Annotated in this window: 46 protein-coding genes, 3 tRNA genes and 1 pseudogene (1 of these 50 running past the window's edge); 32 read left to right on the plus strand and 18 right to left on the minus strand. The window is 45.4% G+C overall.

Going from position 1 to position 57,671, the window contains the following annotated elements; all coding sequences use genetic code 11:
* From QUB51_RS16880 to trxA, 3 genes are all read right to left on the minus strand, one after another.
* On the minus strand, nucleotides 1-2,738 hold a 2,738-nt coding region (locus tag QUB51_RS16880; RefSeq protein ID WP_445299473.1), incomplete at its 3' end, for a YncE family protein.
* Nucleotides 2,739-3,403: 665 nt separating this feature from the next.
* Nucleotides 3,404-3,988 (minus strand): hypothetical protein, encoded by a 585-nt coding sequence (locus QUB51_RS16885; protein WP_333056550.1) that lies wholly within the window; start codon nucleotides 3,986-3,988, stop codon nucleotides 3,404-3,406.
* Nucleotides 3,989-4,075: 87 nt separating this feature from the next.
* Complete coding sequence (gene trxA, locus QUB51_RS16890; protein WP_333056552.1) at nucleotides 4,076-4,393, minus strand: thioredoxin; 318 nt, start codon at nucleotides 4,391-4,393, stop codon at nucleotides 4,076-4,078.
* Between the two features lie 73 nt (nucleotides 4,394-4,466).
* Here trxA and fabG point away from each other — a divergent pair, with 73 nt between their 5' ends.
* On the plus strand, nucleotides 4,467-5,231 hold the full coding sequence (gene fabG, locus QUB51_RS16895; RefSeq protein WP_172188962.1) for a 3-oxoacyl-[acyl-carrier-protein] reductase: 765 nt from the start codon (nucleotides 4,467-4,469) through the stop codon (nucleotides 5,229-5,231).
* A 105-nt stretch (nucleotides 5,232-5,336) separates the two neighbouring features.
* Here fabG and QUB51_RS16900 read toward each other — a convergent pair whose 3' ends face one another.
* From QUB51_RS16900 to QUB51_RS16910, 3 genes are all read right to left on the minus strand, one after another.
* Nucleotides 5,337-5,792 carry a GTP pyrophosphokinase gene (locus tag QUB51_RS16900; RefSeq protein ID WP_333264258.1) on the minus strand — a complete coding sequence of 152 codons (456 nt, stop codon included), beginning with the start codon at nucleotides 5,790-5,792 and terminating at the stop codon, nucleotides 5,337-5,339.
* A 132-nt stretch (nucleotides 5,793-5,924) separates the two neighbouring features.
* The gene (locus QUB51_RS16905; protein WP_333264255.1) at nucleotides 5,925-6,365 is read right to left on the minus strand and encodes an NUDIX hydrolase; all 441 of its coding nucleotides are present in this window, start codon (nucleotides 6,363-6,365) and stop codon (nucleotides 5,925-5,927) included.
* 36 nt (nucleotides 6,366-6,401) lie between these two features.
* A complete protein-coding gene (locus tag QUB51_RS16910; protein ID WP_333056555.1) occupies nucleotides 6,402-7,457 on the minus strand; it encodes an adenylate/guanylate cyclase domain-containing protein in 1,056 nt (351 codons plus the stop codon).
* Between the two features lie 696 nt (nucleotides 7,458-8,153).
* On the opposite strand from QUB51_RS16910, the gene QUB51_RS16915 reads away from it, so the two are divergent.
* Both QUB51_RS16915 and QUB51_RS16920 read left to right on the plus strand, forming a co-directional pair.
* Nucleotides 8,154-9,287, plus strand: a complete 1,134-nt coding sequence (locus QUB51_RS16915) for a class I SAM-dependent methyltransferase (RefSeq protein ID WP_333211955.1) — start codon at nucleotides 8,154-8,156, stop codon at nucleotides 9,285-9,287.
* Nucleotides 9,288-9,608: 321 nt separating this feature from the next.
* Nucleotides 9,609-11,312 (plus strand): lipoxygenase family protein, encoded by a 1,704-nt coding sequence (locus QUB51_RS16920; protein WP_333056557.1) that lies wholly within the window; start codon nucleotides 9,609-9,611, stop codon nucleotides 11,310-11,312.
* Between the two features lie 126 nt (nucleotides 11,313-11,438).
* On the opposite strand, the gene QUB51_RS16925 is transcribed toward QUB51_RS16920, so the two are convergent.
* The 4 genes from QUB51_RS16925 to QUB51_RS16940 all read right to left on the minus strand — a co-directional run bounded on the left by QUB51_RS16925 (nucleotide 11,439) and on the right by QUB51_RS16940 (nucleotide 14,895).
* Nucleotides 11,439-12,578, minus strand: a complete 1,140-nt coding sequence (locus QUB51_RS16925) for a fatty acid desaturase (RefSeq protein WP_333211957.1) — start codon at nucleotides 12,576-12,578, stop codon at nucleotides 11,439-11,441.
* Nucleotides 12,579-12,900: 322 nt separating this feature from the next.
* Nucleotides 12,901-14,166, minus strand: a complete 1,266-nt coding sequence (locus QUB51_RS16930; RefSeq protein ID WP_333211959.1) for a glutamate-5-semialdehyde dehydrogenase — start codon at nucleotides 14,164-14,166, stop codon at nucleotides 12,901-12,903.
* Nucleotides 14,167-14,170: 4 nt separating this feature from the next.
* Entirely contained in the window at nucleotides 14,171-14,575 is a 405-nt protein-coding gene (locus tag QUB51_RS16935) for a hypothetical protein (protein ID WP_333056560.1), read from the minus strand.
* 248 nt (nucleotides 14,576-14,823) lie between these two features.
* Nucleotides 14,824-14,895 (minus strand) — tRNA-Gly (locus QUB51_RS16940).
* Nucleotides 14,896-15,114: 219 nt separating this feature from the next.
* Here QUB51_RS16940 and QUB51_RS16945 point away from each other — a divergent pair.
* From QUB51_RS16945 to QUB51_RS16960, 4 genes are all read left to right on the plus strand, one after another.
* Nucleotides 15,115-15,255: a hypothetical protein gene (locus QUB51_RS16945; RefSeq protein ID WP_172188980.1), complete on the plus strand. Its 141-nt coding sequence runs from the start codon at nucleotides 15,115-15,117 to the stop codon at nucleotides 15,253-15,255.
* A gap of 604 nt (nucleotides 15,256-15,859) precedes the next feature.
* Nucleotides 15,860-17,680 (plus strand): ABC transporter ATP-binding protein, encoded by a 1,821-nt coding sequence (locus tag QUB51_RS16950; RefSeq protein ID WP_333264149.1) that lies wholly within the window; start codon nucleotides 15,860-15,862, stop codon nucleotides 17,678-17,680.
* A 197-nt stretch (nucleotides 17,681-17,877) separates the two neighbouring features.
* Nucleotides 17,878-17,959 (plus strand) — tRNA-Tyr (locus QUB51_RS16955).
* Nucleotides 17,960-18,032: 73 nt separating this feature from the next.
* Nucleotides 18,033-18,104, plus strand: a tRNA-Thr gene (locus QUB51_RS16960).
* Nucleotides 18,105-18,836: 732 nt separating this feature from the next.
* Here QUB51_RS16960 and QUB51_RS16965 read toward each other — a convergent pair.
* Nucleotides 18,837-21,308 (minus strand): PhoD-like phosphatase, encoded by a 2,472-nt coding sequence (locus tag QUB51_RS16965; protein WP_333264146.1) that lies wholly within the window; start codon nucleotides 21,306-21,308, stop codon nucleotides 18,837-18,839.
* Between the two features lie 232 nt (nucleotides 21,309-21,540).
* Here QUB51_RS16965 and QUB51_RS16970 point away from each other — a divergent pair, with 232 nt between their 5' ends.
* Complete coding sequence (locus QUB51_RS16970; protein WP_333264143.1) at nucleotides 21,541-23,703, plus strand: CBS domain-containing protein; 2,163 nt, start codon at nucleotides 21,541-21,543, stop codon at nucleotides 23,701-23,703.
* On the opposite strand, the gene QUB51_RS16975 is transcribed toward QUB51_RS16970, so the two are convergent.
* A complete protein-coding gene (locus tag QUB51_RS16975) occupies nucleotides 23,700-23,876 on the minus strand; it encodes a hypothetical protein (protein WP_333056565.1) in 177 nt (58 codons plus the stop codon). The two genes, QUB51_RS16970 and QUB51_RS16975, sit on opposite strands and share 4 nt — an antisense overlap.
* Before the next feature lie 392 nt (nucleotides 23,877-24,268).
* Here QUB51_RS16975 and QUB51_RS16980 point away from each other — a divergent pair, with 392 nt between their 5' ends.
* The 6 genes and pseudogenes from QUB51_RS16980 (at nucleotide 24,269) to QUB51_RS17005 (ending at nucleotide 30,122) form a co-directional block, all read left to right on the plus strand.
* On the plus strand, nucleotides 24,269-24,514 hold the full coding sequence (locus tag QUB51_RS16980) for a hypothetical protein (RefSeq protein ID WP_333211968.1): 246 nt from the start codon (nucleotides 24,269-24,271) through the stop codon (nucleotides 24,512-24,514).
* Between the two features lie 459 nt (nucleotides 24,515-24,973).
* Nucleotides 24,974-26,104, plus strand: coding sequence for a sodium-dependent bicarbonate transport family permease (locus tag QUB51_RS16985; RefSeq protein ID WP_333056567.1), 1,131 nt, complete (start codon nucleotides 24,974-24,976; stop codon nucleotides 26,102-26,104).
* A 98-nt stretch (nucleotides 26,105-26,202) separates the two neighbouring features.
* Nucleotides 26,203-26,535, plus strand: a complete 333-nt coding sequence (locus QUB51_RS16990) for a P-II family nitrogen regulator (protein WP_333056568.1) — start codon at nucleotides 26,203-26,205, stop codon at nucleotides 26,533-26,535.
* 173 nt (nucleotides 26,536-26,708) lie between these two features.
* A pseudogene (locus QUB51_RS16995) lies at nucleotides 26,709-26,843 on the plus strand (IS5/IS1182 family transposase); the annotation flags it as partial.
* 869 nt (nucleotides 26,844-27,712) lie between these two features.
* Complete coding sequence (bchL, locus tag QUB51_RS17000; RefSeq protein WP_006634709.1) at nucleotides 27,713-28,579, plus strand: ferredoxin:protochlorophyllide reductase (ATP-dependent) iron-sulfur ATP-binding protein; 867 nt, start codon at nucleotides 27,713-27,715, stop codon at nucleotides 28,577-28,579.
* A 34-nt stretch (nucleotides 28,580-28,613) separates the two neighbouring features.
* Nucleotides 28,614-30,122 (plus strand): DUF5331 domain-containing protein, encoded by a 1,509-nt coding sequence (locus QUB51_RS17005; protein ID WP_333393058.1) that lies wholly within the window; start codon nucleotides 28,614-28,616, stop codon nucleotides 30,120-30,122.
* 86 nt (nucleotides 30,123-30,208) lie between these two features.
* Here QUB51_RS17005 and QUB51_RS17010 read toward each other — a convergent pair whose 3' ends face one another.
* Complete coding sequence (locus tag QUB51_RS17010) at nucleotides 30,209-30,499, minus strand: hypothetical protein (protein WP_333056570.1); 291 nt, start codon at nucleotides 30,497-30,499, stop codon at nucleotides 30,209-30,211.
* A 109-nt stretch (nucleotides 30,500-30,608) separates the two neighbouring features.
* On the opposite strand from QUB51_RS17010, the gene QUB51_RS17015 reads away from it, so the two are divergent.
* The 8 genes from QUB51_RS17015 (at nucleotide 30,609) to QUB51_RS17050 (ending at nucleotide 39,292) form a co-directional block, all read left to right on the plus strand.
* Nucleotides 30,609-32,018, plus strand: coding sequence for a ferredoxin:protochlorophyllide reductase (ATP-dependent) subunit N (locus QUB51_RS17015; RefSeq protein ID WP_333056572.1), 1,410 nt, complete (start codon nucleotides 30,609-30,611; stop codon nucleotides 32,016-32,018).
* 84 nt (nucleotides 32,019-32,102) lie between these two features.
* Nucleotides 32,103-32,372, plus strand: coding sequence for a type II toxin-antitoxin system HicA family toxin (locus tag QUB51_RS17020; RefSeq protein ID WP_333056573.1), 270 nt, complete (start codon nucleotides 32,103-32,105; stop codon nucleotides 32,370-32,372).
* Entirely contained in the window at nucleotides 32,356-32,709 is a 354-nt protein-coding gene (locus QUB51_RS17025; RefSeq protein WP_333264137.1) for a type II toxin-antitoxin system HicB family antitoxin, read from the plus strand. Before QUB51_RS17020 ends, QUB51_RS17025 begins: the two co-directional genes overlap by 17 nt.
* Before the next feature lie 300 nt (nucleotides 32,710-33,009).
* Nucleotides 33,010-34,065: a hypothetical protein gene (locus tag QUB51_RS17030; protein WP_333056575.1), complete on the plus strand. Its 1,056-nt coding sequence runs from the start codon at nucleotides 33,010-33,012 to the stop codon at nucleotides 34,063-34,065.
* A 748-nt stretch (nucleotides 34,066-34,813) separates the two neighbouring features.
* Nucleotides 34,814-35,482: a DUF3318 domain-containing protein gene (locus tag QUB51_RS17035; RefSeq protein WP_333056576.1), complete on the plus strand. Its 669-nt coding sequence runs from the start codon at nucleotides 34,814-34,816 to the stop codon at nucleotides 35,480-35,482.
* Between the two features lie 397 nt (nucleotides 35,483-35,879).
* Nucleotides 35,880-36,878 (plus strand): sugar transferase, encoded by a 999-nt coding sequence (locus QUB51_RS17040; protein WP_333056577.1) that lies wholly within the window; start codon nucleotides 35,880-35,882, stop codon nucleotides 36,876-36,878.
* A 546-nt stretch (nucleotides 36,879-37,424) separates the two neighbouring features.
* A complete protein-coding gene (locus QUB51_RS17045; protein ID WP_333056578.1) occupies nucleotides 37,425-37,862 on the plus strand; it encodes an ATP-binding protein in 438 nt (145 codons plus the stop codon).
* Between the two features lie 161 nt (nucleotides 37,863-38,023).
* A complete protein-coding gene (locus QUB51_RS17050; protein ID WP_333056580.1) occupies nucleotides 38,024-39,292 on the plus strand; it encodes a WcaI family glycosyltransferase in 1,269 nt (422 codons plus the stop codon).
* Nucleotides 39,293-41,129: 1,837 nt separating this feature from the next.
* Here the strand turns inward: QUB51_RS17050 and QUB51_RS17055 are convergent.
* On the minus strand, nucleotides 41,130-41,615 hold the full coding sequence (locus QUB51_RS17055) for a VOC family protein (protein ID WP_333056581.1): 486 nt from the start codon (nucleotides 41,613-41,615) through the stop codon (nucleotides 41,130-41,132).
* An 86-nt stretch (nucleotides 41,616-41,701) separates the two neighbouring features.
* Nucleotides 41,702-42,850, minus strand: a complete 1,149-nt coding sequence (locus QUB51_RS17060; protein ID WP_333303949.1) for a hypothetical protein — start codon at nucleotides 42,848-42,850, stop codon at nucleotides 41,702-41,704.
* Nucleotides 42,851-43,181: 331 nt separating this feature from the next.
* Between QUB51_RS17060 and QUB51_RS17065 the strand changes: the two genes are divergently transcribed.
* The 4 genes from QUB51_RS17065 to QUB51_RS17080 all read left to right on the plus strand — a co-directional run bounded on the left by QUB51_RS17065 (nucleotide 43,182) and on the right by QUB51_RS17080 (nucleotide 48,842).
* Nucleotides 43,182-43,472 carry a hypothetical protein gene (locus QUB51_RS17065; protein ID WP_333056584.1) on the plus strand — a complete coding sequence of 97 codons (291 nt, stop codon included), beginning with the start codon at nucleotides 43,182-43,184 and terminating at the stop codon, nucleotides 43,470-43,472.
* 390 nt (nucleotides 43,473-43,862) lie between these two features.
* The gene (topA, locus tag QUB51_RS17070; RefSeq protein ID WP_333263701.1) at nucleotides 43,863-46,589 is read left to right on the plus strand and encodes a type I DNA topoisomerase; all 2,727 of its coding nucleotides are present in this window, start codon (nucleotides 43,863-43,865) and stop codon (nucleotides 46,587-46,589) included.
* Nucleotides 46,590-46,870: 281 nt separating this feature from the next.
* Nucleotides 46,871-47,818 carry a hypothetical protein gene (locus QUB51_RS17075; RefSeq protein WP_333263697.1) on the plus strand — a complete coding sequence of 316 codons (948 nt, stop codon included), beginning with the start codon at nucleotides 46,871-46,873 and terminating at the stop codon, nucleotides 47,816-47,818.
* Between the two features lie 232 nt (nucleotides 47,819-48,050).
* Nucleotides 48,051-48,842, plus strand: coding sequence for a DUF3427 domain-containing protein (locus QUB51_RS17080; RefSeq protein ID WP_333263694.1), 792 nt, complete (start codon nucleotides 48,051-48,053; stop codon nucleotides 48,840-48,842).
* 226 nt (nucleotides 48,843-49,068) lie between these two features.
* On the opposite strand, the gene QUB51_RS17085 is transcribed toward QUB51_RS17080, so the two are convergent.
* A complete protein-coding gene (locus QUB51_RS17085; RefSeq protein ID WP_333263691.1) occupies nucleotides 49,069-49,497 on the minus strand; it encodes an HNH endonuclease signature motif containing protein in 429 nt (142 codons plus the stop codon).
* Between the two features lie 5 nt (nucleotides 49,498-49,502).
* Nucleotides 49,503-49,874, minus strand: coding sequence for a hypothetical protein (locus QUB51_RS17090; protein WP_333263688.1), 372 nt, complete (start codon nucleotides 49,872-49,874; stop codon nucleotides 49,503-49,505).
* 541 nt (nucleotides 49,875-50,415) lie between these two features.
* On the opposite strand from QUB51_RS17090, the gene QUB51_RS17095 reads away from it, so the two are divergent.
* From QUB51_RS17095 to QUB51_RS17110, 4 genes are all read left to right on the plus strand, one after another.
* Nucleotides 50,416-50,664 (plus strand): hypothetical protein, encoded by a 249-nt coding sequence (locus tag QUB51_RS17095; protein ID WP_333056597.1) that lies wholly within the window; start codon nucleotides 50,416-50,418, stop codon nucleotides 50,662-50,664.
* A 536-nt stretch (nucleotides 50,665-51,200) separates the two neighbouring features.
* Nucleotides 51,201-52,490: an AAA family ATPase gene (locus tag QUB51_RS17100; RefSeq protein ID WP_333056599.1), complete on the plus strand. Its 1,290-nt coding sequence runs from the start codon at nucleotides 51,201-51,203 to the stop codon at nucleotides 52,488-52,490.
* A gap of 5 nt (nucleotides 52,491-52,495) precedes the next feature.
* Nucleotides 52,496-52,930: a hypothetical protein gene (locus tag QUB51_RS17105; RefSeq protein WP_333056601.1), complete on the plus strand. Its 435-nt coding sequence runs from the start codon at nucleotides 52,496-52,498 to the stop codon at nucleotides 52,928-52,930.
* A 466-nt stretch (nucleotides 52,931-53,396) separates the two neighbouring features.
* Nucleotides 53,397-55,871, plus strand: a complete 2,475-nt coding sequence (locus tag QUB51_RS17110; protein ID WP_333056603.1) for a phosphoketolase family protein — start codon at nucleotides 53,397-53,399, stop codon at nucleotides 55,869-55,871.
* A gap of 316 nt (nucleotides 55,872-56,187) precedes the next feature.
* Here the strand turns inward: QUB51_RS17110 and QUB51_RS17115 are convergent, their stop codons facing one another.
* A complete protein-coding gene (locus QUB51_RS17115) occupies nucleotides 56,188-56,415 on the minus strand; it encodes a DUF433 domain-containing protein (protein WP_333056604.1) in 228 nt (75 codons plus the stop codon).
* Between the two features lie 103 nt (nucleotides 56,416-56,518).
* On the opposite strand from QUB51_RS17115, the gene QUB51_RS17120 reads away from it, so the two are divergent.
* Both QUB51_RS17120 and QUB51_RS17125 read left to right on the plus strand, forming a co-directional pair.
* Complete coding sequence (locus QUB51_RS17120; protein WP_333211629.1) at nucleotides 56,519-57,535, plus strand: AAA family ATPase; 1,017 nt, start codon at nucleotides 56,519-56,521, stop codon at nucleotides 57,533-57,535.
* A protein-coding gene (locus QUB51_RS17125) for a DUF3226 domain-containing protein (protein WP_333263685.1) crosses the window boundary here: on the plus strand, nucleotides 57,528-57,671 show its 5' end (the start). The gene runs 543 nt beyond the window's last position; the window shows 144 of its 687 coding nt (coding positions 1-144); the start codon lies at nucleotides 57,528-57,530; the stop codon falls past the right edge of the window. The genes QUB51_RS17120 and QUB51_RS17125 overlap by 8 nt, the downstream gene beginning before the upstream one ends.

Below are 57,671 nucleotides of genomic sequence, written 5' to 3' on the forward strand. Positions count from 1 at the left end.
CTGTTAACAACTGTTCCCCGACTGAAGCCAATAAAATGCAGCGGTGAATTGAAAATTGCTCCTTGTTTTGCCGTGCTGTTTTCATCGATAAACAGTTGGTCTAATTGCACGAGAGAAGTAAAGAAAGCATCTGCCACTGCTTCGCTAAAACCTGAATCAGGAGCTGCCGATTCATTATTGTTCGACCAGTCATTCAGCAGCACTAACGGTTGATTGTTGTCAAGGTATGGAGCTATGTAACTCTCCAACTTGGTGAGATAGTCGGCGTCGTCTTCTGGATTCTCACCTGCTGGGAAATCTGGCGCAACCGCTCCATATTTGGTGACAGGAACCCAATAACCAGTAGCGAGGTCGTACCTCATCATCAAACCGTTATCTTCAGCACCTGCATTGGCAATACTATTGCCCAGTTGGTAAAACTCTGAAGGAATTCCAGGGTTATCAAAAAAGGGAGGACTAAAGGGAGGTTTGAAGCCATGAGTCAGCACAGTTACGCTGGGGAAGACATCATTACCATCATCGGGCTCGGTCAATATTGGCGTCCAAAAATCGCCAAACTCTATGTTCCGGCTGCCATTTTTATTCCAAGCTTCAACAGCCCAATTGTACTCCTGACCCGCTGTCAAAGTGAGGTTGTCAGGTAGCGTGAAGCTGGTATTTGTACCTTCAATAAATGTTTGCCCGCCATCCAAAGTCCACTTGCCAATGCCGTTGTCACCTCTTTGCCAAGTTGCAGTTAGAATTCGGTTGGGGTTGAAGTCGTTCTCTTGGCTGCGGTAAAAAGAAGTATTCCAAGGTTTTGTCAGTAAATCCAACTGTTCTGGTTTGCTCAATCCTTGGTTGAAAAGAAACTCGTTGCCATTCGGGTCTGGTAAATCGACAACTTCATCCCACGGTAGCAGTCCTTCACCTTCATCGAATACGCTGAGGAAGAGGTTAACTTCTTCTACATTTTCATTGGGCAATTCGTCAAATTCCCATTCAAAAGTCGGAGTCAAGTCATTTATTGTATTCTCACCTGGCCCAGTTAAATCCAACCAATCCAGCGGTGTCGCCGCCAAACCGCGAGAGTTAGTCGCAGAAACAGGAGCTCGCTTGCTACCAGGCGGCACGCCGTAAGTATACTGGTTGTTTGCATCAATCAGAATCTGGAAGTCAGCAGCAATACTAACCGCTGGGTTAATATTATCAATGGGCACTGTGGAAAGGTCAGCAACCGTAGCATTTCGTGCCGTAGTGCTGTCGAACAAAGGCAGCCCGACACCCCGACCTTTAGCATCAATTTGAAATTGAGCGGGGTTTGTCACTGTTTTCACGAATTCTTCAGTGTCAAAGACATACACCTTCCCATTAGCACCGCTCAAATTGGGATAGGAAGCATAGAGGTACTTGCTATCACTTGAAAGCGCTAAATCAGTAGCAAATCCGTCGGGAATTGGTCGAGTTGCTGCTACTAATTGCGGATTCGTCAGCGGGTCTTTGATAATGCCGATATTGCTCCCGGCCCGGGGGTCTCCATCCACGCTGGGCAATTCCTGACCGAAAAATTTCGCGTCCGCATTGCGACCCACAACAAACGCATAGCTAGCATCCGGTAAAACCGTTACCGAAACTCCCTCATTCACATCGAAGTAATCAAAGTCGGAACCCAACCCTAAATTTGTATAGCGAGTAGTAGCAGCAAAACTTACCGGGTCATTATTAGTAATATCCAGTACCCCAAATCCTTTGCTATCTTTCCCGCTGTTTGTAAACGTCATCTTCAGCGGATAGACCGTAGAAGCTAATCCTTCTACGCCTTCATCGGCTGTTATATTTCCGATTAATTGATTCCACTTTTGAGGGTTCTGACTGGGGTCGCTGGGTCGGTCTTTGGGGTCAATATTCACAACGTAAATCTGGCTGTTCAAACCGTTCGGTGCGGTAACAAATAGCTTCTTTCCGTCGCTGCTAATTGCCATCTGTCGCAAACCGCTAGGTGCTGCACCAACTGTGATAGTTTGGGTAACTTGGTGATACTTGGATGAGAACGGGTTGATATCGAGAACGTAGATGGAATTGCCGCCAGCTTTGCCGTCAGCAATGTAAGCGTATTGGTCGCGAGAATCAAGTACAATTGAACGAGGCGTTGCACCGCTAGGCAAATCGATCGGGTTTAAGCCAGCTACATCCGCTTTAGTATCTACCTGCTGTCGGGTTATCGGATCGACTAAAGCGACTCTACCGGAAGCTTCCAGCGGGACGTACACGCGAGAACCGTCGCTAGTTACAGTCAAATCTCTGGCTCTATCTAGTCGATCGTCCGTACCTACAGCAATGTTACCAATTAGCAAGTCGCTGCTGTTCGTTATCGCCACAACAGATTCGGGGTCGGAACCGTTGAGTACGGCGATTCTATCCGCTGTCCACTGGGCCCCAAAAACATATTCTGTATCGTTTTCAATCCGGTAGGAATTGCTGTTGTAGAGAATTTCTGTTGCTGGTTCTGCCGGATTTGAACTGACTTTTTCGTTCTGTTTGCGACTGAGGACAATTCGCGAATCGCCCAAGGGTACGGTGTCGGGAACTCTGACAGCTACTTCAAATTTATTGTCTGCTAATTCGCGACTGAGGTTGGTTAGTATTGTGCCTTCGTAAGCTTGGTCACCAACATAAAATTTTACCACTAAATCGCTAAATTGGCTACCTTTGGGGTCGCCAAAGTTGTCTGCTAAAACGTTGCTTCCCGTCAGAAACAAAACTGGTAGATTGTTCTCAAAAGGTTGATTGTTTGCGTCTTTGAATTTGACTTCGGCACTTTCAATCAGTGGAGGATTTTTGGGATTTGCCGCATTTGGAGCGAGTTGAGATGCGCGTCTTTCCGCAAAAATACCCTCTTTACCGAAGTAGTCGATTTGTCTTTCGTTTACAGGTTCGCCAGTGAGAGTATCGAGTTCAAGAGATTTTTTTACGGGGGGGGGTAAAACTGAAATCCTTTAATTTGGGGCTAAAATTGATGGATTTGGAGGAGATTGCGGTGTCTTCGGGGTTATTGTTAAAACTGTCTGGAAGTCCGGGGAGTGCTGGCTCTGGGGTAGGGCTGCTAAGGGCTTGAGGATTGAGTAAGTTTGCGGTATTTAGGTCGAATTCAGGTATTAAGGTCGTTTCACCAATAGGGAACGGCTCTTGACTGTTGAAGGGCGATTTATTGGAAAATTTCATTAAGATGCGAACAAGCGATACAGTAACTTGTTGTGATTCTTAGTATCTCACCATAAGAAAATTGTTTTTGTCAAGCTGTTGAGGCAGAAATGTGGATTTTTGTTATAAAACTTTACATTGTGTTCTAGATTCCCAGTACGATCGCCCTTAATGCCGCAAATACAATTTCTCTAATATCGCGATCGAACTTCCAGTAGCATAATTAAGAACGAGAAACTAAAGAACGGACGTAAAAAGACACCGCTCCAATTATGTAAAAAGCATTCACCAAAATCAACAATACTTTACCAGCATAAGAATTAACAAAACCAAAAACCCGGAAAGTTGACAGCAGCACTAACAACATTTCAACCACAGAAACAATTGACCCGTAGTGCTTTCTATCCCAATAAGAAAACGGACTGATAAAACGGTAATTGCTGAACGGAAAAAAGTGGCGGTGAGCGTCGTCATTGTGGACAGGCAAATCTCCCAGAGAGTGTAGTATCATGCTGATAAACAAAATTTGCACGCTTTGCCACCCAAAGTAATAAGCAATTAGCCAACCAATAACCGCAAGGGGAATTGAATGAAACAGAGCCACAATATTTTGTACAAAAGGCTCATAATATGCTTTTGACCAAATTGTAGCTTCGGGCAAGCGAGCAATGTATTTCGCCCAAAAGTAAAATAAAAATATTGGGATGTCGGGTAAGATTCCGCCGATCGCAATAATGAGATTAGCTTGCGGCAGTTGCGGTTTGCCGAGAATTGCCAGATTGATAATAGCGTGGCTGGGAGTCTTCATCAGTAGGGTGCGTCAACTAGGATTATCTTATTCATAATGAATCAGATATGGGCTGACACACCCTACGTGTGAGATAATTGACTCCGGTTACAAGAAAGGTTGCACTCGATCGATCAACTGCGCCGCTTGCATCACTCCCTCAATGCGATCGACCTCAGCGCCATTTTTGAACAACACCAAAGTCGGCAAAGCATAAATGTGATGCTGCGACGCCAACTGTTCGTACTTATCGGTGTCAATTTTGACAACCATCAGCTTGTCTTTCATCTGACCACTCACTTGCTCCAAAATCGGTGCCATCATCTGACAAGGCCCGCACCAAGTAGCGTAAAAATCTACCAACACCGGCAAGTCAGAGCCCGATAGTAACTCTTCAAAACTGCTGAACTGTTTTTGAACTGCCATAAGACAAAATAATTTTTTGGGTTCTGGCTCGATTTTAGTGCAAAATTCTCTGGTAGATTGCGAGGATACAATTATGGAACTATTACCAGAGACTTTTCAGAGATTGCGGGGTCAAGTTGCTGTCGTGACCGGTGCGTCGCGGGGAATCGGCCGCGCCGTTGCTTTAACCCTAGCAGCAGAGGGCGCTAAAGTCGCCGTCAACTATGCGAGTTCGAGTGCGGCTGCTGATGAGGTGGTAGCAGAAATAGTCGCTGCTGGAGGAGAAGCTGTCGCACTTGCAGCAGATGTCTCGAAAACTGAGCAAGTAGATTTACTCACCAGTAATGTCATGGAAAAATGGGGACGGATTGACATTTTGGTGAACAATGCGGGCATTACTCGCGATACTTTGCTGCTGCGGATGAAGTTGGAAGATTGGCAAGCGGTGATTGATTTGAATTTAACTGGCGTGTTTTTGTGTGCGAAAGCTGCCAGTAAAATCATGCTGAAACAGCGAAGCGGCCGAATTATTAATATTGCTTCGGTTGCTGGACAAATGGGCAATCCGGGACAAGCTAATTACAGTGCGGCAAAGGCTGGGGTAATTGGATTTACTAAAACTGTGGCGAAAGAGTTGGCGAGTCGCGGGATTACTGTGAATGCAGTTGCACCGGGTTTTATCACTACAGATATGACTAAGGATGTCAAGTCTGATGAGATTTTGAAGTATATTCCGCTGGGGAGATATGGGGAAGTTGAGGAAGTTGCGGGGATGGTGAAGTTTTTGGCGGCAGATGCGGCGGCTGCTTATATAACTGGGCAGGTTTTTAATGTGGATGGGGGGATGGTGATGGCTTAGATTTGGGGATTTTTTTAACCGCAGATATCGCACAGGCATGATGCCTAGATATCGCACAGGCAAGATGCCTGTGCCACGATGAAGGCGGATATCTGCGGTTAATAATTACTTTAAGGCGGCACGCAACTGACGGAGGACTTTTTGGTATTTTGCAATGCGTTGAAAATCTGCCTCTGTCGGATTGGCGATGCGACGAATATCTAGGTTATGAGTAACATCAGCGATTTTGACTCGCAGTGCGATCGGGTTTGCAATCACACGTTCTAAATAAGCTGCATAAGCTTCTCCTTTTATTTTGGTAATTGCGGCGATCGCCTTTACTATAAATTCAGGAAAACCTTCGCTTCTGAGTTGGTCGAGTGTAAGTTCAGAATCTTCGACCGCATCGTGTAGAACCGCTACGATTTTCTGGTCTAGAGAATTTACATTTTCCATCACAAATAGGGGATGATATAGATAGGGCTTGCCTGCCTTATCAACCTGTCCATCATGAGCTTTGGCGGCGATCGCGATCGCGCGTTGTAGTAATGATTCGTACTCTGAATTCGTAGTTGACAGCATCGTAAAGAAGTTCTCTATTATAGTTTCATCCCCCTAGCGGGGAAAAGCTAAGCAGTCGGAAATAAATAGAACTTACGCAAGAGAGGATTTTTTTCACTGTCTATCTATGGTGTAAGCTACGCACTCTGCACCCTACATACACAGGTTATTTGATTTTAAATATTCTTGCAACAATTTCCAAGCCATTTGAGTCCCCTCCCCTGCATTGACTTTCTCGAAATCGACATCTTTTCTCAAAACTACAAAACCCACACCTTCTTGAATTTCAATTTTTTCAATATTGCTAACTTTTGCCAAAAATAGGTGATTTTTTTGGATAAATTCGGGATTCTTGTTTTTTATGTAAAGAAAAGTTGTGATAAATTCAACTTTGCAATCGCTTTTTATGCTAGTTTCTTCCTCCAGTTCTCGCACTGCTGCTTGCTGTGGACTTTCTCCAATGTCCACGCCACCACCAAAAGTAGAAAGCATTCCTTGGCTTGCAATACCTGGAATATTATCTCGCATTTGTGCGACGATCTGACCGTTCGGGAGCATTATAAAAATGCGGACAATTGAATTGGGAATATTCATATTATTGAGGAAATAACCAAACTCCAAAAAGTTGCTCTATAGTTTTTTGATGTGACTCCAAATTTTCCTAATCCAATTGTACGCCACAGCATACAAAGCCAACAATTTATTGACAAAACTTTGCCAAATAGAACCTTCCCTTACCTCAGAAACTTCTTCGATTTCCACGGGCAGCGGCGGCATCCCGACTACTTCATACAGCGGATATTCGCCACTTTTCCCCGGAATTGGCACGGATACGCGCCGATCGACGATCGCCAATTCTTTCACTTCCTGATAAGTCTCCTCGGAAATCAGTAAACTTGTTCCTACTTGCTTATTAGCCGCCTCGATCCGGCTGGCCAAATTCACCGCATCCCCGATCGCCGTAACTGTCTGACTCTTCGACGCCCCCAAATTCCCCACAACCACCCAGCCGCAGTGAATGCCAATCCCAATCCGCAACCGGTGACGGTATAAAGTCTCAAAATAGGGATTGAGTTTCTCTAGTTCCTCCAGCATCTCCACCCCAGCCCTCACTGCTTGTTGGGCCGCCTTGTCTGAATTTTCCAACCCAAACAGCGCCATAAAACCATCTCCCATGTAATTATTAATCATCCCGCCGTTGCGGTTGATAACATAACCCATTTTTTGGAAATAGCGATTTAAAACATAAATTATATCGTAGGGCAACAGCGATTCTGCAAACGCAGTAAACCCTCGAATATCGGCAAACAAAATTGCAATTTTCTTCTCTTGACCCACAGGATTAGAAATCAACTTTCCGACCATTTCGTCGTTAAATGATTCCAAGTCTTCAGAATCGATCGCCAGTCGGCGCAAAATCACCCTGCCGCCCGCAACCTGTGTCTGACAAGCTAGCCTAATTTCCGGTTCTAGGCGCAATTTTTTGGCAAGTTCCTCTTCCGGCGAAGTGCGGGGAGAACAAAATTCCAAACCTTCGACAATCAATACCCGGCAAGTCGAACATCGGGCGCTACCGCCGCAGATGTGGGTGTGGGGAATGTCGGCACGCAGGGAAGCTTCGAGAATTATATCGTCGTCGTCTATCTCGATCGTGCGATCGTCCGGCAGATAGTGAATCTGTGGCATATATGGCGCGTCTAGCTAATTAGCGAGAAATCTCGCGGACATCTGTTATTGCAGTGAACCTGTATGCAAACCCGGTTTCTGGGCATTTTTTCTGTATCCCTGATACCTTAACTATAAGTCGCGATCGGCACTTGCTTCTCGTTTCCTCACCTCAAGCGCCCAACTGACCACGAATTTCTTCATGTGGTACCCGCCACGTGATTTATCTCGCGCAAATCAATCCCAAATCGAAAATCGAAAATCCTCAAGAAAGAGCATTTATCCGTGGGGTCGCCTCTAAAATCTAAAATCTAAAATCTAAAATCGATTGACACCAGTTTAAAAAAAGAATGCAACTCTAGGCAAGAGTCCAACTCTTAGCTCATCATTCATTTTCAATTCTAATATCTAAAATGGTATAACTGAACACTAAAATTTTAATCTCAGCGTAAAAATACCCCAATTCAAGCTCTGGAGTTAATCTCAAATCTCAAATCTCAAATCTCAAATAGACTGACATAATTCTTAATAAAATTAAGATCACCCAAAGCCAGATAAATCCGTTATCAAATCCCCTTCAAGCGCCATATGTTTTTAGGATTTTGGGATGTTTTGCTGTGCAAACCTGACTTGACAATAGTTTCAGCTTTTTGGATCTCTAACAACCAGCTAATTTTCGTGAGATAGAATAGCAGCATCTTTAAAACCAATATAACCATGACTTCATCAACAGTCCTACAAAGCATCGAAAAACACATTCCCATCGTGGGAGATGTACATAGCAAAAGTCCGATCGCCTACGGAGCAACCCGCCTCGCAGTCAGTGCAGTTAACACGGTGCAAATGGCAGTAGCAGAGTCTTACATCAACGGATTAGAAGTCGCAGATTCAGTATTGCGATCGCTTTTTGATACCTGTATGCCCGTCTTTTTTAAGCATTTCCCCTCCCTGCTTGCACCCTACGAATGGGTACTAACAGAAACAGACCATACAGCCGAAGGGCCGCGGGATTTAATGAAGATTCAGTACGACTTACCTCAAGCAATGCTGAATCCGATGTTAGGCGATGGAAAACTTATTTATCCTAAATACAGCATGGGATTGTGGGAAAAAGGAGCAGCCAACCTTGAACAAGCGCAAATGCAGATGATTGATGATGTGATTGAGAAGCTAGAGATTCAAGATGGCGACAATATTTTAGACTTTGGTTGCGGCTGGGGTTGCGTTCCCAATTACATTCTTTCCAAATTCCCCAATGTCCAGTCTACTGGCATTAACCTCAGCCACCACCAATGCGAGTATATGCGTCAGAAGATGCAAGAGCCCGAAAGCTACCTTAGTTCAGGTCGATTTACCCTATATGAAGGCGATTTTAACGACGCCAACTTCGAGACCAAATTTGACAAAATTCTCTCCATCGGAGTTTTTGAGCATATAGGCAATTTAACGAAAGCTTTCCAAAAGCTAGAATCTTTCCTGAAGGATAACGGCAAAGTTTTCATTCACATCATCACAGTTCGCACTCCCAACAATATATCCAGCGTTTTCACCCACAAATACATTTTTCCCCACGGCCGTTACTGGAAATATGATGCAATTCCCAGCCACAACAAAGACCTCAAGACCATTAAAAGATGGTATCTCAACGGATACAATTACTCCACAACGTTTGCTAACTGGTTGAAAAACTTTGACGATTCTCAGGAAATAGTCAAAGATTTGGACTACGGCATCGACTCTGCCAAATTTCGCCGCATCTGGCGGTTTTACTTGATTTGGTTTGTGTCTAATTTCGCGAGTTGCGAGGGCGAATATAACGGCAACGGTCAATATTTAATGGTTCGTGCCTAACCGCTAATGAGTAGACTCAGCTCAAAAAACCGAACTCCCCGAACCCCGACATCTCAAAGAAGTCGGGGTTCTTGAGTGCGAGCTACTTATCGGGAGGATGAAACCTTTCAACATAGATTTAGGGCGATCGAGAAGTGTTGCCTTCTTTTGAGGAATTTTTCTGAGCTTTAAAAAATCCGGAATAAGATTATCGATCGGTGAATAAGACCTATATCAAGCGTGAGCCTGCACAATACTTTTTAAATTCCATCCTCGATCGGTAGTGATGATCTCCGATATTTTACTACAAAAAGAGAGTTGATTTATACAATGGTAGACAATATGAAACCTTCTCTTCCTCAAGACGACCCGAACCAAAAACAGCGTCGCGATTCCTTGAATCGGCAGCAACAAGCTTATCAGTTTGACTTTGAGAGTTTATCACCTTTGGCATTATTGAAAGATGTGCCACCAGTCGAGAACTTTTCGAGCAAGTATATTGGAGAGCGGATACTAGCAACATCGGAACTTCCAGGAAATATGCTGGCGGCCGATTCGAGAAGTTTTCTCGATCCTCTCGACGAGCTCCAAGACTATGAAGATTTCTTTACTCTGCTGCCGCTACCTGCTGTTGCCAAAATCTACCAAACCGATCGCTCTTTTGCAGAACAGCGCCTGTCTGGAGCAAATCCGATGGTGCTTCGTTTGTTAGATGCCGGCGATCCTCGGGCGCAAACACTGGGACAAATTTCCAGCTTTCACCCATTATTCGATCTGGGCCAAGAGTTGCAACAAAAAAACATTTACATTGCCGATTATACGGGTAGCGACCAACACTATCGCGCGCCTTCAAAAATAGGAGGTGGCAGCTATGAAAAAGGCAGAAAATTCTTGCCGAAACCGCGAGCTTTTTTCGCTTGGCGGTGGACGGGAATCCGCGATCGCGGTGAACTGGTGCCGATCGCCATTCAACTAGATCCGACCCCAAATAGCCATCTTTACACCCCGTTCGATCCTCCTGTGGATTGGCTGTTTGCGAAACTCTGCGTGCAAGTAGCAGATGCCAATCACCACGAAATGAGCTCGCATTTAGGTCGAACTCATTTGGTGATGGAACCAATCGCGATCGTCACCGCCCGACAGTTGGCTAAAAATCACCCCCTTAGCCTGCTGCTGAAACCGCACTTTCGGTTTATGTTGACTAACAACGAGCTGGCGCGTTCTTATTTGATCGCTCCGGGCGGGCCAGTCGATGACTTGCTAAGCGGTAGCTTGCCAGAGACAATGGAAATAGCTAGAGAGGCTTGCAGTAACTGGAGTCTGGATCAATTTGCCTTCCCAACTGAACTGAAAAATCGGGAAATGGACGATCCAAATCAACTGCCTCACTACCCTTACCGAGATGATGGATTGCTACTGTGGAATGCGATCGAAACCTTTGTCTCCGGCTATCTCAAACACTTTTACCCGACGAAAGAGGCGATCGCAGAAGATGTGGAACTGCAAACCTGGGCACAAGAATTAGCCTCTGATAACGGCGGTAAAGTCAAAGGAATGCCCAGCAAAATCGACACAGTTGAACAATTAATTAAAATTGTCACAACTGTAATTTTCACCTGCGGCCCGCAGCATTCAGCCGTCAATTTTCCCCAGTACGAATACATGGCTTTTGCCGCCAATATGCCCTTGGCAGCCTACCGGGACATTCCCAAAATTACCGCTTCTGGCAATCTCGAAGTGATTACAGAAAAGGATATTTTACGGTTGCTTCCTCCGTACAAACGAGCGGCTGAGCAACTGAAAACTATGTTTATTTTGTCAGCTTATCGATATGACCGTTTGGGTTATTACGATAAATCTTTCCGAGAACTCTACCGGATGAGCTTCGACGAAGTTTTTGCGGGAACCCCGATCCAACTTTTAGCCAGACAGTTCCAGCAAAATTTGAATATGGCAGAACAAAGGATTGATGCTAACAATCAAAAACGAGTCATTCCTTATTTTGCTCTCAAGCCTTCGTTGGTGCTAAATAGCATCAGTATGTAGGAGTGTATTTTTGGGGCAGGCGAGACGCCCAACCCCTACTCCCCACAATAAAATTCATTCTTGGTGGAACAGGCACAAAAGCCTGTTCTTCAGCATAATTCAAGATGTGAGTTACAATGCGAATTCTCAGCTTTTATAGTCTTCAACAATCGAGCAATTCACGGCCATTGTACCCGCAGAATCTGTGAATGTGACTTCATCTTGATAATGCCGTGGTGTTTGCATCAGCAACCGCCAAGCTTCTCCAGCATCGATTAAATTCATGCGTCCGGGATAGTGAATTTGCAACAACTCTTGCACCATCGGATAATAGTCTGAGTTGATGCTGGGGAAAATATGATGCTCTGTGTGGTAAGAAAAATTCAAGTGCAGCAGGTCAAATATTTTAGGAACCCGCACAGAAGCACTGTTGATCAGCGGGTCATTAATCGCGGTCATCCGGCAACCCATATGGTTGGTATAGATGTAAAACATTGCGCCTGCATGACCAATTGCGATCGGCAAAAAGTACGCAAGGGCGATTTTGAGCGGATGAAAATTTAGGTAGAATAAAATGCTCGCATGAATTCCTAAAATTCCCAGACATTCAAATGCGATTGTCAATCTATCTTTAGGACTAACTGTAAAGGCAGCCGGTACGTAATCAACAGATTTATCGTTAAATAACAGCACCGAGGTGAGATTGCGGAAATTATGCACTAACCACGAACCCGCCATCCCTACAATTAACCACACCGGATTTACTTCTACCGACGGGACAAACAGATTTTGAATCCATTTTCCCCAAGTATCTGGTTGCTGGTACAGATAGTTGCGATCGGGGTCTGCCACAGAATTCGTGTTATTGTGATGTACGAGGTTGTGCAGATTTTTCCACTGAGTAGGCGGCATAAACAGCATACTTAGTCCCAAAAAGGCGATCGGATAAGTGAGGCGCGACTTTTTCTGAACGCTACCGTGCATCAAATCGTGGGAGCTAAATAGCAAAACTATGATACTATTGCCCATGATGACGGCTAAAGGTAAGTACAGCCCTAAAAGATAGACAGGCCAGCGATCGAGATTAGCAGCAATTCCCCATCCCAGCAATAAAATAGCAGCGTTGATGAATAGTATTGCTAACTTGCTAGGCTCTGGTTCAAAGGCATCTGATGGCAGCAGCGGACGCAATTTTTTAACATATACCGAGTGGTGAATTAGCGTTTCTTTGCCTAAAGTCGGCGTTGCGGTATTGTCTAGAGTATTGAGTGTTTTTTCGGATTTCATGTGATAGCTAAGAGTATTTTCATGTGAGTTAATAAGTTTCTAAATTTAATTAGATCCCGTACCCGATTTTAGATTGAACCCACACATAAATCCGGCGGCTTATTGTTAGGATGCGGAGATTTTATCTGTCTCCACTGCGGCTATCCGGGAGCTTGTGATCAAATTGCTTTAGATCAAGGCTGCCTGATTGTTCTACCAAGATATTATTGTATCCTATAAAAAGATTTTTGGAACAACTATTAAAGGCTTACGCATCGATAATAGTCTCCCATTTTTTGAGTTTGGTTTAATCTCAATAACCAATTCTAAATAACCTATAAGATTAAAAAAGTCCGTTTCCCTGAACAATTTCTTTAATTGTCGTCAGCGTATCTAACCCGATCAATCCTCGACGATAACCTTTTTGGTTGGACATTCCCAAAAATATCGCATCTCCCCGATTTTGATAGCGCCAAAACCGAGGTGAGGCATTAATAAAAGTTGAGGCGCTGTTAACATCCAGAGCAAATTGGCGACTTTCTAAGTAAGATTCAGTGGCAATACAGTCAGCGTGACCGCTGCTGTAGCGGTTGATCCAGCCGATCGCAATCTCTAAACTATCGACAACTTTAAACGCGATGGTTTTGTTTAAATACGGTTGAGTCCACTCGTATGTTTCCGCCAGCTTCAACTCTGGGAAATCTGCGACGAGATCCGCATCGCCGCTAATTTGAAAGCCTTTTTCTTTTAAACTGTTCCACAGCCTGACTAAGGAAGAAGGCTTTTGGTTGCGATCGATGAGCACTTTCTCGATCGCATTAACAGGATCGGGCACGCTTTGATGGCTGTCCAAAATCATCCACCTTGCCATCTCCAAACTACCAGTCGGCGACCAATAAAGGTAACAATTTCCCATTGCCGACCTCAAAACTGGTGCTGTGCACAGCCTTACCACCTGCTGCACCAAACTTGGTCTACCGTAGGGAATAATTAAATTGAGATATTGGTCTTGAGTGACCAATTCTCGGATCGAAGCGCCCCGATCAGGCGGCAGTATCTGCAAACATCCCGATGGCAAACCTACCTCATCGATCGCCGACACCAAAGCTTCCCCAATTACAGCATTAGTTTGCCAGCTTTCGCTGCCGCCTTTTAGAATCAAACTGTTAGCGCTTTTGAGAGACAAACCCGCGGCGATCGCCCCCAACTCTGGAAACGCCTCGTAAATTAGAGCGATCGCCCCCAGTGGTAGCGACTGACAGTAAACCTGACAGCGATCGACCTGATAAGAAGCATTGATCACCCTGCCGATCGGATCTGGCATTTCCCCCAACCGTTCCAGAATTTGCACAGTTGTCTTGATCCGTTCCGGCGTCAGCTTCAGCCACTCCACAATCAATTCGGGAATCGCCATGTCCCGACTCGCTTCTAAATCCAGAGTATTTGCTTCTAAAATGTCATTTTGTCTGCGTTTCAGCGAGCCCGCCATCGCCTGCAAAGCTGCAGCGCGATCGGCACTCTTTGTCGCCGCCAACTCCAAAGAAGCTTGATAAGCGCGACGCGCGACATTTGCGGCATCTGATGAATGGGTAAAATCCTCTATTATCATCTAGCTAACGCCTGTAAGCCAGCCATACCATCAGCGCCGGCAGCATTGCTAGCAGCACGGCGACCATTGCCCACAGAATAATATTCGGGCCCGGCGAGTGTAGCGCCAAGGGCAACCAAATCACTAGCGGCACCAATATCATACCCAAAGCCAGTGGCAAGTAATGGGCTTTCAAACCCGGATGCGCTCTGTTCCACTGGTGCCCTGTCCACCGCCAAGCCTGCTTGTAAGGATAGTTCGTTGATAGTTGCTCGATCACGTCTCCACTTTCGTCCAATACAAATATTTGTTGACAGCGGTTGCAGCCAAAGGCTTCTGTCAACGTTATGGGAACTAGACGACCCCGGCGTCGGCAAGGACAGGGGTACTCATCGTTTAAGTCAATCTTGGGAGCTTTTTGAGATGGCACTAGCGATCAGATAAAAAAAGCGTTTTTGCAAAAATAATCGTTAACATATCCACTTAATCAAACTTGTCAATTCCGCCAAAGCGAGGCTTTCAACTGCCTATTCCGAGATATTGCCCGATCGGCAATTTTGACTTGCAAGTTCTGCATTCAATCTTACCACTAACTTAGGTATTTTCAACCATCATTAGGACTATGCCGAAAACTTTCTTGATCTACTTTCCGGTTTCCTTGATTTTTTTATCTTCTAAAGCGGGTGACGCGATTCGAACGCGCGACATTCACCTTGGCAAGGTGACGCTCTACCACTGAGCTACACCCGCATTTCCTGCGGTATTAACAATATTGTCTCAATTCTCTAAATTTGTCAAGTCTTTTTAGTAAGTTTTTTTTCACAAACCCAGTAAACCCCCCCAAACCCACTCCCCACCTGCAATTTCAGCAGCCAGATCGTTAACCAAATCAGTAATTGCCGTGAAAATTGACCGCCATCGGCCCACGGCAAAGCTACAATCAAGCTGGAATTGTGGGAGAACACTGTCATGTCAGATTTAAATCGCGGAATCATGAAGTTCAAGGGAGCTGACAGTCCTATAGCGATCGCCATTTCGGCGATTGTCATTGCCGGCGGAATCGGCTTCTTGATCTGGTGGGCGCTGCAATCAGCCTACACCTTCAGCTAACAGACTACTCAAAGGTAAAACTTATACAGCATATTCCATGTATATGTGGTACACATAATCTGATGGCCCGTGTAAGGTGCGTCGCCACCCGTCAATCTGTAAGTTATATCCAATATCTCGTAGCGACGCACCCGGAGGATTAACAGCACACAATTAAGGTTTCTACTGTACTTCATAAACCACCGAATATGCTGTAAGGCCTTGCTCAGAAGGCAGAATTTAAGAAAAATTCTGTCTTTTGCATTTTTTTGCCCTTAGTCTGGAATTGATTGCCCAGGAATGCGGATCGATTGCTGATGATCGAATGATTGCCATAAATCACCCGATCGGGCGAGTCGCTAGCATGATCCAAGATGACAAGCGAATTTCTTCATGTGGTACCCGCCACGTGATTTATCCGTGGAATCAATCCAAAATCTAAAATCTAAAATCCTTGCGTCCCCCGCCTTTATCTCGCGCAAGTCAATCTAAAATCTAAAATCTAAAATCTAAAATCGATTGACTCCCCGATCGACTACTTTTGTAGTACAATTGTAAACAAAGCGCGCCGAGAGCGCAGTTTTAAATGCAAGTGTTTGCAAGGGTTGTATCTCAACACAAATTTATGGCAAGCTTTCAGGACATTTTCCAATACTACAGTCGCTACTGGAAAATCTCAGTTTACAGCATAGGCGCATCCAGCATTTTGGCACTAGCCGATTTGCTTGTTCCTTACGCGATCGGTCAAATATTAAACGTATTGTCGGGTCAACCTACAGATACAGTAACGCAAAAACTCATAGCAGCGATCGCCTCTGTTACCCAGCAGTCACCCAACAAAATATTATCGCTATCCGTCTTGCTCGGCATAATTTTTCTGGTAACAGTAGCCAAAGCACCGATCCAGCCTTGGGTAGCAAATTGGTTCCACTGGGCGATACCATTGAGGGCAAGACGCGATCGAATGAGAAGTGCGATCGGCAAAATCCTCACCTTACCCCTAGAATTCTACGACGAAAACAACGCCGGACGGATTGCCAGCCGCATCGCCAAAGGCATCGCCAACCATACTTGGACTTACCCAGAAATTGCCGGCGAATTCATCCCCGAAGTCGTCCGCTTAATCGGCATTTTTGCCGTTATCTGCTTAATTGAGTGGCGGATTGGCTTATTAATTTTGGTTTCATTCCTATTTATCCTCAGTTTCACCCTCAAAGGCTTGCAACAGGTGACTGCGCGGGAAGAAATTCTCGATGAATACATCGAAGATACCGAAAGCCGCAACTCGGAAATTATCACCAACATCAAAACAGTCAAAGCTTTTGCCACAGAAAGCGAGGAACTCAAAAGGCAAACCACCAGACTCGATCGCGAATTAAAAGTCGTGATCAACCGCATTCACAAAGGATACGTCACCTTGGGGACATATCAGCAGACGATCGTCCAGTTGTGTTTGTTTTCAGTTCTTGGTTTTAGCCTAGCAGCCACGGTTGCAGGCAAAATTTCCCTCGGATATTTTGTTACCGTCTACACCCTGGCAAGCATGGCATATTCCCAACTGCGTCCGATTAGCATTATCGCCGAATCATTGGCGCGGCGTTATTCTTCAATGATCCGGTTCCACGAGTTTATGCAAACGCCCGACGGTGTTGATGCGGTTAATTTAGCAGAAAATGCTCGATCGGCACAGCCACCTTATAAATTTACCGGCAAAGTTGAGATCAGCGGTTTGACCTTCGGGTACGACAGTCAAAAACCCGTTTTGCAAGATGTGAATTTGTTGATTCATCCCCGTCAGACTGTAGCATTAGTCGGGCGATCGGGTTCCGGGAAATCGACTTTAGTTAAACTTCTGTTTCGCTACTTTGAACCCAACTCCGGCCGCATTCTGATCGACGGCGAAGACATTCGCAGCTTAGACGTGACTCGCTACCGCCAGCGTTTAGCCATTGTCCACCAAGAAGTAGACGTTTTTAACGGTACTTTGCTGGAAAATTTGACTTACGGAAACAGAAACGCCACTTTCGAGCAAGTTGAGGATGCTTGTCGCATTGCCAAAGTAGACGATTTTGTGCGGCTGTTGCCCCAAGGTTACTATACCGTGGTCGGGGAGAGAGGAATGCGGTTGTCCGGCGGCCAGCGGCAGCGGTTGGGGATTGCCAGGGCGCTGTTGGTGGAGCCGGATGTGTTAATTTTTGATGAGGCTACTTCTAGTTTGGACTATGAAAGCGAGCGATCGATCCAGATAGCCATGCGAAATATTCTCGGTACGCGCACCACCATAATTATTGCCCACAGACTGAGTACAATTCGCGAAGCCGATGCGATCGTCGTACTCGACGGCGGTAGAATCGTCGAAGTTGGCAGCCACGAAGAACTTTTGAGTCAACAAGGTATTTACCGCCGCCTGCACTCCCTGCAAGAAACCGGGGAATTAGTGAATTAGGGATTTTCTCTTAGTCTAGACTTAGGGTGCTCCGGGCACGCACCCAGCCTAGACTTAGCAATGCACACCTTAAACAGTGTTCAATTTTCCCGTCAGCCCCTAACTCACTTATGTGTTCTCAGCTAAATGATTAGAGTTTTAAATATAATGTTGCAAATAAAGATTCTGGTGCTAGGATGTATAACTGTGATGGAAATGGGTCGATGCCCGAGCGGTTAATGGGGGCGGACTGTAAATCCGCTGGCTACGCCTACGCTAGTTCAAATCTAGCTCGGCCCACCTCAATTTAATAAAAAGTTAAAATTTAAGAATTAAAAATTAATTTTTTAATTGGAGGTTCTTAATTTTTTATGCCCGTGTAACTCAGTGGTAGAGTACCTCCTTGGTAAGGAGGAAGTCACGAGTTCAAATCTCGTCACGGGCTTTTTCTTCTATCCTATATACATCAAGGGTTTCAGGTTCATCGCACAGCAAGAAGGTTAGTTTTCCGCTGAACTTTCGTGCTGATGGTTTTCTAATATGTCCCAAACAACTTCCATATCTGCCAAGTCCGCCCTCGACTTTTTGCGTATGGCTTTTAACTGATTGAGCAAGTCGGCCGGCTTTAGGAAATCTGCGACTGTCGGAGAAACTTTGTTGCTATCTTTGGTAGTGTTGGGTCTGTTAATTAATATCGATCGTACCCAGAGTCTAGCTCATAAGCACAGTTTTGAGATCACTGTTAGGAATGAGAATTAAATAACTTGCATTTTTTGTAGGTTGGGTTGAGGGACGAACCCTGCGTTTCACTCCGCCCAACGCCACGCTTGATTGTTGGGTTTCGTTCCACGGGCCCAACCTACGAAGTTATTTAATCCACGATCCTTAGTGGCTGGCAGTATGGCTAGTTGAGAAGGGTGTAACATCTGAGTTCCAACTGACATCTTGCACCCTTCTCGATAAATCTTTTATGAACAGGCTTTCCGGCCTGTTCCACAATAAAATTCATCTCTTGTGGAACAGGCCGGAAAGCCTGTTCTTGAGAATGGTGTAACATCTCAGTTCCAAGCGACTTTAGCTATGAGACTGGGGTTTCACCCCCGGCGGACACTGCCACAAACCGATCACAATATTGTACCCATATCCAAATCCCCGACTTCTTCAAGAAATCGTGAATCTAATCATCCTCATCCAATCCCAGTGGCACAAAATATTGACTATAAACTACACTATCCGGCTCCCAAAGAGGCCGCCAATAAACATTTTGCATCACCGCCTTCTCCCCATCATCATCAGCCGGCCACTGAAAACTGACGATCGCAATATTGCTATATCCCACAATTTCATCACCCTCTTGCAGCCAGCGATTGCGCCATAACAGCGATATAAAATTCCATAACCTACGCAGCGGTGACAATTGTTTATTTTTATGCGATCTATCTGACGCAGTTCCATTTTCTAGCTGCAAAAACACGCGAGCTCTTTGCCGTTTAATCCAATCAATCCGATAGCCCCAATCAGGCAGAGATTGTCTATTTCTGACAGCAGCAGCCATAGCCTTCTTTCTGTCCCCCCTCGAAATCTTCATTAATTCCAGCGGCTCATTCCATCCCAAACATTCGTGCGATCGCTCGGGAAGCAGCGACTTAATCTTAGTATGAATTAAATGCGTTTTCCACTCCTCATTGATCAAAGCACTAGCAGTCAACTGCGCCAACACAGAATTTTGACAATTTGACCGATAATTCTCCCTCGTCAAAGGCTCAATATTCGATCGAGAATCGCCAAAATGACAATCAGACCAATAACTCAGTCGCACACCAGCAGCATAGTGAATATCCCCCGTCAACACAATCACCCGATTGCGCTGCTTAAAAAATTCCACCAACAGCTTCACAAAAGCTAACTCATGAAAATTCCAAGAATCCCCCGCATCACTATTAAAAACCTTCCCCTGTTCCACATCCCACTTTTGCACCGCATCAATAATCGACAAACCCACCAAATTTGTCGGCACAACCACCAGCGTCGCCTCAATCTCAAACTCCCCAGTTTTATTCAGCAACTCAGTCTCCCTCAAAGGTTTCTGAATTTGCTCCTCAAAACCTTTGTGAGTCAAAAGCATCGGTGGATCGATCGCACTTTCCACCGGATACCCCCGCCAATTCCGCGTATCCAGCACAATCACCTCGTGCTTAAAACTTCTCACAGTAAAATGCCAATTCAAAACCTCAGTTACACCCTCGCCCTCCCGATCCAAAATAAAAACGTCTTCATCTAATTTCAACTTAGGCAAATGAGTTTTCGGATCGAGTCCGGGAATTCCCAAATACGAAGCCGCCTCCTCCCAAGCAGAAACATCAGTCCCCGCCGAATTAGACCATTTTTCAGCAGTTGTTAATAATTTATCTCCAGGTTGTGCGCGATCGAACTGTGCAGGCGTATTTCCCCAAGCCTGAAACACAGCGTAAGCCAGCAAAGCATTCTGCACTACCCGGCGGCCCAGCGGCTTCCCCAGCACCCGGTAACACCACTCTCGATTCAAATAAAAATCGTCGCTAACATCATGGTCATCGCAAATCATATAAGTAGGAATATTCGCTAGCGCCCTCCTCACTCTCCACAAATTGCGAGCAAAACCGTTAAGTTCAACAACTTCTCTATCCCAGACTTTTGCCTGCTTAGAATTTGGGCAAATATCCTTACCCTTCGGAAAACTTGTGCACCAGAGTACCGGCGACCAAACTAACAAATACATCGCATAATATTCGCCCAAGCTAAACAAGTGACTTTTAGCATTTTTGGGTTTATTCACCAACATCGCCGTAAAGCCGCCAAAATCTCTGGCAATATCGCTGCGAGTCCCCGGCTGTAACTCAATTGGTTTTTTGAACTGATACTCAGCATCCGACGGTTTCTGAATTGGCGACTCTCTAAAAATTTCCCTCTCTTGGTCAAGTGCAGTTTCGTTTTCCGAATTTTTAGGTATACTGATACACAAATTCTTTTTTATTTGGGCATCATCCATCAGGGGTAGACTTTCTTCCCAGCCCAACAGTGTATCGCCAGCGTCAGTCAAGGCCCACAGCATGGCATCGGCAACGTCGTCGCCGTAAATTTGGTCGCCCGTTAAAAACAGTTGGTGGGGCCTGCTATTTGCCGTTCCTGCAAACTGTTCGATCGAATTATCCAAGATGGGCAGCGCATCTCTGCCGTCTCCGTGGGGCTTACGACAAGAACCGTGAACGATACGCAAATAGTTTAAATCCTGCGGCGGCAGGGCAAAAGTGGGCAACTGGTGAGCGAAATAACTAATCGTCTCCGGCCCCAAAGCCGATAAATCAGGGGTGGCAGGCCACAGGCAAGAAATGAGATTTTCTTTCTCATTTTCTGGGACTGCACCCCCGACGTTCGACTCGCTACTCCCAGTAAACTTGATGTCATAAGCATAAATTTGCCCAGATGTCAAGAGGTTGCTGTTAATTGGTTTAGCAGTCACGGCGACTACGTGCAGGTATTTGCCGAGCTGCACGGTAGAGCTCGCACCTTGGAGCAAGGGCCGATCGACAATTTCGCCGGTTCCGCCCTCTGTCGAATAAACCTTGAGTTCGACTTGGCGGGGGGCTTTCAGAGCCAGCCAAACTGTCACGGCCCGACTTTGGGTCCGGCGCAAAATCGGGCCCGCAAGGATAAGCGGCAAGTGATGAATTCGATGACTTAAGGGAGTCCACGACATAGGATTTAAAAAATAAAAATTAAATAAGAGTGTTCTAGCAATCAGATTTTAGGCGATCGAGCATCTATCACCCGCTTAATTAATGCTAAGTCTGCCAACCCAAGTCTCCAAAATTGTAACAACTCATTAAGTAAAATTAATAATCATGCTACAAGAAGAACAATTACAACATTTTCGAGATTCAGCTCCGCAGTTGTCGGTAATTAAATCATCAGAACCGGCCGAACGCCCCAACCGCCGGCCTCTCTACTCGTCACCTTTAGATCGGGCGATCGACCGCCACCCCCTCACCGTGGCTCCAGAAACCCCGATCGCCCAAGTGTTGGCTCTCATGAACCCGATGCGCGTCTCCTGTCACCTTTGTGGCGAAAAACAAAACGCTGTTGCTAGCGCAGCCAAGCGCAGTTGCGTCTTAGTCGTCGAAGATAATCGCCCGATCGGCATTTTTACAGAACGGGATATCGTCAAGCTAACTACCGTCGCAGCTTGTACAGTCGGACTGACAATTGCTGACGTAATGACTCGATCTCCCATTACTCTCAAAAAATCCGAGTCTCCAGATATTTTCACAGCTATCTTCACATTGCGCCAGCACTCCATCCGGCATTTGCCCGTAGTGGACGAGGACTCGCGACTTCTCGGCATCATCACCCGCGAAGCCATTCACGAAGCCCTCCAGCCGATTAACTTGCTAACCAATTTGCGCTGTGCAGCAGATGTCATGACGCACCAAGTCATTTCTGCCACAACAACTGCCTCAGCCCTCGATTTAGCCCAGCTCATGGTCAAGCATCGAGTTAGTTCCGTTGTCATTGTCAAAGAGCAAACTCAGCATCCCGATCGGGCGATCGCACCAACACAAAATTACCAAATTCCGATCGGCATTGTCACCGAGCGCGACATCGTGCAGTTTCACGCCCTCGAACTCAACCTCTCGGAAATCCCAGCCGCAAGGGCCATGAGTGCGCCTTTATTTTGCATATCTCCCGCCGATTCCCTCTGGAGTGTCCACCAGTCCATGCAGCGCCACTGCGTCCGCCGTTTGGTAGTAGTTGGCAGCCAGGGAGAGCTTTTGGGCGTTGTGTCTCAGACAAGTTTGCCACAAGTTTTTAACCAATCTGAAATGTATGGGACGATCGAGCTGTTACAACAAGCAGTGGACGATCGAGCCACCCAATTGCAGAAAGCCAACGAACTTTTGCAGCAAGAAATTTTAGAGCGGCAGCGGGCCCAAGAAGCCCTGCGCCAAGCTCACGACGACTTAAAAAAACAAGTTGAAGAACGCACCGCTCAACTTTTAGAATCAAATGAATTGTTGAGACGGGATATTATCAAGCGCCAGCGAGTCGAAGAAGTCCTGCGGCGAAAGCAAACTTGCTTGAAAAATCAAGCACAGCAATTAGAGCAAACTGTGCGAAAGTTGCAGCAAACTCAAACTCAATTAGTGCAAACCGAAAAAATGTCTTCTTTGGGACAAATGATTGCCGGTATCGCTCACGAAATTAACAATCCTGTTAATTTTATCTACGGCAACCTTTCCCACGCCAGCCACTACATCAAAGAATTGCTCCAACTGTTGGAACTTTACCAGCAGCACTATCCCGAACCAGTCTCGGAAATTCGGGAAGCAGCAGCAGAGATGGAAGTCGATTTTTTAGTAGAAGACTTATCTAAGCTAGTGTCTTCTATGCAAGTAGGAACCGAGCGCATCCGCCAAATAGTTGTGTCGATGCGTAATTTTTCGCGATCGGATCAATCTAACATCAAGCTCGTTGACATTCACGAGGGACTCGAAACCACTTTGTTGATTTTGCAGCACCGGCTCAAAGCCCACGGCGCACATCCAACTATCCAGATTATTAAAGAATACGGCAATTTGCCCCACATCGAGTGCTGTGCCGGTCAGATCAATCAGGTGTTCATGAATATTATCGGCAATGCTATTGATGCTTTGGATGAAGAAATCCAGCAAGGGGAATGGGCGACGAGAAATGCGAAAAATTCACCCCCGTCAAATCCTAGTTCTCCATTGACTCTTCCCACAATTACAATTCGTACTGAAGTTGTTGGTGGCGATTTTGTCGCGATCCGCATTTCCGACAACGGGCGGGGCATACCGGAGGAGATTCGCCGCCAATTATTTGACCCGTTTTTTACTACCAAACCAGTTGGCAAGGGCACTGGGTTGGGACTGTCGATTTCTTACCATTTAGTTGTGGAACAGCACGGGGGGCGACTCGACTGCGTTTCGGAAGCTGGACGGGGCACTGAATTTGCGATCGAGATTCCGATCGTCAGTTCTCATTAGTCAGCAGTCATAGGATTGAAGAATTGAAGAATTGAAAAATTGAAAAAGCTGTCGGAAACAGTGGTTTGTCCCGACGATCGCACGTTGCGACTGCTTTGATCGCCAGCCTCCATCACCGTATAACCGGCAGCCCCAGCTTCCTCGACGATCTTGGCGATCTTTTTCAGCAGCACCTTTTCAGCGGCACCTTTTCCGTGACAAGGCAATACTCTATGGTTTTTCCTTGAACCATATCTTTAAGTTTATGCCAAATATCTGCGAATTCATTACCCTCTGTTGAGAAAGATTGACTCAGATTAGCGGAATCATTTTATAAAAAACACTTATCTTTTTGACGCTATAGCAACCATTCAACCAGCAAATCTAAGTATAAACTTAAGAATACCGTTCAAGGCGAAAGCATAGATGTCTGTCTTCTGTTCGATATCAATGTCAGGTTTAAGCGTTCCAGTCTCTCTCCTTGAGACACTATCCATTCACAGGTGAATTTCTGACAGGTATTTCCCTAGCGGCGGGCCAGTGCCCGCCACCGCCACACACATTCGAGCAGCATGGAGCGTACACAATGAACAAGTTTGACTCAACTAAACTGCGGACCCAATTTGACAACACCAGCGAAGGCTGGCTAGTGCAGGTGTATAGTGGCGATCGCCGCCTGCTCTGTGTGTTCGATTCGTCTCACGCCTGGACTTTTTTGGTGGGCTGTGGGTTCGGTCTCCTACTGGCGGTGGGGTGGTTTAACCTTGCCAGTTACAGTCCGTCCACGACTTATGTGCCGACAACCACTCCCCCCGAAATGTGGATTGATTAGTTCAAAGCATTGCTATAAGAGTGGTGTTCACGCCACTCCTGTTCCCGATTTTGCTGATCCCATACCGTCCTCGGTGCAATATCCGTGTACATAAAAAAATCTGCGATCGCTATTTATGCTGACCAGAAATATACGGGTTTTATGAGAACAAAAGGAAAACTTATGATTTGAATTAAAAATTATTTGGCATATCCATGTAAAGCGATCGCAAGTTTGTGCGAATTTAAGGATAGACTTAATTACATAGAATTTTGGGTCTTAATAGATATTGATCTATAGAAGTTACTGCGGGACAGCGACACCTTCTAGCCCCATTCGGAGAGCGACCATCTCTGAATCCCCTGGCGACAGGTGTTCGCATAACACCTGTCGCCAGGGTTGAAGCGCTGCACCCTTACTTCTTAAATCTCACCGCTCACAATAATCGCTCTTTTTTAGAGGAGGCAGCAGGAGGTATTCATGGATTTTTTGTCCTTGTTCTTAATGGACTTCATTAAGCAGTTGCAGTCCCCAACGCTCGGGTTTTTGATTGGTGGTATGGTCATTGCCGCTCTCGGTAGCGAACTAATAATTCCAGAGGCGATTAATCAGATCATCGTCTTCATGCTGCTCATGAAAATCGGTCTGACCGGTGGTCAGGCGATCCGCAGTTCCAACCTGACGGAGATGTTGATACCCGCAGCTTCTGCTGTAGCGGTAGGGGTTCTTGTTGTATTCATCGCGCGCTATACGTTGGCGAAGCTGCCGAAGGTCAACACCATAGATGCGATTGCGACCGGGGGATTGTTTGGTGCTGTGAGTGGCTCTACCATGGCTGCAGCCCTGACCCTACTGGAAGAACAAAAGATGCCATACGAGGCATGGGCTGCCGCACTCTATCCCTTCATGGATATCCCAGCGCTCGTAACGGCGATTGTGGTGGCCAACATTTATCTCAACAAGAAGAAGGGTAGTCCAGCAGCCCACTCTACCGTGCAGGAGTCTTTCAGCAAGCAACCCGTTGCAGCAGGCGATTATCCCGATCAGCAGGATTATCCCCGCAATCGGCAAGAGTATCTCAGCAAGCAGCAGAAGCCTGCGGATAATCGGGTCAAGATATGGCCGATCGTGCAAGAAAGCCTCCAGGGTCCTGCCCTATCGGCAATGTTGCTCGGCATTGCTCTTGGCCTGTTCACCCAGCCGGAAAGTGTCTATAAAAGCTTCTACGACCCCCTCTTCCGCGGCTTGCTTTCGATCTTGATGCTGGTCATGGGTATGGAGGCTTGGTCAAGACTTGGCGAACTACGTAAGGTGGCCCAGTGGTACGTCGTGTATAGCGTAGTGGCACCGGTGGTGCATGGGTTCATCGCCTTCGGTCTCGGCATGATTGCCCACTACACCACAGGATTCAGCCTGGGCGGTGTTGTGATCCTGGCTGTTATTGCCGCCTCCAGTTCAGACATCTCAGGTCCGCCCACGTTGCGAGCCGGGATTCCGTCGGCCAATCCCTCCGCCTACATCGGCGCATCCACAGCCATCGGTACACCCATTGCGATCGGCTTGTGTATACCGCTCTTCCTCGGGCTGGCCCAGGCGATCGGTGGCGGCTAATCCCAGACGGGTCGCGGTCTGTCGGCGCTCCCTTGCTCCAACAGACCAAGCAACTCAATATATTAAGATCAACATACGTAGGTAAGGAGGTAACCAACATGCCCAAGCCAGCCAAAAAGCTTGTCATCGTCACGGAAAAGATTCTGCTGAAGAAGATCGTCAATATCATCGAAGAAGCCGGGGCAACCGGTTATACGGTTCTGGAAACCGGCGGTAAAGGCAGTCGCAACGTGCGATCGTCGGGGCAACCTAGCGTTTCTGACACCACGGCGAATATAAAATTCGAGGTGCTCACCCCCGATCGGGATATGGCGGAGAATATTGCCGATCAGGTCGCAGTCAAGTTTTTCCTCGATTTTGCGGGCATGATCTATATCTGTGACGCGGAGGTACTGTACGGGCACAGTTTCTGTGGACCAGACGGCTGTTGAACCGAGACGATACAGACCTAAGAAGCCGGGGCATGACCCCGGCTTTTTAGTAGCCGTATTTCTTGCCTGCGGACTTGGGTCTCAGTTGCAGTCCCCAGCGCTCGGCTTTCTGATCGGTGGTATGGTCATTGCCGCCCTCGGTAGCGAACTGCAAATTCCAGATGCGATCTATAGCCCAGGCTCGAATAGTGATTGAACATATTAATAGGAGTCTAAAAGTTTTCAAATTTTTGTCAAGTCGTTATAATCCTCGCCGCCGTTATGGTCTCCGTTGTAATTTGTTGTCAACACTTTACAATTATCAGTGAGATATCAGGTCTAAAATTCAAAACTTTTAATTTTAACATAGATTTTTTTTTCAATAGGTCTAATATACCGACAATCCCCCACTCGAATCCTCGCCCACTCTCGGAGGCTCCCTCACTGCAAAACTCGGACACTTCCCCACCTATTCCTAAAAATTCACAATTTTTTACAAAACACCCGAAACCTCAGCAAAGTCAATCTTTCCCAATCTAAAATCTAAAATCTAAAATCTAAAATCCCATAACTTTGCCCTCGCCTGACCCAAGCGATCCGAACTAACTTCGAGTTTGCCTCATCCACTAGCGTCTTGATGACCGTTCGAGTTACCCGCACAATCCATCAACTGCCTGCATCCTAGCCCGAAAGCCCAAAGCCCAGATTGTTTGATTCGTTTATTTTTGTTTTATTTTTGTACCTCTTTATATTAAGAAAGTATTTTAAAATTAATTTAAAAGCTAAAAAAATTATAAAAATAGATTTTTATATCAAAAAACCAGTTAAGATTCCCAAAGATGCAAAATAAACAAATTTACTAGCATTTTCATTTAGACGCCCCCTTTCTTTTCATCGCAAGTTAGCTAATAATGCTTTCAACGAGGTGACTAAGGGCCGAGTCCAAAATTGGTCTAACCCAAAGACGGATACAAGCCCCAAACAAAAGTCGTCGAGCTCGAAAATTTTAGTTAAAGAGAAGCCCCAGATTCATCTGTGGAGTCGATTCTTTAATCTCAAATCTGAAATCTCAAATCGACTGAAATTAAGGAAATTGCAATTGGGCTATGGCAATTGGGCTATGGCAATTGGGCGATCGCCCAATTGCAGGAAACCCCAGCCCTCATCGTTTTGATAGAAACCTATAGGAGAACCAAGAGTGAAACTAGCAGTTTACGGAAAAGGTGGAATTGGTAAATCAACAACAAGCTGCAACATCTCCGTTGCCCTAGCCAAGCGCGGCAAGAAAGTTTTGCAAATCGGTTGCGATCCAAAGCACGACAGCACATTTACCCTCACTGGCTTCTTGATACCCACAATTATTGACACCCTTCAGCAAAAGGACTATCACTACGAAGACGTTTGGCCCGAAGATGTCATCTACAAAGGCTACGGCGGCGTTGACTGCGTAGAAGCAGGTGGCCCTCCTGCAGGAGCTGGCTGCGGCGGCTATGTAGTCGGTGAAACCGTCAAACTGCTCAAAGAACTCAATGCCTTCGACGAATACGACATTATCCTGTTCGACGTGCTCGGTGACGTAGTGTGCGGCGGTTTTGCAGCCCCCTTGAACTACGCCGATTACTGCATGATTGTTACCGACAACGGGTTCGACGCTTTATTTGCCGCCAACCGCATCGCCGCCTCAGTCCGCGAAAAAGCCCGCACTCACCCGTTGCGGCTCGCTGGTTTAATTGGCAACCGCACCTCAAAGCGCGACTTGATCGACAAGTACATTGACTCTGTACCCATGCCGGTGCTGGAAGTGCTGCCCCTGATTGAAGACATTCGCGTTTCTCGCGTTAAAGGCAAAACATTGTTTGAGATGGCAGAAAGCGATCCTTCCCTCAATTACGTCTGCGATTACTACCTCAACATCGCTGACCAGATTTTGGCAATGCCCGAAGGAGTAGTGCCCAACGACACGCCCGATCGCGAATTATTTGCCTTACTTTCAGATTTTTATCTAAATCCAGTGCAACCGGTGGTCAAGAAGGAGGAAGATGAGCTAGACCTGATGATGGTTTAATAGGTCTAGCGATCAGGATGAGGATAAAGAGGTTATGGCTTTTTTTGATACTTTTTCAGTTGCTCTCAAACAGAAGTGGTTGGACTACTACCAGGTAAATCGGGCTTGGCTGCTCCTGCACATGACGGCTGACAACACGGTCGCCACACCCGACGGCGGGAAAAGGCCTGTTTCTTACCTCATCCTGGGAATTGCGGCTGCCCTGGAGCCGGAACTCCAGCAATTAATGCTGCCCTTCTCAAAACTCAAGCCGGATGCAGACAGCCTGATCGAAGTGTTGGGGCTAAATTTTGACCCGGACATCGCGCTGGGTATGCCCTCAAATATCGTGCCGCAGACGATCGGCACATCTCCAACACCCACAGCAGCTCAAACTGCAACTGCTACACCCGCAGCGGCTCAAACTGCAACTGCTGCACCCGCAGCGGCTCAAACTGCAACTGCTGCACCCGCAGCGGCTCAAACTGCAACTGCTGCACCCGCAGCGGCTCAAACTGCAACTGCTGCACCCGCTGATGCCAAATCTAATAAATTGGGCGGTGCGGCGTTAGCAGCAGCCGGAGTAGTCGCCGGAGTCGCCGGAGCAGCCGGTCTGGCTGCGGCGGCGTCAGCACTCAGCTCCGACGACGAATCCTTCGATGAGTTTGAGGAAGAAGCAGTCTCCGACTTCGACATGGGCGATGACGAGGAAGAAGCAGTCTCCGACTTCGACATGGGCGATGACGAGGAAGAAGCAGTCTCCGACTTCGACATGGGCGATGACGAGGAAGAAGCAGTCTCCGACTTCGACATGGACGATGACGAGGAAGAAGCGGTCTCCGACTTCGACATGGACGATGACGAGGAAGAAGCGGTCTCCGACTTCGACATGGACGACGATGAGGAAGAAGCCTCGGCTTTGGACGGTCTCGGTCTAGAAGACGATGAGGAAGACGCCGTATCTGACTTTGATATGGGCGAAGATGAGGAAGACGCCGTATCTGACTTTGATATGGGCGACGATGAGGAAGACGCCGTATCTGACTTTGATATGGGCGATGACGAGGAAGATGAAGCCTTGGCTTTGGGCGGTCTCGACCTCGGCGATGATGACGAGGAAGATGAAGCCTCGGCTTTGGGCGGTCTCGACCTCGGCGATGACGAGGAAGATGAAGCCTCGGCTTTGGGCGGTCTCGACCTCGGCGATGACGAGGAAGATGAAGCCTCACAATTTGGGACTTTGACCTCTGGAGATCTCGAATCGGGGATTTCCGATCCGTTTGGGGAAGAAGATGCAGAGTTTGTCGCCGAAGAAATACCCGATCCTTTTGGGACAGCGACCTCAGATGACCTAGACATGGATCTGGGCGACTTGGACGATGACGGTATTGACGATTTCTCTGTATCTGATGACGATGACCTCGACGATCTCGGACTCGACGATCTGGGGGAAGCAACTACCGGAGATCCAGATGAAGATGATTTAGATGCTCTAGATCTCGGTGATTTGGATTCCGACGATGAAGATGAAGAAATTTCCGGCTTTTTATCTGATTTTAAGTGAGGTTGTTGCGATCGCCCGCGTCTCTTCTAGTCTTGAAGTTTCCCGCTCTATTTGTGAGTTGTGAGTTGCGAGTTGTTAATTTTTAATTAGCTCCAACTCACAACTGCCAAAAGGCTTTTTGCCTTAGCGAGTTGAAGTAAACTAAATCCCTGCTGTGAGGGATTGTATGCCCTCGCGCAGAATTTTTTAGCCAGAATTTTGGATGCTGCGGCGGCTGCGGAAATATTGAGTTTGCTGCATCTATTTTTCAGAGAAATTACGCCAAAACCAGGTATTTCTATTATTGTTCGCTGCTTCAGCGCGATCGCACTTTCACAGGTGTTTCCTCGCCACTGCGCCTGTTCGCGTTCGAGAGGAAAAACAACCTGAAAAACCACTTATGCTTGTCCGCAGCAAGAGATGCGATCGCAAAATCCAGGTGTTTCCTCGCTCCGCCGCAATTCCTGTTCGAGACGAAAAACAATTTAAAGGGAGAAGATTTGAGATATGACTGCTATTACTACTAATGAACCGGAAGCTTTAAACTTTGAATGCGAAACAGGCAATTATCACACTTTTTGTCCGATTAGCTGCGTAGCTTGGCTTTATCAAAAAATTGAAGATAGTTTTTTCTTGGTCATCGGTACTAAGACTTGCGGCTATTTCTTGCAAAACGCCATGGGCGTGATGATTTTTGCTGAGCCTCGCTATGCGATGGCTGAGTTGGAAGAAGGGGATATTTCCGCTCAGTTAAACGATTATGATGAGTTGAAGCGGCTGTGTTTGCAAATTAAGCGCGATCGTAACCCCAGTGTAATTGTCTGGATCGGCACTTGCACCACCGAAATCATCAAAATGGATTTGGAAGGGTTAGCGCCGAAACTCGAAGCAGAAATTGGCATTCCCATCGTCACAGCGCGCGCTAACGGCTTGGATTACGCTTTTACTCAAGGGGAAGATACCGTTTTAGCAGCGATGGCTGCTAAATGTCCTGAGAAAGCGCCCGTGATGGAATCTCAGAAACAAGAACGCAATGCTATCTCTCAACTGCTGAATTTCGGCAAGAAAAAAGAGGAAGTTGCAGCAGATGAATCGGAATATGTCAAGCACACACCGCTGGTACTTTTCGGTTCTTTGCCCGACCCAGTTGTCACTCAGCTAACTCTAGAATTGAAGAAGCAAGGAATCAAAGTTTCCGGTTGGCTTCCTTCCAAGCGCTACACTGAATTGCCAGTCTTGGAAGAAGGTTATTATGTATCTGGCATGAATCCGTTCTTGTCGCGTACTGCTTCTACGTTGATGCGCCGCCGCAAGTGTAAGCTAATTGGTGCCCCATTCCCGATCGGCCCTGACGGAACTCGCGCTTGGATTGAAAAGATTTGCTCAGTGTTGGGAATTGAACCAAAAGGTTTGGACGAACGGGAAGCGCAAATCTGGGCGGGTTTGGAAGATTACCTGCAAATAATTCGTGGCAAATCTGTCTTCTTTATGGGAGACAATTTGTTAGAGATTTCTTTAGCACGTTTCTTGATTCGCTGCGGCATGACTTGCCCGGAAATCGGCATTCCTTATATGGACAAGCGCTATCAAGCGGCCGAGTTGGCGTTGTTAGAAAAGACTTGTCACGAGATGGGAGTTCCTACTCCTCGGATTGTGGAGAAACCAGACAATTACAATCAGTTGCAGCGGATTTACGAGCAGAATATTGACTTGGTGATTACTGGTATGGCTCACGCTAATCCTTTGGAAGCGCGGGGAATTAATACTAAGTGGTCTGTTGAGTTTACTTTTGCTCAGATTCACGGCTTTGGTAATGCGCGGGATATTTTGGAGTTGGTGACTCGTCCGCTGCGCCGGAATAATTCGCTGAAGGATTTGGGTTGGGGTAATTTGGTGAAGAATGAAGCGAAGATTTAATTTCTGAATTACACCTGATTCATAGGGAGGGTGGGCAATGCCCGCCCTTATTTATTAGAATAGTATAAGCATCCATAAAAATTTATGGGCAAGTTAGGAAAACTGGTAGAACAATTTTTAGCAAATCCACCAGAAGTGCGGTTTGACGATGTGTGCTATATCCTAACTGCTTTTGGGTTTGAAGAAAAGGGATCGAAAGGAAGTCACCATTCTTTCCGAAATGCCGATGGATTAAAGATTACAGTCCCTAAAAAGGGCGGTCAGAAGGTAAAAGGAGTCTACGTTAAGCAAATTGTGGCATTATTGAAGTTAGAGGAATGGAGCGATGAATCAGAAGATGAAAGTCAAGCTTAAATCCCTAGATTATTACTTGAGCCTGAAATATCCTATCAATTTTTATCCAGAATCAGAAGGTTATACAGCTATAATAAAAGACCTTCCTGGCTGTATGTCTCAGGGTGAAACCTTGTCCGAAGCGATGGAGAATATTCAGGAAGCTAGGGAATTGTGGATAGAGACTGCTTATGAGTGCGGCGATGAGATTCCTTTACCTGCAACCGAGGTTGAGTATAGTGGAAGTCTATCTTTACAGATTCCTAAATCTCTACATTTGAGTTTAGCAGAAAAAGCGGAAAAGGAAGGAGTTAGTCTTGACCAGTACATTCTGCTTGTGTTAAGTAAAGCAGGCTAAAATATAATCAGATAAGGATTATCAAGTTTGAGGCACGCTTCAAGGGCGATTCCCTGCGGGATAGCTTCGCTTCACGCTTTTTTATTTTTTTATGAACCGCTAATGCAGGCAGATTAACAAAGATTAACGCGGATGAAGAGTGCGATCGTACTTTTGAATCCATCCCCTGTGGGGTAGTTTCGCTCGCGCGCACTTTTCCCCTGCCTTTCCAGAATCCCAGGCTACACGCCCGCAACACGATCGCAAGTACGATCGCCTATAATCGAAACTAGCCCAACTCTCATCAGTTGAGAAACCGCCATGAGTCAAGACAAGGAAGAAATTAGCTATTCAGAGAAAACAGAACGTCTCAGAGTTATCGGTCAGTTTATCAAAACTGTGACACCGATGATTTGGACGATCGTAATTCTAGTAGTCATCATTCCCCTATTCGGTAACTTTCTAATTTCCCAGTCACTAACAAATACCGGAACCACAGCAGTTGTAGTCTCGCCGCCACACGATTTCAGCAAAGTCAACCAAGACATAAAAAACGCCATCCAAAAATCCCATATAACAGCCGAAACTTTCGCCTCAAAAGAGTTGGACAAATGGGAAACTGAAGTAATCGCGCGGGTTGACAATAGTTTCCTCGATTGGTACTTTGATTACTTCACTCAAAAAAAGATGGAGTTTACCGTACCTTTTAACTTCGTGAAATCTGCCGTACTCAACAGATTTGATATGACAGCAGCATCTCGTGCTGTTTCCGAAAAATTAACCGAAGACTTTCAAAGAGAATTTGCTAACCGCGTGCTGGTACCCAAAAACGCTCAACTGCGATTTCAATTAATCACTCAAGATACTGCTAATTTGTATATATCAGAAGTTAGCAAAAATGTGAAAGTAGTTCAAAATAATTATAATATACCGCAAGTACAATGGGACAAATATCTGAACGATATTGCCACCACAATTAGCGACAAAGGAAACGTCTCGAATTTATCATTAAAAGTATTAGTTGGCGGCAGCGGCTACTTAATTGCTAAACCCTTAATTTTGGGAGTTGCAACTAAAGTTGGCAGCAAAGTTACGGCAAAAGTTGCCAGCAAAGCCGCCGCCAAAATGGCAACAAAAACAGGCGGTACAGTTGCTAGTCAGTTGGGAGTAAGTTTAATAGATCCGATTGTCGGCATCGGAATTATCATTTGGGACTTGTGGGATTACAATCACACAGTCAAAGTAGAAAGACCGATTTTGCGGGAACACATTGTAGAATACTTGAAAGATGTCAAAAAGTCCCTCCTCACAAATCCTGAAAGCGGAATCATGGCAGCAATTTATCAGTTGGAAAGCGGTATTTTGAAGTCACTTTAATCATTGAAATCCCGTCTGAATGATGTGTGTAAATCCCCGAAAAGTGGTAATTCCACTACAAGAAGGAAAGGGGGTAGACCATTAGTTAGTGCTAGCAGCGCGCGAGCCGACTCGCTACATGAGCGCGATCGAACACCCGACTGTGGGCGATCATCGCGCTCATGTAGCAAAAAAAGAGAAAAAAATGAATGTTAAATGAGGCAAAAAAAGAGAGGATGTTGGGAGAAAAAGAATAGTTGCACAACTATATTTGCCCTAAAAAGATATCCCTTAATGGACGATACAACAAGGTTTTAGACTCATCTTACACGGATTAAGTTGTCGCCATTTTTTTAAAATTAGCTGTCGATTATGACTTGTGGCATTTACAGCAGAAGAATTTAAAAGCTCGGATTGACAGGGTATAGTTCGGGGGGGAGTGCGTTTTACCGATGAAGCTCTACGGCGAGGTTTGTAGGGATTTTCTGAAGTATTTGACGGAGTTGTTTTAGTTCAAAAAGGCATAACTTCTCAGCCGGAAGTTTTGTCGGCTTGGCCGAAATTGCGGCCAGAAACCGCACTGTTGACGAAATAGCCGAAAGCCAAGGATCGAGTCGGCAGTTGCGATCGCCCCCTTAAACTAGAATCAAGTAAAATTGCAAGTATTGGTCGATCGACCCCTCCTTACTCGACTATATTTGGATTCAAGGTTTGCTATACTCCAGAAATATACACATATTAACCTTTGGAAAATCAATAGGCCGGAGCTATGACATCCTATGCAACCTCTACAGCAAGAGCCGAGATGAGTGAGATCCGGCGCTTGAAAAACATACTGCCCCCAGAACTCCAAAGTTGGGTAACAGTAGAAAAAACAATAGAAGTTAATCCTACCCTGATCCGCAGCGAAGAAATAGGCAAAGACCAGGTAGAAATCCAAATAGACCTGATCCGCTGGGAACAGCTAGCAATGGATCAGCGGAACCTCCTATTTTGGCACGAAGTCGCCAGAATCCAAAACGACACCATTCCCAGAGACGGTTGGGAAATGGCAGCCCTCGCCATTGGTTTAGGCGGCGCTGTCGGCGAACTTTGGGTGCAAGACGGCTTGCTGCTGTTACTAGCCCTATCCCTGTGCGGCGTCTCCGGCTGGAGACTTTACCAAAAAAACAACGGAGAGAAAAGTTTAAAAGAAGCAATAGACGCCGACGAAAAAGCCCTCGCCCTAGCCACCCGCTTCGGCTACACTCTCCCAAACGCCTACAAAAGCCTCGGCAGCGCCTTAAAAACCTTAATCGAACAAACCTCCAAAAAACAGCAGCGGGCTAAATACGAAGCTCGTCTCCAGGCCCTCAAACGCAACGCAGCCAAAGCCAAAGCCAAAGTCAAACCCATCACCCGCGAAACCTCTCAGTCAGAAAACGTCTACAATTCTTAAGCTCATCCCCCCGACGCTTGTTACGGGGGTTTTCCAGTTAACCGTTAACTGTTGACTTCGGTGTTAGCTGTTAACTGTTAACTGCGATGGCTATCCGGTGCAAGACACGCACCAAAATGATTAACGACAAGATTAATCGGCCTGAATCCACAAAAATCTTGATTCCGATGTCAAAGTTTGGCCTCGACGATGTTCAAAAATCTTTAGGCCAAAACTGGCACTGGTAGACTTAAGTCTATTTTTGCCTTTGATATCATTCTCGGTGGGCGAGTTGGCAGGCATTTTTGTAAAGTTTGTATAAAGCTAGCCTTTTGTTAACCATAATATTTGGTAAAGGTGGAGCTGCTAGGACAGAATAGGCTAAAGACATCAGCTTGAAATTTGAAACCAGGACTTCATGGTCAGTCAAACCCCAGAGGCAGATTTTCGGGTAACGTACTCGGACGAGATTCCCTCAGTTCACATACCCGTGCGCTTGAGCGTACTTGAAGCCGTAAACTTCAAGACAACCTGTCAGCAACTTTTTTCGGGCAGCACCGTTCCCAGCAAGATTGTCCTAGACTTCAGTCAGACGACATTCATCGACAGTAGCGGGATAGGTGCTTTAGTCAGCAATCTGAAATTTGCCAAACAGCGAGAGAGTGACTTGGTGCTCCGAAGCCTCAAGCCGCAGGTGATGGCAGTATTTGCTCTCACCAGCCTAGATCAAGTGCTGACGATCGAGCAGCCATCTCCAACCTCAACTCCCACAGAGACCAAGCCCTCGGACAATCAGCTACCGATGACCCACCCTTCAGTGCAATCGTGGGTGAAGCGGCTGATAGATATCGTTGGGGCAATCGTCGGTTTGATAATTACAGGAATTTTGCTCGTACCCATAGCTGCCGCCATCACTATCAACGATCCAGGCCCGATATTTTTCGGTCAAACCCGCTGTGGCTGGATGGGCAGACAATTTCGGATTTGGAAATTTCGATCGATGTGTACCAACGCCGAAGCTATGAAAGCCCAAATCAAAAACCAGGCTTCTGGCGCATTTTTCAAAAATGACAACGACCCGCGGATTACTAAAGTCGGGCGCATCTTACGCAAAACCAGCCTCGATGAACTGCCGCAGTTTTGGAACGTGCTCAAAGGCGAAATGAGTCTAGTCGGCACCAGACCGCCTACCCCAGACGAAGTTGAGCGCTACGAAGTCCCTCAGTGGCAGCGTTTGGATGTCAAACCCGGGATGACAGGGGAATGGCAAGTCAACGGTCGCTCTCAAGTCCGCGATTTTGAAGATGTCATCCGTTTAGATTTAAAATACCAACAAAACTGGAGCTTGATGTATGACTTGAAACTAATTGTTAAAACTGTAACAGTCCTGTTTAACAAAAATAGTGGCGCTGTGTAGGAACCCTCAACAACCCACCGCTGAACTTTGAGGTGGTGTTGCCGACGGGGGGCGGGAACTCGAACTCGATACTTAGTCAAGCAGACGATCGCTAGCGATACCTACGTTAGCATTAAGTGTTAAAATTCACACGCCCAGAAAATGCACAGCTAGTTGCCAGCTCTGCAATCAGAGCATTAATAATTAGCAATTGACGAGTTCGAGTCATACTCGAATGATCCCAGCATGATTTTCGAGGACGAGAAGAACTCACCTGTGTTTAGAAAAGTAGCGACTGCTAACACAGTCGAAGCTTAAATCACTGCCTCCCAAGCTGACTCGGAAATTTTCCCTATTTAAACGCCCTACCGAGGCGGGTTACAGTATCGGAAGTCTCTCATTTGCTGTGCGAGTAAATGGTGCGAAAGGAATGCTCACCTTGAGGCAAAACGGGCTTCTTCAACTCAAGCTTGACTTAACTAATATGTTGCCAAGACCTTGCCCTCCTTTTTCTCTCCCTCCGGCGCTGAGTACAGCGGTGGTGGGGGCCGACCTGGGGGAAGAAAGATGAAAGACAAGCAACCAAAGGCCGAGTGGCACCTGCAGGTTGAAACAGACCTGAATGCTTTAACATCCGTTTTGGAATGGTTGGAGAATATCGTTTTGCCCATGATACCAGCGGATTTTTGGTGGCAGTGCCGACTGATAATCAACGAAGGCTTTACAAACGCTGTCCGCCACGCTCACCAGAACTTGCCCTCCACAACGCCCATAGACATTGAGGTAAAAGTGTTTGCCGATTACTTAGAAATTAGGATTTGGGACAGGGGTCAACCCTTCAACTTAGAAGCAAAGCTGCACTCGATTATGCAAGAGCAGCGCGATCCTTTGGACAGAGAAGGAGAAAGGGGACTGGTGTTCATGTACAAGCTCACAGACGACCTTCGGTATATCCGTACCGACGATCGCCGCAACTGCCTGGTAATGCGAAAAAACATTAGCTGAGGGCGCGATACCCGCCCGGTAAGGGCGGCTTCTTTCGCAAGCAGTGGAAGATCCCCTCGCTCCCTATTGTCCTACCCGGAACCCAACCACATCGTCTGCAATTGTGCGGGTGCAGGCTCGATGCACGCGACTGGAGGACAATTTGCTTCAAAATAAATATTATGCGTATTCTAATTTATTCCTATAACTACTATCCAGAGCCGATCGGCATTGCCCCCCTGATGACAGAACTAGCGCAAGGCTTAGTCAAGCGCGGCCACCAAGTCCGAGTCGTCACAGGAATGCCCAACTATCCGCAGCGGCGGATTTATCCGCAATATGAGGGCAAATTTTACCTCACCGAAGAACACAACGGCGTCACAATTCAGCGCAGCTATCTGCGCGTCAACGGCCCCCACCCCAGCCTCCTAGACCGACTTGTGCTAGACGGCAGTTTTGTAGTCTCCAGCGCCGTCCAAGCCTTCAGAGGCTGGCGTCCCGACGTGATTTTCTCGACAATGCCCCCTTTACCGATTTGCGTCCCAGTCGCCTTTTACGGCTGGATTCGCGCTTGCCCGATCGTCCTCAACGTTCAGGATATCGTCTCAGAAGCAGCCGTGCGCGTCGGCTTGGTCAAAAAAAACGGACTGCTAGTTGGCATTGCTGACGCCTTAGAAAAATTTGCCTACAACACAGCCAGCCAAGTCAGCGTCATCGACAGCGGTTTTGTCAAAAAATTGCACTCTCAGGGAGTACCCCCGGAAAAAATAGTTTGCGTTCCCAATTGGGTTGATGTCAATTTCATTCGGCCCTTACCCAAGGAAAGTAACTCATTTCGAGAAACTCACAAACTCAAGGGCAAATTTGTCGTTCTCTATGCTGGCAATATTGCCCTAACTCAAGGCTTGCAAACAGTTGTCCAAGCAGCGGCTCGTTTGAAACACATAACCGAAATTGCTTTTGTAATTGTGGGGGAATCAACAGCACTGGCGCGCTTGCAACAAGATTGCGAAACTTACAAAGCTAATAATGTAATGTTGCTACCATTTGAACCGCGAGAAAAATTGCCGGAATTGTTAGCTGCTGCTGATGTTAGTTTAGTCGTACAAAAGCGTCGCGTTACTAACTTCAATATGCCTTCAAAAATTCAAGTAATTCTCGCCAGTGGTCGGGCAATTTTGGCGTCGGTTCCCGAAACTGGTACGGCCCAGAAAGCAGTGCAGCAAAGCGGTGGCGGGGTGGTGGTAGCGCCGGAAGATCCGCAGGCTTTGGCTGATGCAGTTGAAGATTTGTACTTGCACCCCGCTAAGGTGGATGCGTTGGGCGAGCAAGGCAGAAGTTATGCTGTAGAGAATTACGGATTTGAGGAAGCTTTGAATCATTATGAAGCTTTATTTGCGGCGGTGGCAGCGAGTCATGGTGAGAAAATATTGGAGCCTTTGCCGAAATGATCGCTAGGGGCGATCGCTCCGGTAAATGAAATCGATCCAGTTGACAAGATAAAATTAGTAAGATGGGTGTAGAATAGCAACTTAGGAATGAAAAATCAATAAATTGATGAGTTATCGGTTATAATGAATATAATAAAAAAAGTGTGAGATTACAATTTTCACTCCTAGACAGATAGACTCACAACAGATTTTTCTCCTTAACTATTCTAATTGACTTTTAAACTCATGTTTTATTTAATTCAATTGACTCATAAATGATAAAATTTTATAAATCATTATCAGAAAAGGATAAAATAAGGTATGCAGCTTTCTTAAACTCAAAAATTAGGGTGGGGTGGAATTAGCTATGTAATGCAACTTGTGGGATGCAGTCGAAATACCCTCATCAAGGGATTGGAAGATTTAGAAAAAATGGACGAACCGACACTCAATAGTTCCAGGATCAGAAAGAAAGGAGGGGGAAGAAAAAGTATTCTGTCTACTCAAATAGGCATTGATGCAGCCTTTTTATAACTTTTAAAAAATTTACAGCCGGATACCCGATGAATGAATGAATCAAAGAAACTAATTTGACGCATAAAGAAATAGCTTCTGGATTACGGGCGGCAGGTTTTACCATTAGTCTCCCGTTAGTTGCCAAACTATTAAAAAAGCATGGGTATGTGAACGAAAAGCTCAAAAAAAACAAACAATAGAAATCAATCAAAATCGGGACTATCAATTTAAAAAAATTGCTAGACTTCATGCAGAGTATAGAGAAGCCAGCAATCCTATCCAACCGTTTTGATACCAAAAAGAAAGAAATTTCAAGAATTTTGTATCGTCTGAGAACTCTCTATACAAAGGAACCTGTCACTACTTTCGCTCATGATTTTTGGAGTTTAGGTCACGGCAAAGTAATTACCCAGGGAATTTATGATTGTTAATAAAATCGAGGATAGATAACATTAATAAATAGTAAATATACCAGTTAATTAGCCTGTGACTCTTTAAAAAACTGGTAGGATAATTATGGTAAAGCTACCTAAGCTGTGGAGCATTTAAACCAGTAACGAGGCTTGTATGGTGCGTCAATAGATTTTAGATTTTAGATGAAAGAATTGACCCCACGTATAAATGCGGGGGCGTGAGGGTTTTCGATTTGAGATGCTTTCGATTGATTCCACGGATAAATCACGTGGCGGGTACCATAAAAAAATTCGTTGTCAGGAGTGAACACTTACGCGCTTATGCGGGAAACACTTCTGTAATGACGCACCTGGAGCGTTAATGGTTTAAATGCTCCACAGCTTAGGAATGAGAATTAAATAACTACCACTCTTGAAAGTGGGATGGGCGTCCCGCCCGTCCTTTTTGGACGGGCGGGACGCCCATCCCACAATAACAATTAAAATTGTAAGTTATTTAATTCCCGATCCTTACGTCTAAATACAATCAAGAAATAATATCGATTTTTTACTCATATTGCCAAGGATTGTAAAGGAGTAATTATTACTATTCAATAATTAGTAAAAGCTCTCGTGTAAAAAAATAAAAATGGAATATCTGCTGTAGAGGTAAATATTTTTAATAAATTAGATCAAAATGGTCGAAAGGCGGCTGATGATTTGTCAAATACAATGCAAATTATTTTCGAGTAATATTGGTCAAAATGGAATTATCGAGCCGTTCCCCAACAGGAGTAATTCATTAAGTTATTTATTTTTCATGCCCGATCGGCAGAGTATTGATCGAGACCTTTACCAAAGGAATTTTGGAAAAGCATGGGCTCAGTCAAAACATCACTATTTTTTTCTACTGCGATACTCATCGTTTCAGATACAGCATATTCTGTGGTTCATAAAGTACATTGCCAGCTATATTGTGTGGTGTTAATCCTCCGGGTGCGGATCTGCTTCATATTTGATAAAACTTGCATATTGACGGGTATCCGCACCTTAATTGCTACAAAATTGTGTGTACTACATATACATAGAATATGCTGTAAATAAGGTGGACGATATGCCCAACTAGAAAATGCAACTATGTCCTCAGAACCTTTGGCTGGACGCAAACAGATGCCAAACGGACACGCACCATTATTCCGATTTGTCGATCGCTCCCAAAGACGAGTCTGATGAATTGGCTCAGACTTCGCCTCTTCTGGATCGTGAATCCATAACAATTCCAACATTGCGTTATGGAAAAAGAAACAGCGATTGGCTGTACCTTGTCCGCGATGAATGCGAGATGCACCCTCAACTAAACCGAAGGATGATAAACGATTAGCTTCCGAAGCACCAATATCAGTAAGGATGAAAAGATGGTCGAATTCAAATGTCATAAAAGTTATCTGTTAAATTGCATCCAACTACTTTAGTTGTAGGGTGTGTCGCCATGCAAAATCCGTAAAAAAGATCGACAATATCTCTACAAGAATTGTTTGGGATTCCACATAAATTGAGAACGATATCCAATAATTACATTATCGATAAGATTAGAGTTCGTATTTTCTTCGGATACATGGAATCTGCTGTATCCTCGCTGATACCAGCAGACATTCTCTGCTAACAAAGGCTCTGCCGGCTTGCCTCTAACTGCCTCGGGAAAAATTCTATCGACCCATTCCCGAGCAGTCGGTAGGCTCAATTTCCCATCGGTTCCTTTTGGATAAATGACCGCTGCATAGGGAGATTCAAGTTCATTTTTCTGAGGAAACAGCAAGAACAAGTCAATCGTTGATAATTCACCAACCAACTCAACATATCCCAGTTCCGCACCCCGTACATGCAGGCAGTGGTAATAGTATGCAAGATGCCAGGATGCAACTCGAATCATTTCAGGGTCATCATAGTTACCCAATTCAATTAACAGCGGTTCAAGGGCTGCAACTTTGCAGGATTCATCTGTCGCAGCAGCAAGAGCAAGCCCTACACGCCCCATATCAATCAGGCGGCGAACCGCATCAGCATCCCGGCTAAACCGTTCATGGGCATCAAACGCTAAGTTGCAAGGAAAGTAGCAAATATAAGGTTCTGGTTCTGGTGAATTCTCTAAAATATCCAACAACCATTCTTTGGCATCAAAACCTTGTTTCGGAATAGCGCCCCAGAACGCGCCTGCTATCCCTGGGCGATCGAGTTCCTTGTGGTAAATTAACTGCATCATCTCGTCAAGTGGTGGTATTCCAATAATCGCTTGTTGGTTGCGCTCATAATTTTCATCAATATACCATTCCCAATATTCATGTTTTTTGACACTCTTACCATAAAAAATACCAATCTGATAAGCAGTACAAGCCCTAATTAGCAGGTCAGCATCATCTAGCATTTCTAACAATTTTTCTCCTACTTCTTGCCAAGTCGAATCATAAGCACCCAAGAAAAGTTGTGCTGCTAATATCGCCTTTTTTGTAGGAATCTCTCGCTCTTCTGAAGCAGCCAATTGGTATAACCATTCGAGAAGTAAGCGGTTATAAGGTGGTTCTTTTGCCAAGAACTGGAAGCCACAACAAAAATTTTCAAAGATGTTAGGCTTATTTAGAGTTTGGGCTGCGATCGCCTCACAGATAGATTTCATGCGCCTGTCAATCGGTCTTGGCTGGTAATCGTCGCAATTAGATCGTTGCGACTGTTCTATTTCTAGAGCATAGATTAGCTTGTTAATTGCCCTGTCCCAAATCTGCCATTCTTTATGTTCAAGCAAACCAATAAATGTTTCAAAGATTGTATCCCACTCATTTGAGCTGTAGGGAAAATTGAGTGAAATGTCTAACAGTTTAATTGGGTCGCTGTGACTTTGGGGTGAGAAAGTTTCTGGGGTGAATATTTGTTCTCGAATCGATTTAATACTTGGCTGAGAACCCTCTTCTTGAATCATAGCACTCAAAAGTGTTTTTCAGATACTGGCTATGGCTAAGCTAACACAGCCTGACACTGTTGTTACTACTGTCGAGCGCTCCCAAAGCAAGACAAGATACAAATGTTGGGTTTGTGTCGTCAAATATTGTCGCTTAGTGCGTCGCTCGCTCGATTGTCGCTCTTTGTTTGAGGATGGTAGATGGCGACAAACCCTACGAATACGATCGAAGATTTACGCCATCTTGCCTAGTGTTTATAATAACCCCCTCCCAAAATGGTATCAAGAATTAGTCCCACAATATCTGATGTTAGCTTGTGAGCGCGATCGACCCTTTCTGTAAATGCGCTCGACTATTTGACCAATTCTCGATCCCATTTCAAGTCTTTTTTGCAGGGAAACCATCAAATCTTGCCCAATCTTAAATCTAAAACCTAAAATCTACAATTGAGGAACCATCAGCCCGCATCCAGCAGTCTCAACATCCAGTTAGCGACAATTCTGCTAGAGTCAGGTCATCATCCCGTGCATCTTGTAGAGACGCGATTCGCAGCCTCTGCCCCCAAAGCAGTAAAATCCCATCACATTGTCACCTGCCACCCGATCGGCAGTAAGTTAAAAATTAAGGTAGTTTGAAAATAATCGCCCAAAGTTGAAAGAAACCTTGACATCTGACCTAAACTCTCTAACTTAGACCCTCTAGCTGCGCTGCCATCCATATTTAAAAGATGCCATGTCAACCTTAGTCATCGTCGAATCTCCTACCAAAGCCCGCACCATCCGCAACTTCCTGCCCTCCACCTACCGTGTAGAGGCATCGATGGGCCATGTCCGCGACCTACCATCCTCCGCCGAAGAAATACCAGAAGCCGTTAAAGGAGAAAAATGGGCGCAACTGGGCGTAAACGTGGAAGCAGACTTTGAACCCCTCTACGTCATCCCGAAAGATAAAAAGAAAATTGTTAAAGAACTCAAAGACGCCCTCAAAGACGCCACAGAACTGATTCTAGCCACTGACGAAGACCGGGAAGGCGAAAGCATTTCCTGGCATTTGCTGCAAATCCTCAAACCCAAAGTGCCGATCAAGCGGATGGTGTTTCACGAAATCACCCGCGAAGCTATCCGCGATGCTTTGACTCACTGCCGCGATATCGACAATCGAGTTGTACAAGCCCAAGAAACTCGCCGAATTCTCGACAGACTCGTCGGTTACACACTATCTCCGCTACTGTGGAAAAAAATCGCTTGGGGTTTGTCCGCCGGTAGAGTGCAGTCAGTCGCTGTACGCCTGTTGGTGCGCCGGGAACGGGAACGCCGCGCTTTCCGCCAAGGTAGTTACTGGGATTTAAAAGCGCTTTTGGAAAAGGGCAAAATTTCCTTTGATGCCAAACTCGTGACTGTCGGCAATGTAAAAGTTGCAAACGGCAGCGATTTTGATGAAAATACCGGGCAAATTATCGCAGGCCGCCGTGTACTTTTGCTGAACGAAGAACAGGCGCGGGCTTTACTCTCACGCATTCAAAACAAACCTTGGACTGTCAGCAATCTCGAAGAACGGCCAGTCACCCGCAAACCCTCGCCACCGTTTACGACCTCGACTTTGCAGCAGGAAGCTAACCGCAAACTGAGGCTGGGTGCGCGGGAAACCATGCGAATTGCCCAAAGCCTCTACGAACGCGGTTTTATCACCTATATGCGGACGGATTCGGTGCATTTGTCCGAACAGGCTTTAGAAGCGGCGCGCAGTTGCGTCCAAGAACTTTACGGCAGCGAATACCTCAGCCCCCAACCGCGCAAATACACCACGAAAAGCAAAGGCGCCCAGGAAGCCCACGAAGCTATCCGTCCCGCCGGCAGCACTTTTCGGACTCCGCAGCAAACGGGATTGGATGGGATTGATTTCCGCCTCTATGATTTGATTTGGAAGCGGACTGTGGCTTCTCAAATGGCTGATTCTCGCCAAACTCACGTCACTGTATTAACTCAGGTAGAAGATGCCGGTTTCCGTTCCAGCGGCAAACGCATTGATTTTCCAGGCTTTTTGCGGGCCTACGTGGAAGGTTCCGACGATCCGAATGCGGCGCTGGAAGACCAAGAGGTGATTTTGCCGGCGCTGAAGGTGGGGGATAAACCTAATTGTAAGGATTTAGAGGCAGTTGGCCACGAAACTCAACCTCCCGCCCGCTACACGGAAGCTTCTCTGGTCAAAATGCTGGAAAGCGAAGGTGTGGGCCGTCCGAGTACCTATGCGAGTATTATCGGTACAATTGTCGATCGGGGATATGCGAAATTAATAGCTAACGCCCTAATTCCGACATTCACCGCTTTCGCCGTCACGACTTTATTGGAAACACATTTTCCCGATTTAGTAGACACTGGTTTTACTTCCCGAATGGAACAAACCCTCGATGAAATTGCCACCGGCGAGGCGAAATGGCTGCCGTATTTGCAAAAGTTTTATACAGGGGAAACCGGACTCGCAACCCAAGTTAAAGAACAGGAAAGTCAGATTGATGCGAAAGTTGCCCGAACTGTGGTATTGGAGAATATTTCTGCTAAAGTCTGCATCGGCAAATTCGGCGCATACCTGGAATCTGAAAGCGAAGAAGGCCTGGTAAAAGCATCGATTCCGCAAGATTTGACGCCGGCAGATTTAGACCCGGAACAGGTGGAGTTTCTGTTAAAGCAAAAAATGGAAGGCCCGGAAAAATTGGGTCTTCACCCGGAAACCGGGGAACCGATTTATGTGCTGATTGGCAGTTATGGGCCATACGTTCAGTTAGGGGATGTTTCGGAAACGAACAAGAAACCGAAGCGGGCTTCTTTACCGAAGGGGACGGATAAGGATAGCGTGACGGTGGATATGGCGGTGAGTTTGTTGACTTTACCTCGGTTGTTGGGTTCTCACCCGGAGACGGGGGCGAAGGTGCAAGCTAATTTGGGGATGTACGGGCCTTATGTGGTGCATGACCAGGGTAAGGTTGGGAAGGATTATCGATCGATCAAACCGCCGGATGATGTTTTGACGATCGAGCTCGATCGGGCTTTAGAGTTATTATCGCAGCCGAAAGCCGCCCGCGGCCGCAGCAAATCAGCCACACCTTTGAAGGAATTGGGCGCGCATCCAGAGTCTGGAGAACCCATCAATGTTTACGATGGCCGCTACGGCCCCTACGTGAAACACGGCGATATCAATGCTTCTTTGTCCAAGGATGAATCTGTGGAGAATTTTACCTTACAAAGAGCACTGGAATTGTTAGCAACCAAGGAAGCAGCGGGAGGCGGTAAATCTAGCAGCAAGTCGAAGAAGTCAACTAAGACTGCGGCGGCGAAGTCGGAGACTGCGACTGAGAAAACTGCGGCGAAGAAAACTACTGCTAAAAAGACGGCGACTGCGGCGAAGAAAACCACTACTAAGAAGGCGGCGACTGCGACTGCGACTAAGAAGAAGACAACGTGATTTTAGTTTAGTTTTCACTGATAGAGAAACCCGGTGTGCACGGGGGGAGGGCTCCAAGTGCGATCGGGTTTCTTTGTTTCTTTGTTTCTTTGTTTATCAAATGGTCCCAAGGCTATTTGGTCTAGAGTGCGATGTGAGATCGAGAAAGTTTTGATAATTTTCTTGGCTATAAGTTGACTGGAGACAAAAGATACGGTCCTTTGGGATTATCTCAGGTGTTGAGTCCGCATTTGTAGGTTAATGCTTAGTTGGGTCGAGAATATTATAGGAGATAGGATAGAGTGGCACATATAAATTTTATTTCTGATCTTAAGGAAGTGATTACCCAAAAACTTTCCAGGCTAGGGCATCCTCCAGCACCACAAGAAGATATTGATACCCTTTTGAGACGATCTCTTAACTTGGCGCGGAGAGTACCACCAATTATTGTATGGACTGTGAAGCAGTCTAAAGATTTGGCAAGAAAATCTCTTCTGCCGGAGATTAGATTAGGTTTGGAGCAATTCATCAAGAAAGCTGAGTCTGGGCAAAACTTAAAACCTCATCTTAGTAAAAAGAGCGATGACCCAGACTACAAAGACCTTATGTTTTACGATTGGAAAGTCTTTCACTTCCATTTAGGCACTAACTCTAATCCAAATCATAACGCATTTGTTAAACGAACAGGCGATCTATTATTTGCTATTGCAGATTCCAATACGGCAAGGATGTATTTAATCGATATCCATCCACATGGTGGAGGATTTACAAATCAAAACTTACTGAGAATTGTCAAAGATAATTGGGCGGAAATTCTCGCTCCACACACTTTAAACCGTGTTATTGATCTACCTTGTAAGTGGTCTGATAATGATATTGATAGTCTTCGGAAAGCTGGTATAACTCCTATGCTTCAAATTTCTGATGGTCCCGTCTTGGGGTCTATGGGAGGAGGAATCACAACTGCTGGAACTAGCAGACTCAACATAATGGATGCAGATAGTATAAAAACCGATGTTCGTAAGCTACAGGAATTGTTTACCGACCCAACAGAGGGTGTAGCCGCTTACTTCAAAAGTACATATGGAAAAAATTGGGAGGATCTGAAATTTAAAGTTAAATCTTTTGAAACACCAATGGAAATAGAAGAGATGACAACAGCCAAAGTTGTCCAGTTTACTTATCTCAGTATACCACTAGAAAAGCTACTCACTGAACTGGAAGAGTTAAGGCAAGAAGAGGATTCATGAGTCGAGACAGCATTATTATTCAGTAGTCTGATGAAGATAAAGTTTTCCTGGTACTGAAGTCTATTCAACTTCTAGGGGGCATCAGACTTTACCGGAAATAAAATATGTGCTAATGTACTAGGAAATATGTGTTTGTACCGGAAATGCTGGTCAATATTTAGTTAGGTTGCATACATTGTCTGTCGAAGCAGTATTGCGAGCGAATTGGTGATGTGTTTCAGGTGAGGGATTGATGTCATATTCATTTCAAATTGGGCATAGATATACAAGACGTGATGTTTATCGAATTATTGGAATTCCTGAAGACACTCACGGAGGAAACTGGGCTACAGGATATGCTCGTTACGGTAATTCTTGGTTCATCTTTTGCAACGTTGGAACATCTGGACGAACAGGTCATGACTATGCCAATCAATGGGTAGGAAATCGACTGGAGTGGTATGGCAGAACTACTTCACAATTACACCATCCATCCATCCAGTCCATGTTAAGTGTAGATAGCGATACCTATATTTTATGGCGTGAAGATAACAAAGAACCCTTCATCTTTGCTGGAATTGGAAACGCAGAAGAAGTAGAAGATATCACACCTGTCAAAATCATTTGGACATTTGAGACAGAAATATTCCCTGATGAAATTTCTCCATCTACGACTTTCCGAGAAGGAACAGTCTGTAAAGTATCAGTCAACGCCTATGAACGCAACCCAGTTGTGCGACAAAAATGTATTGAACACTACGGGGCAACTTGCTATGTCTGCTGTTTCAATTTTGGGAAAGTGTTTGGGGAATTAGGAGAGGGCTTTATTCACATCCATCATCTTCGGCCGCTTTCTGAGATTGGTGAAGAATACGAGGTTAATCCGGTAGAAGATTTGCGTCCTGTATGCCCCAATTGCCATGCCATGATTCATCGACGTTCGCCACCACTTACGATTGAGGAAATTAACGCACTACTATTGAACAATAGTCCGGACAGTTTTCAATCACTAACGGCAGAATGCGGGTTTCAGCCTTCTCAGTGAGGTCAAATGCTAACGGTAGAATGAGGGTTTCAGCCTCTGTCTCAAAAACTGTCCGGAGTATTGATTGAAGAGTGCTGCAAATTATTCAGCAACGCCACAAATCGCTATTCCATCGCCCAACGCCGATCGCCCAAACCCCATATCCCTGACCTCGCCTTGGTCTAAAATCTCCTGGGCCGCCAAAAAGGCGATATGTGCGATCGACCATTTGTGACTCTCAAACCTTTTAAGGAGAAATGTCTGTGGGCGGATGCCATCCAGCACTAACCCACTGACGCCTGACAGTAACAGCAATATTATTGTTTAGTTGTAGTGCTGTGACTGTTGCGCGGCCGCAATCTGTAAGTCCAATAATTTCTGTAGCGTCTTCACTCCAAGCAAAATTTTGTGACCATTGTTGAGTGCGCGGATTAAACAACTTAACGTGCTTTTGCGTGACCGGATCTAATGCGTCAGTTTGGGTTCCTTTGTAATTATTGCATAGACTACAAGCCAGCCAGAGATTTTCTTCCTCGTCAGTACCGCCAATCGCTTTAGGAATAATATGGTCAATTTCCAATATTCCCAGGACATACATTTGTAAACTGCGACAATAACCGCACCGATTTTGAGCTTGTGCGCGAACTCGGGCTCTAACTTGTTCAGAAATTGCCATTTTGATTATCCTTTCAATGGTTCGAGCAAGCCGCGCCGCACAGCTTCATTTAAGGCTTGAGCTTGTCGCAATAGTCGAGTTTCATATATGTGGATTAATGCCTGCAATTCAGCCAGTTCTACAGATGCGATCGTACCGGATTGTTGGCGGTCTAGCAATTCACTCAATCGTTGTTCTTGGAGTGGTTGCAGCCGGAGTTGAGTCAGAGTGATTACTTCTGAATCAGACAGTGCTGATACTGGTTTAGCGGTTGGTAAGAGAAAATTTTCCAGAGTTTCTACTAGAATCTCACTCACGGTGCGGTGGCGTTGCAGCGCTAGCAATTCTGCTTGGTGATAGACTTCATCTGGCAGATTTAGGGTGATTTGGGCGGTCATAGGTGCAAAGCTATGAAACTAATATTTATATTATGCCATATTTTACTTGGAGTATTAGACATCTGCCCAAAAGAAATGAAGAAGGAGCTCGCTTGCTAAAAATACGGCGACAGCAACAAAGAAGAAAACCAAGTGAAATTAGTTGAGTTTTCACACATCCAGAAACCCGGCTTATTAAAAAAACCGAGTTTCTTTATTTATAAAATACTAGACAAGCTGGCAAAAATAGGTTTGTACTTCCGTCCTTAAAATTCTCTTCTGTTCTCTTCCTTTGTGTCATAAACGTCTGCGCGGTTCGATGGCCCTTATTTTTTTTGAGACATATCAACTCAAACTCTTGTCAGGGCTCACTTTTCAGCTTACTTGTCACCCGTCGGCCAAATCATCCTATTTACTTATTGACAATTGCTCTTCTCTGTTCAATTGTCAGGGAACGTATATATAAGGTTACAAATTGTATCACAAGCAACAGAAAGTACCCAATCTTTTGTGTAGGGCTCTACAATGGACAAAAGAAACAAGATTAAGAGGCGCGATCGCTATGGGTATCAATGAAAATCTAGACTGGGAAGAAGCATTTGAGTACCGAGCGGGCTTAACAGTGGAGTTGAAGTCCCAGCCAGGTGTTTTCGATACGATCGCTTACTATGAAGTGATGATGGTACCGCCCATCTGGTTAGAAAATGACCCCCGTCCCCGCTATCCTCACGAACTGCGAGTGGTTTCCCACCAGCCAACTGTGTCCAATGTTTGCCGGATTTCAGAGTGCCCTGTTTTAGTCGCTTCCTAGATTTTTTCAGCGGAAAATATTGGCGATGGCATCTAGCCAGCAATCAAACCGATGCAGTGATTTTCGGATTGAGATTGCTTTAGTCTACTTTGTGGCGATCGGCTAAGTAGTCGTAGGGTGCGCCGCCATGAACAACCCCTAACGCAGCATATCGACAATCTCACAGATCCGCACTTGTGCGATCGAGAGCCGATGTAAACAAACCCAACACTTATTTTTTAGCCAAACTTTGTAAAAATGGTATTATTTTAGGGTTTCGGTAATTCCTTCCCCTATCAATAACTGGACGTTGGTCTAACATCTCCTCAGCGACCAGAAAGGCGATATGGGCGATCGACTTTCACGAAAAAACTGCGGTAATCCAAAAGTATATTGGTACAAATGGTAGAAATCCATCTTGATATTAATGAGAGTTGTTTGAGGTTTTTCCTAGGGTGACTAATTCGGTTTATTAACACAAAAGTGACAACTTTAACCATAAAAATTAAATTGGTATGTTAAGATGACACAAGCCCTTACCATACTTGATTTCAATTATGGCTGAAAAATTAATAGTTAGAAACTTTGCTGGCATCAAGGATTTAGAGATTGAAATCAAGCGAATAAATATACTTATTGGCCCTCAAGCCAGCGGTAAAAGTGTTTGCGCTAAACTCCTTTTTTATTTTAAGAACTTCGTATGGGAAATTTTATCGGTTGTAAATAATGAGCAGACAAAACGCAATCTAGATTCAAACTATTCCAAGACGTTTGAGGAATATTTTCCTCCTGATAGTTGGGGAAAACAAGATTTTTTCATCAGGTATGAAATTTCCAATTTTTTTATAGAAGTTAGTAGAAAACAGGATACCAAAGGTAGAATTTCCCTCAGCTATTCAGATTTTTTCAAGAAACAATTGGCAGACCTACGCAATTTACTCAAAAAAGCAAGAGAGGAAAGCTCTGAAATAACTTTGAGTAATAATATTATTAATAGTTCATTGTTTGGCCATAAAATTTTAAAAGATCACTTAGTAGAAAGTTTAGGCAGATCCATTGGTCGAGAGGCCGCCTTCAATCAGCTTTTTATTCCTGCTGGTCGCTCATTTTTCGCTAATCTTCAGAGCAATATTTTTTCTTTTCTTTCAAGCAATAATACCTTAGATCCATTTCTAAGATCCTTTGGCTCAACATACGAAACGATAAAAAAATTGCGTATAAAATATAATATTTACCTGGAACATAAATATACAAAAGATATACTAGAGGAAATAAACAGGCTAATAGAGCAGTCTTTATGTGGTAAGCATATACAGGAAAAAGGCAAAGATTTTCTGGAGGTGGCAGATGGAAGACGTATTAGTATTGCGAACTCATCTTCCGGTCAACAGGAAACATTACCTCTGACAATTATCCTAGCTGCACTACCTTTTATAGCTTCCCCTCCAGTGGGTCAGACAGTGTATATTGAGGAGCCGGAAGCGCATTTATTTCCAAGCGCACAGCGTAATATTGTCGAGTTGATCGCTACAGTCTTTAATTCTCGCAAAGAGCAACTTCAATTCTTCATAACTACCCATAGTCCTTATGTCCTGACAGCACTTAATAATCTGCTCCAGGCTGGGCTTCTTTATGAAGAATCCAGCGAAGATATACAACATCAACTAGAAAAGATTGTATCTAGATACAAATCATTAGATGTTGACGATCTCTCAGCCTATGTTTTGAGCAATGGAAAATGCCAGAGTATTGTGTGTCCTGATACTGGGTTGATTGATGCGCGAGTAATTGATTCTGTTTCTGATGAACTAGCTATTGAATTCGATCAACTTCTCAACTTAGTTTGAATTATATGAAAAGTATTCCAGAGTGTGAGGAACATAGATCCGACACCAAGATTGTCTTGCAGGAAAACAAAAGTAAAATAACGTTCCTCAACCCGAATAAAGACGAAATATTAATAATTAAGGTTGATGGCTGCGTTATTAGTGACAATGAGACTTTGCGTTGCGACTACGCACTCATTCCTTCTGATGCAGTAGAAATATATGTAGAGTTGAAAGGAAGCGATATTGCACAGGCGGTTAAACAAATAGAATCAACTATTAATTTACTTTCGGCAAATCCGCAAAAGATTAAGAAGCTATGTTTTGTCGTGTCTACACGTGTGCCAAAACAAACACCAAGTATACAACAGCTACAAAGTCAGTTTAAGAAAAAATTTAATGCTAGTTTCAGAATCAAGAATATTCAAGATGAGTATGATTTAAGTACGTCCACAAGCTAAACTAACGAGAACTTTGATATGACAAACATACAGAACTCTACCTGAAAAGGAGTCAGCAGACAATTCGCCTGCATAAATAAAATTTAATTCACATATAAATCATTACGAGTTCTACCTTGAAAAGTATCTTTTTGGGGACTTGCACAACTTCTCCCACCCGCTGCAGCACATACGCATCAGGTGCCCAGTGAACACTCTCCGCAAGCTCTTGTGTAAATCCTATTTTATATTACTGAATTCCTTGATCCCCGCAAATCTCTATCTTTATTACCTCGATATTGTGCGATGTTTAGCCATAAATTAACATTGATTTAAACTTTTATGGAGACATAAACGAGCTAGAATTCAATAGTTGGTGTGGAAGACATGGAGTTTAAATACAAAATGTCACAGATAACCAATTAATATCGATCGCACTTCACGATCGCACTTGACAAAACAACCACAACTCAGGAGTCAATCGCTGATGATGCTAGGAACAACCGAGATCCCGCAATTAAAGCCGCTTTCCGACTCAGAACTACACAAAATGAACGCCTACTGGCGGGCGGCAAACTACCTATCCGTCGGACAAATCTATCTCCTCGACAACCCCCTACTCAAAGAACCCCTCAAAATCGAACACGTCAAACCGAGACTCCTCGGACATTGGGGCACTACTCCAGGGCTAAACTTCATCTACGTTCACCTCAACCGCATCATCAAAGCCCAAGACATCAACGCCATCTACATCGCAGGCCCCGGACACGGCGGGCCGGGCTTGGTGGCCAACACCTATCTCGAAGGCACTTACAGCGAATATTACTCGAACATTTCCGAAGATGAAGAGGGTATTAAACGGCTATTCAAACAGTTCTCCTTTCCCGGCGGTATCCCCAGCCACGTCGCCCCGGAAACCCCCGGTTCGATTCACGAAGGCGGCGAACTCGGCTACGCCCTCGTCCACGCTTACGGTGCCGTCTTCGACAATCCCGATTTGATTGTGGCGGCTGTTGTCGGTGACGGGGAAGCCGAAAGCGGCCCCTTGGCTGCTAGCTGGCATTCTAACAAGTTTCTCAACCCGGTTCGCGACGGGGCTGTGTTGCCGATTTTGCACTTGAATGGCTACAAAATTGCCAATCCAACTCTGTTGGCCCGTATTCCGCAGGAGGAATTGGAAAGTTTGATGGTCGGTTATGGCTACAAACCTTATTGGGTGGAAGGTTCAGACCCGGAAACCATGCACCAGTTGATGGCTGCAACTCTCGATACCGCGATCGGCGAAATTAAGGCGATTCAGGAAAAAGCCCGGACAGAGGGCTATTCGGGCCGTCCCCAGTGGCCGATGATTGTGATGAAAACTCCCAAAGGCTGGACGGGGCCCAAGGAAGTTGACGGTAAGAAAACTGAGGATTATTGGCGATCGCACCAAGTCCCACTTTCGGAAATGGCTTCTAAGCCCGGACACGTCCAACTCCTGGAAGATTGGATGAAAAGCTACAAGCCGGAAGAACTCTTCGACGAAAACGGCAAGTTAATTCCCGAATTAGCAGAACTCGCGCCCAAGGGATCTCGGCGTATGGGGGCAAATCCCCACGCTAACGGCGGCCTGCTGCTGCGAGACTTGAAAATGCCGAAATTTGAAGACTACGCCGTTGACGTGCAAAAACCGGGCACTGTAATGGCAGAAGCAACCCGCGTTTCCGGCCGCTTCCTGCGAGACGTGATGACACTGAATCAGGAAAACGCGAATTTCCGTATTGTCGGGCCTGACGAGACGGCCTCAAATCGCCTCGATCCGGTGTTTGAAGTGACGAACCGGGTGTGGGCGGGGGAAATTTTGCCCGAAGACGATCACATCTCCCCCGATGGCCGGGTGATGGAAGTCCTCAGCGAACATCTATGTCAGGGATGGCTGGAAGGCTATTTGCTGACGGGACGCCACGGATTTTTCTCCTGCTACGAGGCGTTTATTCACATCATCGATTCGATGTTCAACCAACACGCCAAGTGGTTGAAAACTACTCGTCACATTCCTTGGCGCCGACCGATCGCATCTCTGAATTACTTACTAACTTCTCACGTTTGGCGACAAGACCACAACGGTTTTTCTCACCAAGATCCGGGTTTTATCGACCACGTAATTAACAAGAAAGCGGAAGTGGTGCGGATTTATTTGCCGCCCGATGCGAATACTTTGCTGTCAGTAACGGATCACTGTCTCCGCAGTCGCCACTATGTCAACGTGATTATTGCAGGGAAGCAGCCGGCATTGCAGTATTTGGATATGGATTCTGCGATTAAACACTGTACCGCCGGCATCGGCATTTGGGAGTGGGCCAGCAACGATAAAGGTGGCGAACCAGATGTGGTGATGGCTTGCGCGGGTGATGTTCCGACGCTGGAAACTTTGGCTGCGGTTGACATTCTCCGCCGAGATTATCCCGATTTAAAAGTGCGGGTGGTGAATGTGGTGGATTTGATGACGCTGCAACCTGCTAGCGAACATCCCCACGGTTTGTCTGACAAGGATTTTGATACTTTGTTCACGAAGGATAAGCCGGTGATTTTTGCTTTTCACGGCTATCCTTGGCTGATTCACCGCTTGACTTATCGCCGGACAAATCACCCGAATATTCACGTTCGGGGTTACAAGGAAGAGGGAACGACTACGACGCCGTTTGATATGGTGGTGATTAATGACCTCGATCGATTCCATTTAGTTGGAGATGTACTCGATCGCGTTCCGAAACTGAGTTCTGTTGCAGCTTACGGCAAACAAGCTATCCGTGACAAGCTGATCGAACACAGGCACTATATCAACGAACACGGCGATGATATGCCGGAAATCCGCGACTGGAAGTGGCCGCACGCGGGCCCGGTTTCGCCGGAACCGCCGAAGGAAACGAAAGATCCGACAACGACAGGAGATCAAACTGTGCGATCGGGTGCTCCTGGGTAGGTGCGATCTCTGTCTGAAAAGAAAGTCCTCAGAAATTGAGGGCTTTTTTTAGTTGTTATGAGAAATCTGTCGTTAGTCCGCGAGTCCGCCAGGGGTTGAAAACCCCTGTCTCATAGCAAAAGTCGGTTGAAACCGACTATCGATTTTAGATTTGAGATGTTAGATTGGGAATTATTGATTTGAGATTGGAGATTTGAGATTTGAAATTAGGAATTAAGTGGTTTATTTAATTGGCGTTTCAGTCCTCTTTTAGAGGACTTTCGCTATGAGACGGGGGTTTTCAACCCCCGGCGGACTTGCGGGTTAATCGATATCTTCATGCTTGTGCCATCTGCGTTAACGAGGCTAGCGCGCGATCGAGTAATACCTCAACTTGGGCGCGAGTTACTCCCGGAAACCATTCGAGAAACTGGTCAATAGAGGCCCCATCTTTAAGGTTCTCGAAAAAGGCGGCAACAGGTACGCGCGTTTCCCGAAATACCCATGCACCACTCACCTTGGTTGGATCGCGTTCAATGACTTCAAAGAGGTCTATATTCTGCATGACGTTCGTTGCTTGTTGCGGCTCAAGTAAAACAACTAAGATAGAATTAATGGTAGCATAAATCAATGGTGATTTAGGATTTGTACATTCAAAAGAGGCGGTCATGCTTAAAGAAATAGAAATCCAAAATTTTAGGTGCTTTGAGCAAATCAAAATTTCTGGATTTGAAAGAGTAAATTTAATCGGCGGTAAAAACAATGCTGGCAAGACAGCCTTGCTAGAAGCAATTTTTCTCAATTTTGCTCCCGATGTTAGTAGTATAGTAATGCTAAGAGAGCTGAGAACAGAGTCATCAGCAGCCCTAGATGCTATGCCAGATAGAGCTTGGAATAACTTATTTTATGCCTTAAAGAAAGAAGATAAAACAATAGTTATTCAGGGAAAGAATGATAATAGCAATGATAATATCGAGCGAGTAGAAATTCAAATAGAAATCAATTTACGTGATTCTGATTTAATTATTAAAACAATAAAAGGTGAAAAAAAAATTAACGAGTTAGTAGAAAGCGTTACTTATAGAAGCTCAATAAGTAATACAAATTTCCTTGTGTACGAAATACCGATCGTTCCTCCTTTTATCAGAATTCCCGGAAGAAAACTCATAGAGTCATTCGATCACGCGCGCTTGGATGATAAAGATAGCGAAGTTTTGAAAGCTTTTCAAATTATTGACCCTACGATCGAATCTGTAGAAAGTTTTTCAATTGGCGAACCCACACTTTACTTAAGAAGAAAGGGCGAAAAGCGTTTGCCTTTATCATTGTTTGGAGATGCAATGAATAGAGTTGCATATATTATTCTTAAATTAGTAAACAATAAACACAAAATACTGCTAATTGATGAAATAGAGAATGGCATTCACTATACAAACCAGCGTAATTTTTGGAGAATTTTGTTTAGGTTGGCGGTGGAACTGGATACCCAGATTTTTGCGACAACTCACAGTTTAGAGATGCTGCAAGCATTTGCTGATGTTGGTTTAGAACCCAATCAGGAATGCAGCAGCGCATATTTTGAACTAGCCAAGAAACCGAAAACCGCTCAAATAATCGGCATCCGGCGCGATTTGGAAACCTTGAATTACGCACTAGAGCATCAAAAAGGAGTGAGAGGTGAGTAATATTGTCATAGTAGAAAGTAAAAACGATGCAATTTTTATGAAGGCTATGGTTGAGAAACTTAACTGCGATATCCAGGTAGAAAAACCTATTTATATAGAGGATTATGAACGTTTGGAAGGCTTGAGCGAAACAAAA

Origin of the sequence: Microcoleus sp. AT8-A3, assembly GCF_036705675.1 — a bacterium.
In the GTDB taxonomy this organism is placed as follows: domain Bacteria; phylum Cyanobacteriota; class Cyanobacteriia; order Cyanobacteriales; family Microcoleaceae; genus Microcoleus.

What these genes read in the sequence shown, in the direction of transcription:
- QUB51_RS16885 (WP_333056550.1), bottom strand. Translation starts at nt 3,988, where the DNA reads ATGAAGACTCCCAGCCACGCTATTATCAATCTGGCAATTCTCGGCAAA.
- trxA (WP_333056552.1), bottom strand. Translation starts at nt 4,393, where the DNA reads ATGGCAGTTCAAAAACAGTTCAGCAGTTTTGAAGAGTTACTATCGGGC.
- fabG (WP_172188962.1), top strand. Translation starts at nt 4,467, where the DNA reads ATGGAACTATTACCAGAGACTTTTCAGAGATTGCGGGGTCAAGTTGCT.
- QUB51_RS16900 (WP_333264258.1), bottom strand. Translation starts at nt 5,792, where the DNA reads ATGCTGTCAACTACGAATTCAGAGTACGAATCATTACTACAACGCGCG.
- QUB51_RS16905 (WP_333264255.1), bottom strand. Translation starts at nt 6,365, where the DNA reads ATGAATATTCCCAATTCAATTGTCCGCATTTTTATAATGCTCCCGAAC.
- QUB51_RS16910 (WP_333056555.1), bottom strand. Translation starts at nt 7,457, where the DNA reads ATGCCACAGATTCACTATCTGCCGGACGATCGCACGATCGAGATAGAC.
- QUB51_RS16915 (WP_333211955.1), top strand. Translation starts at nt 8,154, where the DNA reads ATGACTTCATCAACAGTCCTACAAAGCATCGAAAAACACATTCCCATC.
- QUB51_RS16920 (WP_333056557.1), top strand. Translation starts at nt 9,609, where the DNA reads ATGAAACCTTCTCTTCCTCAAGACGACCCGAACCAAAAACAGCGTCGC.
- QUB51_RS16925 (WP_333211957.1), bottom strand. Translation starts at nt 12,578, where the DNA reads ATGAAATCCGAAAAAACACTCAATACTCTAGACAATACCGCAACGCCG.
- QUB51_RS16930 (WP_333211959.1), bottom strand. Translation starts at nt 14,166, where the DNA reads ATGATAATAGAGGATTTTACCCATTCATCAGATGCCGCAAATGTCGCG.
- QUB51_RS16945 (WP_172188980.1), top strand. Translation starts at nt 15,115, where the DNA reads ATGTCAGATTTAAATCGCGGAATCATGAAGTTCAAGGGAGCTGACAGT.
- QUB51_RS16950 (WP_333264149.1), top strand. Translation starts at nt 15,860, where the DNA reads ATGGCAAGCTTTCAGGACATTTTCCAATACTACAGTCGCTACTGGAAA.
- QUB51_RS16970 (WP_333264143.1), top strand. Translation starts at nt 21,541, where the DNA reads ATGCTACAAGAAGAACAATTACAACATTTTCGAGATTCAGCTCCGCAG.
- QUB51_RS16980 (WP_333211968.1), top strand. Translation starts at nt 24,269, where the DNA reads ATGAACAAGTTTGACTCAACTAAACTGCGGACCCAATTTGACAACACC.
- QUB51_RS16985 (WP_333056567.1), top strand. Translation starts at nt 24,974, where the DNA reads ATGGATTTTTTGTCCTTGTTCTTAATGGACTTCATTAAGCAGTTGCAG.
- QUB51_RS16990 (WP_333056568.1), top strand. Translation starts at nt 26,203, where the DNA reads ATGCCCAAGCCAGCCAAAAAGCTTGTCATCGTCACGGAAAAGATTCTG.
- QUB51_RS17005 (WP_333393058.1), top strand. Translation starts at nt 28,614, where the DNA reads ATGGCTTTTTTTGATACTTTTTCAGTTGCTCTCAAACAGAAGTGGTTG.
- QUB51_RS17015 (WP_333056572.1), top strand. Translation starts at nt 30,609, where the DNA reads ATGACTGCTATTACTACTAATGAACCGGAAGCTTTAAACTTTGAATGC.
- QUB51_RS17020 (WP_333056573.1), top strand. Translation starts at nt 32,103, where the DNA reads ATGGGCAAGTTAGGAAAACTGGTAGAACAATTTTTAGCAAATCCACCA.
- QUB51_RS17025 (WP_333264137.1), top strand. Translation starts at nt 32,356, where the DNA reads ATGAAAGTCAAGCTTAAATCCCTAGATTATTACTTGAGCCTGAAATAT.
- QUB51_RS17030 (WP_333056575.1), top strand. Translation starts at nt 33,010, where the DNA reads ATGAGTCAAGACAAGGAAGAAATTAGCTATTCAGAGAAAACAGAACGT.
- QUB51_RS17035 (WP_333056576.1), top strand. Translation starts at nt 34,814, where the DNA reads ATGACATCCTATGCAACCTCTACAGCAAGAGCCGAGATGAGTGAGATC.
- QUB51_RS17040 (WP_333056577.1), top strand. Translation starts at nt 35,880, where the DNA reads ATGGTCAGTCAAACCCCAGAGGCAGATTTTCGGGTAACGTACTCGGAC.
- QUB51_RS17045 (WP_333056578.1), top strand. Translation starts at nt 37,425, where the DNA reads ATGAAAGACAAGCAACCAAAGGCCGAGTGGCACCTGCAGGTTGAAACA.
- QUB51_RS17050 (WP_333056580.1), top strand. Translation starts at nt 38,024, where the DNA reads ATGCGTATTCTAATTTATTCCTATAACTACTATCCAGAGCCGATCGGC.
- QUB51_RS17055 (WP_333056581.1), bottom strand. Translation starts at nt 41,615, where the DNA reads ATGACATTTGAATTCGACCATCTTTTCATCCTTACTGATATTGGTGCT.
- QUB51_RS17060 (WP_333303949.1), bottom strand. Translation starts at nt 42,850, where the DNA reads ATGAAATCTATCTGTGAGGCGATCGCAGCCCAAACTCTAAATAAGCCT.
- QUB51_RS17065 (WP_333056584.1), top strand. Translation starts at nt 43,182, where the DNA reads ATGGCTAAGCTAACACAGCCTGACACTGTTGTTACTACTGTCGAGCGC.
- topA (WP_333263701.1), top strand. Translation starts at nt 43,863, where the DNA reads ATGTCAACCTTAGTCATCGTCGAATCTCCTACCAAAGCCCGCACCATC.
- QUB51_RS17080 (WP_333263694.1), top strand. Translation starts at nt 48,051, where the DNA reads ATGTCATATTCATTTCAAATTGGGCATAGATATACAAGACGTGATGTT.
- QUB51_RS17085 (WP_333263691.1), bottom strand. Translation starts at nt 49,497, where the DNA reads ATGGCAATTTCTGAACAAGTTAGAGCCCGAGTTCGCGCACAAGCTCAA.
- QUB51_RS17090 (WP_333263688.1), bottom strand. Translation starts at nt 49,874, where the DNA reads ATGACCGCCCAAATCACCCTAAATCTGCCAGATGAAGTCTATCACCAA.
- QUB51_RS17095 (WP_333056597.1), top strand. Translation starts at nt 50,416, where the DNA reads ATGGGTATCAATGAAAATCTAGACTGGGAAGAAGCATTTGAGTACCGA.
- QUB51_RS17100 (WP_333056599.1), top strand. Translation starts at nt 51,201, where the DNA reads ATGGCTGAAAAATTAATAGTTAGAAACTTTGCTGGCATCAAGGATTTA.
- QUB51_RS17105 (WP_333056601.1), top strand. Translation starts at nt 52,496, where the DNA reads ATGAAAAGTATTCCAGAGTGTGAGGAACATAGATCCGACACCAAGATT.
- QUB51_RS17110 (WP_333056603.1), top strand. Translation starts at nt 53,397, where the DNA reads ATGATGCTAGGAACAACCGAGATCCCGCAATTAAAGCCGCTTTCCGAC.
- QUB51_RS17115 (WP_333056604.1), bottom strand. Translation starts at nt 56,415, where the DNA reads ATGCAGAATATAGACCTCTTTGAAGTCATTGAACGCGATCCAACCAAG.
- QUB51_RS17120 (WP_333211629.1), top strand. Translation starts at nt 56,519, where the DNA reads ATGCTTAAAGAAATAGAAATCCAAAATTTTAGGTGCTTTGAGCAAATC.